We start from the raw sequence: 54761 nt of genomic DNA, 5'->3' as shown, positions 1-54761 counted from the left end.
TGTCTGCCAAACGCCCACGCCGAGGATCAGCAGTCCGAAGACCATCATCATCCACGGGCGACTGAGCGATAGTCGCAATATATTCTGGATCATGGTTGGCTCCTAGTGTTCATGGCTGGCGCCAGACTTCAGGATGTCGGCTTTGATTAAAAAACTATTCTGGGTGACGACCTCAACTTGTTCTTCCAGACCTGACAACACCTCGATAAAGCTGTCGTCACTGGCACCAAATTCCGGCATTCGCACTTCATAAATATCGCCAACCCGGATGAACACAACGGTTTCACCGTTAAATTCCTGCAGGGCTGATTTCTTCACGATTTGGCGTGCTTCCACCGAGGCCACTTCCACATCAGCTTTAACGTGCATGCCCGGACGCCAGTACCCGTTGTCATTGCGCACAACGGCACGGGCCCTGGCGATATGGCCACCGGTCATTTGTGGTGCAATATATTCAATCTGGCTGGACGTTTGCTCTTCGCCATGAACATCACGCACGACCACCGGATTGCCCCGCGCCATTTTGGCGGTATCCCCCGGAAAGGCCGACATTTCGACATACACGGTGGATAAATCACTGATCTCCACTAACGCCTGGTCCGATACCTTTTCTCCGGGATTCACAAACCGGTTAGTAACTTCACCGTCCGACAACGCCTTAATGCTGTAATTTTTTAATGTCGCTGCGTTTTGTACCGTGGCCACAACCTGACCCGCTTTGACCTTGTCGCCAATCCGCACCGCCACACTTTGCACGACGCCCGGATAGACCGCACTGAGCCTGCTTTGCTGCTCTGGGATCACCGATACCACACCAAACAAATGCGCCTGAGTGCGAATACGACCTGAAGTCACAGGCTCGCTGATTAAACCGGACTCTTTTGCCACATCCGCTTCAAGTTCGGTGCGTCCCTCGTAGGACTCAAAGTGCCAGGTATGATTTTGACCTTTGGCACTGAGTGCAACTTCCACTTCAAATGAATGCGGCTCTGCGACCGGCTCCTGACTGACCAGCATGTCACCACGTGGGCGCAAAGTCAGCACATCCCGACGACCTCCCAGACGCTCCAGTGTCAGTCCGGCCTGATAAGTCCCGGGGGCCAGAGGCTCTCCATTATCAGATGCAAATAAACGAAACTCTGGTTTGCCGCCGTTTTCACTGAGCACAACTTCCAGTGTCAGCGAGCCTTTTTCCAGTAAATGCCCGCCATTGGGGCCTTTTCTCTCTTCGGTTTGTGCGTGTTCGTCAGCATGGTCATGCTCTTCGCTGGCTTGTAACGGGCCACAAAACCCTGTGAATGCCGTTAGCAGTAAAGCCGTTGATATAAAACGGATGTAATTCATCATATTGTTATTCCTTCATGCGGGATGGTAATGCAGCAGGTCCGTTGACCACTAAAGGCATTCCCACCAGACGTTCGAGTTCGACTAACTGACGGTGAAACTGGGCCTGAGCGTCAATCATGTTGCGTTTGGCGCTTAGCAAATCTTCATGGGCAGAGAGCAAATCCGTCATATCAAAGATGCCGGTCTCATACCCTTTGAGTGTACTTTGCACGACCGACTCCGCCGCCGGAAGAATGGCCTGTTGCTGATCATGGATTTGCTCTGAAAGCAGGGTTAATTGCTGATATAACCGGCCCGTAGAGAGCTGCAATTGCTGACGACTGAGCTTTAACTGATGCGCTGAACGCTCTGAAGTCACCCTCGCTGCTTCAATCTCACCGGCATTGGGGTTTGAAAGTGCCAGAGGCATGCTGACACTGAGCACAAACGCATTCTCATTCAGCTGCTCGTTACGGCGCACCCCAGCCCCGACTGTAAGGTCGGTTTGGCCATTGGCGATCGCCAGGTTTTGCAGCGTGCCCGCCAAACGCTCCTGTGTCAGATAGAACCCAAGTTGTGGCGAGCTATCAAGCGCTGCCAGCATCTCATTGAGCGATGGCAGCATCGGCAACACCGCCAACTGCCCCTGCACCGTATCGAAATCCGGTTCATTGGACCAATTGGCGGCTAACTGGCGTACTGCAACCTGCAGTTCGGCTTTGAGCGCTTTTAAATCCATCTGGCTTTTGAGCACCCGACTTTTCAGCCGCAATACATCCGCGTCAGTGACTAGTCCTGCCCGTGACCGCTCTGTCGCGACCTGCAGTGCGTTTTGCTCCATCACCAGGCGTTCAGCGGTCCAGCTGCGCACCGTCTGCAATTCCAACACATCCAGATAGTCGGTCATGGTTTTGGCCAGAACATCCACCCGGTCGAGTTCGTATTGGGCCTGTGTCAGTGCTTTCCCTGCACTTGCGCTCTCCAGACGGCGCTGACGCTTGTCGCCAAGTTCAATGACCTGACTCAGTGTCAGCGTAAGCTCTGCGCTTTTAACGCCGCTGAGGCTGCCATTTCCAAGGACGTTCTCCACAGAAACACCAAGCTCAGGGTTTGGTTTAAGACCAGCTTGTAGGGTTTTAGCTTCATCAATCCGAAGCTGATAAGGATAAAGTTGCAGTTGTGGACTGCTCGTTAAAGTTCTTTCTAACGCTGTAGTGATCGCAAGCTCTTGCGCCGTCACCGAAAAAGATGCGACACACAGCAATGCCAAGGCAACAGCGCCTTTGCAATAAGGGCGGGACATAGAAATTCTCCGTCAAATGTAAAATCACGTTGTTAACTAAAAACGATGATCTCAGGCATTTGGCGGGGGCACAGCAGGAGCGTACGTCATGCTGAAGGCTTCAGCACGGGAAAACGGAACGATGGTCTGAACAACGGACTCTGCCGCTGCGCTTGTCATATAAGCGACAAAACACATCACATGCACATGGGGCTCATGTGGGTCGTCAACATCATTGACGGCCTCATTGGCGTGAGATGTTTGATGTTCATTGTGTTGGTGCGCAGCATTATCCCCGAAAGAAATCAGATTATGATGTTCTGTCGGTAAATGTACGACAATGCTGTCACAGGCTACAAAAGCATGATTAAGCATAATCGTAAACATAAACCACAATATCCATCGGGAATATTTAGACACAACAATCCTTTATGTTAAGTGCGTAGCGCTAATATACGTCTTGCACCATCAAGGACAATTATCCCAATGATACCGCCAATCACTAAATCCGGATAGCCCGATCCCGTCCAGGCGACTAGGCCACCGGCAACAATCACCCCGAGGTTCGCCAGAACATCATTGGTCGAGAATATTTTGGTCGCTTTCATATGCGCACCGTCACTGCGTGACTGTGAGATGAGATAAAGACATAAAGTGTTCGCTATAAGTGCCACACTCGCCATTACAATCATCAGCGTCGACATGGGTTCAGTGCCAGCCCAAAACCGTCGTGCTACTTCGAACAACACACCGGCTGCAAGCAACGCCTGCAACCAACCTGAAAGATGGGCAGCCCTGACTTTTTTGGCGGCGCTAAGGCCAACAGCCAGCAAGGCAACACTGTAGACAGCGGCATCGGCCAGCATATCTAACGAGTCGGCAATAAGGCCGGTGGATTGTGCCCAGACTCCGACAATAAGTTCTGTGACGAACATCACGGCATTAATCGCCAACAATCGCTGTAATAACTTACGTTCGTCTGCATCGGCTTTGCTGTTATCAACTGACGCTGTTGGGTCGGCCTGAAACGGCGCTGAGCTTTGCAGTACTGCACCTAAATTTAATGACTCCAGACGTTGGGTGATGGCGTCCGTACCGCCTTGATGCACCACATCAAGCTGCCGGTCTTGCAGGAAAAATTGCAACTGTAGCACCTGTGGCAACGCGCCAAGCGCCATTCGAATAAGATTTTCTTCTGAGGGGCAGTCCATCTTGCGAATGTGGTAGCGGGTTTTGTGGTGCAAATCTGATACAGAACACTCAGGCAACGGAGCATTTTCAGAGGCTTGCACCTGGGCTTTACATTGGCAATCTGACATAGCGGCCTCACTTTGAACAAGATACCGCCATTAAAAACTATAAAGCCACTTTAAGGTCAACAGTTTTTTCACCGATGTTGTACACAATCACTGGCACATGGATGCACCAGATTTTTCAGGATCTCGCAGTCTTTGGCCTGATGGTCATCCTGGCAAAGCGCCCGTAATGCCTGTAAATCCGCTTTTAATTGATGAAGTTGGGTTAATTGCGTGTCTAAATGCCCCAATTGCTCATCGATCAGCGTATTTACCTGCCCACAAGGTTGGCTGGGAGCTTCACGAAACTTCAGGAGTTGCCGGACCAACGACAGACTCATATCAAAGGCCCGGCAATGCCGGATAAATTGTAAATCTTCGAGATGGCGCTGCTGATAGGTTCGATATCCGGAGGCGGTTCTTGCCGGAGCGGCTAACAATCCCTGTTTTTCATAAAATCGGATGGTTTCCGTTTCACATCCGGCCAGCGCCGCCAGTTCACCAATTTTCATTGCCTTTCACCAACTCTAAAGTTACTTTAAGCATTAAATGTATCATAATGCAGCCAGCAGAAACTGCATTTTAATTGACCAGGGATAGTGATGGAACCAAAGGTATTGCTCGCCTATTTTGAATACCTGGCGCTGGCCGACCAAGCGCGCAAATCAAAGGACTATGAGAGAAGTTTTACGTACCTGGAGTACGCCCACATCCTTGGTCAACAAGACGTTTTGTGTCATTTGCAGATGCTCTGGTTGGCCCTTTGTACCGCAGACTGGCGCGAACTGGCAGGCCTAAGCTATCGGTTGTTGTTAACACCTTTTGGTCATCTTTTTAATCGCCTGCCACTTGGCAATACGGGGCGTTCGAACGCCTGTGCCTTTAAGCCGATGGCCATTCCGGAAGAGCTCAGAGAAATATTAGCGCCCGTAGGGAAAAAGCAGGACTCGTAGTCCTCACCCTGTGCGCGTAAATACACTTGAGCTATTCCTGATTCATTTGCGACGATGACTAAAAATTACTGAGTCGTCTTTCTACTGGCACCTAAAGTGAGCCGAGTACGATGACTGGTACTTATTCATTCCACTTTTTGCCCGCTTGATCATAATGGTTGCCATCGATGTTTTTGGAGTAAATATTGCCATTGTAATCCTCCCAATCGCCATAATGGAGAGGGTCAGATCTAGGGTTATCTAACCAATCAATCTGTTTCTTGTCGTCCGAATTTGCTTGTGCAGATGTAAGTAGCCAAAAGAAAACCTTTAGAATCAACGTCAGGAACAATGTTATATATTTCATCATGAATTCCCCCATAAACCTCTGGTAGCCTGGCTACGAGCAGACTGATATCGCCGAAGGCCTACTCGATAACAACTTCCACACCAATCATGTTCGCAATAGGCGTGTATAAATCTACATCGACATCAGGCGCATGAATAGAAATAATCAGAGAGTACCTTACCCGCTGACCATATCTTTCAAGTGCAGGCCTTGTTTTCCACCAACCAAGTGAAGGATAAACAGCTAAAACGCCCCGACTCGCCAACTCTGCCGCGCTGCCCACCCAAATATCTGAATGCAGTGAGCCTTTATGTCTGTTCTTCTTTCCTATTAACCAGTTAGCGTCTGTATCGTTACTAACAATTCGATCTTCATCATCTCTGGCTGCTGCATTTATCCGGGAGCGAAATGCGTCCTCGCTCTCGGTCGGCCGCTTCACATCGAAACGAAGGCCATGTGATTCATATCTGTATCGAGAGGTAACACCTCTAGCAGACGGGTTGGGCTCAATAAAATAAGACAGTGTCACCCTCATTTCGACTTGCGTTTCTCCAAGCGCCTCCAATTCGGCTAATGGCCATGGCAAACGATGCAAATTCATATCGCGCAGCTTGGGTTCTTCTCCCTTTTCCCGCCTAAATGGCTGCAAAAACTCCTGACAAATCATTGTCAACGAGCTATCAGCGCTCCACATGGCCCTGTCGATGCTAGGCTCTCCAAAGCCGCAATGCCTTACCAATTGTGTTGTTTGTGCTTTGGTGGGTTCACCCCGAGGAGGAAGAAACATACGTTTCATCGCATAGGTCCACTTGGCAGAATGCACAATTAAGCCCCGAATACTCTCAGTCCATAGCTCTGGGTACCGGGCCATTAATTGTGCGGCCATGCGTGCGCAAAGAGCAGAAGCCGCGCTTGTTGCATTGCTCGTTGTGAACAGACGTTCTGTTGGGTTTGCATGAGTCGTCAGGAGGCTTAAGCTGCTCATCCAAGAAGCGCCTAAAGCATCTTTTGCCGCGTTACCTCCTTCGAACATCACATCAGGCTTTAACGGCCAATGAGGTTCCCATGTCTGGGAAGTCGTGCTGAAAGGACTTAAACCACCTATTTCTGCAATAGGGGAATAATGCAGCGCATCTGCTTCAGTGATCCTTACGAGGTTGGTCATCGCACCGACAGTTAGTGCATTCCAGGCTTGTGCAGGGTCATGAATACCGTCAGTTGTATTACTATCAGGATATGTTATCCACGCATTTGGGTCTCTGATATTGCCTGCCGACACAACAAACAGTTTTGGAGTCTCACCTTGTGCATCACCATCATAAGCAAGTCGATCAATAGTTGCTGACCAGGCCGAAGGGCGCCCACGATCACGGTTATCTCTGGCTGTAATCGCCATACTGAATACTCGCTTTCGATGTGGTGCAGTGATAGCTGGGCGATCTACCGCTTCGGAAGTCAAGTAACCATGAAGCTGCGCGTCTCCACCGTTGGCGCCGTTTTCATGTAGTAGTTTAACGGACTCCAAACGATATGGGATAGAAACCGGCCCGAGCTCTGATAGCACATCCGTCAAATTTCCGAATAGGGCAAGTCCTGCCATTTCAGTACCATGCCCTTCCGCATCATCCACTCCCCAAGCCGGCTCCACAGTGTGCCTATCGTCGTTGGATAAAGCATGTTGTAGTAGTGGATGTCCATTGTTAACACCGGTATCAAACAAACAGACATGTGGAGCATCGGCGCCATCTGCAGGAAGTGTTAAACGTCCATTGAGTTCAGCCGCCCATTCGGGTTGCTCTTGCGGAGTCAGTTGATCAAAGAACTCTGCGGTTTCCTTAGCACGACGTAACTCAGCGATGCTGTTTAAAGTCATCATTGAGCGCTTCATCTGGCCGACAGAGCCATATACCAACAATACGGAACGCTCTGGAAAGTGAAGCACTCCAGGCGCATTGCGAAAACCTAGTCCGGCCGCCATACCTTTAAATTGATCTACTATCCCTTGCCTGTCACCTCTGGTTGGCAACCAAACTTCCCACCATAGATGCTCATCATCTCTCGTCGGCATAGAATCTGGAGTATCAGTCCATAGGGCCTGTAATGTCGCAGCACGAATTTCAGAAATAGCATTGATCAATTTGCTATGAGCAGGACCGCTCTTTTTATCGTTATTTTCGTCCAAATAATCGGTGATAAGTTTCTCGAAAAACTCCAACTTTCCATCTGGAACAAACACAGTAGCGAAAGTTTTGTTGTTGTCTTGTCTGACATTCCGCAGTTCTATGCCAGAGCGCTCTCTGGCAAGAGATTCAAAGGCCAACTCAACATCAGGAAAGCTTTCAAACTCAATTTGCAGACCGATGCCTTCTCCAACACCCGCCTCTCGCTGTAGAGCAGCCGCTTCGGCCAGTACGGGAGTCAGTTGATGGAGCTTTTCAAGCAAGCCTCCACCGTGCGAGTTTCTGTCTTTGGCTGGGATATCAGAGCCGCCGCCTCCTGTGGGTGGCGATTTGAAACTTTCTACGCGAGCACTATTTTGGAATATAAAATGCGGGTGGTTGTTCTGTTCCCTTTCCGCCATGGAATGTCCTTTTCGTTTTTATTAACCGATTTTATTTAGTCGATTGGATAGTTTCCTGCGCTCTTCAATGGCCTGAGCAACATCTTTTTCTGAAATCGTTTCGACCCGTTCAATCAGAGCAGTTTTAAGCACCTCATCAGCTGCCCGAGTCAACTCTGCATAGCTCAACCCTAAAGCCTTGTCAGCCAAACGTTTCCAAGAGGTATTTTTGATTGCCATGCGACATAAACGGGACTTAAGCACGCTGGCAATACGAGCCTCATCAGGTAGTTCGTAATGCAACAAATCATCGAAACGACGGAACAGCGCACTATCCAAAATGTCCGGATGGTTAGTAGCGCCGATGATCAGACTGTGTGAGTCATCCTGCTCTATCATTTGCAGAAAGCTGTTGAGTATACGCCGTACTTCACCAACGTCATTTGCCAAACCACGTTGAGAACCAATAGCATCAAATTCATCGAAAAAGTAGACACCACGGGCATGATGGGTGGATTCAAAAATCTGCCGCAGCTTTGAAGCTGTCTCGCCCATAAATTTGGTGATTAACCCATCCAAACGAACCTGAAACAAAGGTAAACCAAGCTCACCAGCAAGCACGGATGCAGTCATCGTCTTGCCTGTGCCAGGAGGGCCTACCAACAACAGTTTACGTCTCGGGGACAAACCATGCGATAAGATTTCCGCAGCATGACGCTGCTCACGAATAATCCGCTCCAACTGTTGGGTCAGTTCGCCATTCAGTACCATATCGCCCAACCGTGATTTGGGATAACTCACAGATAACAGATTAGCCAGCTCGCCTTTTGGCCTACTGATAGGTACGGCTTTATTATCCGAGGTTACAGCACGGCGGGATTTTGCCTGATCAACTAACAAACGCAACTCTTCGGCAAGCTTACCGTGGCCGCGCTTTGCTTCATGAGCCGCCACTTGCATGGCAACGGAATAAAAACGATTTTCGTCGCCCTCCAAATGTGACTGGAGCAGCGCTTTTAATTGGTCAGCACTTGCCATAATGTAGTCCTCCTCGCTATGAGGTTATTGTATCTTGTTGAGCAAGCAATCACGATAAAAAACACTAAGCCGTCGTTCGCCATCAACAGACTAGACACTACCCAGCTACTTTTGGTTACTGTTTTCATACTCTACCGGTGATAGCAGACTATTGGAACCACGCTTCCATTTTCGGATCATTCATAATCATCCGCAAATTTTGTAAACGGTGGATCGACCAATAGAAAGCTCGCGTGATATTTCCGTCGCAGATTTGCCTGCAGCCCTCATATCAATAACTTTGGCTTTATCGATTTTTGGCTTCCGACCAAACTTAACGCCCCGGGCTTTTGCTTCCTGCCGTCCTTCATTGGTCCGCTCCAAAATACGATGCCGCTCTGCCTGGGCAACAGCTGACAGAATCGTGACAACCATTCTGCCCATTTCGCCTTCTGTGTTGATCCCGTCATCAATGAAACGAACACCTACCCCCATGTTGTCGAATTCCTTGATGAGATTGATCATGTCTGCGGTGTCACGACCCAACCGGTCGAGTTTTTTGACAAGTACCTGATCGCCTTTCTCCACCTTCATTAACAGCGTTTGCAACCCCTCTCGTTTGAGGTGACTGCCAGATTCTTTATCGCTGAAGATCCTATATGGTTCAACACCATGCTCAGCCAAAGCCTTCAGTTGAATATCGAGGGACTGCTGACTGGTTGAAACGCGAGCATAACCAAAAAGACGCATCAGAATGTCTCCTAAATCGAATAGTAGACAAACTGTCTACTAACTACATGATTGACGATTTAATAGACAGTATAAGAGGTGGATTTTAAAGTGTCTACTAATTTATGATTTAATAGAACACTTTCAGAGTAACCCAGTGACGTTGAGATCAGCAGTAAGCGAATTAAAGTTGTTCAAATAGTACGAATCTCGAAAAAACGAATATCGACTCTGCCTTATCTTCGGACATTCGTTTTTGAGCTTTGCTTATTGATGGTTTATCAAACCACAGACGTAAAACAGTAACGTCAGTGATACTGGAAAATTCTATCGAAGTTCTCCCGATGATGAAAAATTCCGACCTGCCAATATATGAAGCTGCGAGGCTTGTGCCATCAGAACCGCTGCTCCACTTTTAACTGCAGCTCGTAAGAGTTGACATCATTTCCAGCTCCAACAGGCTTGGCCAAATCCAAGTGAATGACGTTGTCATTGGCTGAGCGGGCAGAATAAAAACGCGCCCCTATGCCAACGGCTCCTAACCAGGATTGCTGACTATTTGGGGTTATTAAGTCAAAACGATGTTCTGTGGTTGTATCAATCGGGACAAATGGGTTACTGACTTTGCCTCCTGAAATCCGTCCAGCATCGGCAAAAGCCACAAAGCCAACATCCACCAGTTGATAAAGAGTTATTTGCGGATACCAGCGCAGTTCGGCAGTGGCCAACGCTCTGCGTAAGCCATGCTGGTACTGCACCGGATAGCCACGGATACCGCCATCGGTGCGAACCCCATCTTCACTGCCAAGCGCCAGTGGGTCGTCAAGATAGTTCTGCTTGCGCTGGTCATATCTCAGGTGACTGTAGATTGCCCAGCGTGGGGTCAGGCGATAAACATCCTCTATTTCCAAACGGAGTTCGGTCTGATTACCACTATCTGCACCAGTTTGCAAAGATAGTCGACTATTCAGTAGCGTGAGGTGGTTCTGATCACCAAAACCTTTACTTGCCTGCCACTCAAAGTGATACCCAAGTTGTTTCTCCGGTGCAAGATCGGACGTTTGTACACCTAAACGGACCTGATGGCGCCAACCCAGATGAATATCTTCAGTGTGATTAATCAAAAATACATCCGACAGCGTTTTGTATTGATGCTCCATGTATTCAAATCCAACCCATGGATATTGGTAGAGCCGGTTTTGAGGTAACGCCGCACTCTGATGCAAAGGATCTTCCATAAAACGATGACTATCTTCGGTATACCCTAGCAATAAACGCCAACTGGTCTGATCGCTAAAGGATAGCAGCCGACCGTAAGACAACTCGGTTTGTTTTTGCTCCGTGCGGAACTGATTTTCCAGTGCATTATTATGAAAAATTTGTTCAAGCCGGTCGTAACGCATCCAGCCTAAACGCCACATTAGTTCGGTATCATCCTTATAAAACGGATGTTCAAGCTGGAACGCCTGTCTAGAACCATCATCATTATCGACCCATTCAAGCCAGGCATAGCTGTGCTCCAGGCCATTGATTTCAAACAACGACAACGGAATTTCATTCCTGAACTCATAGCCGGTTCGCAGGTAATTGGACTGATACTTCAAGCTGGTCCTGACACCAAGGCCCAACAGATTTTCTTCTTTAAAACCGAAAGAGTATTTATTGCTACCGCCACTTCGACCAAATCCTAAGGTCGGCAACAAGCTCCAGGTGTCCCAGGTCTCAACCTGCACATTGCGACTGCCATCGGCATTACATTCCGGCAGAACCTTGATCCGGCTATCACGCAGGTAGCTTTTATGTCGCAACAATCGCTCTGCTTCGAGCAGATCAGTCGCACTGACTTGCTCGCCCGTGTTAAAAGGTAATTCACGCTCCAGCACCCATGGTTTTGAATTGATATGGATCCAGTTGGCAAAGCGGTGCAGCCAAAATGTGTCGGGGTCGCTCTCGTCAAAAATCGGGTTCACACGAAAATCAATTTGTCCTACTTGCAGGGTCGAAGGCCAGTCGGGGCGAGTTACGGTGGTTTCATCTGATTGCTTTGAGGGGACTGACATCCCACACAGATCTGCCAGTGTCACTTCCTGTTGGTCTTTGTCTGGTTGGGCACTATTATTAACAAAATCTGTCGCTACTGCAGCCCCCGTGGTTTCAGCGCTTAACGCAGTACCTGGCAGGCCCAAGAGAAGGCACATCAGCATGACGTGCTGTGCTTGGCGCTTGGTATCGCTATTGACCATTGTGAACTGTCCGATTGTCATATCCCACCGCCGTTGGTTGTTTGCTGCCATGCTATCTGTGTACGCTAATCGCTGATTCTGCAACCGCTGAACATATCGAGTGATTGTTGGTAAAGGCTGGTTTTTACAGAAAAAATACCAAGCAGGCTGTGAAACAGATAATCATGGCTGAGCTGTTTATCACGGGATTGCGCTAAACAATCGGCGTTTAATTTGGTGATCGCCTGATAACCACTACTCATCCACCAGATTAACGGAATGTGGGTTTGTTCCTCAGGTGCCATAAAATAAGGCAACCCGTGTAGATACACGCCATTTTCCCCCAGGGACTCGCCGTGATCGGACATATACAGCATGGCGGCATTGTAATCTTCCTGCTGCTGGAGCTGTGCGATGATGGTCGCTAGCAACCGGTCCGTTGCAACGATACTATTGTCGTAAGCGTTGATTATTTCAGCGCGGTCACAAAGCTGTAGCTGTTTGTCCTGGCACTCAGGGGCAAAAACTTTATCTGACCCAGCACTTCGTTTGAAGTATTCAGGGCCGTGGCTCCCCAATTGATGAATAACAATAATGCGGTCACCATCGGACTTACTTGTGAGTGCACGGGCAAGCCCATCTAGTAAAACATCATCAAGGCACTGACCATCTTTACAGCGGGCGTCGGGCTGTTGAAACAAAAACTCCGACGGGATCCGGTCGCAGACACCTTTACAGCCTGAATTGTTATCGAACCAGCTAGCAGTAATACCCGTCGCTTGTAGGATATCCAAAATATTACTACTGGCTTTTGCTGTTGCCTCATCGTAGTTATCGTGGGTCATCACTGAAAACATGCAGGGGACAGAATGTGCGGTAGCGGTCCCGCATGAACTCACCTGACTAAAACTCATCACAGGGAGTTTACTGAGCAAAGGGTTGGTTGCACGTGGATAACCATTGAGCTGGAAATGATCGGCCCGGGCAGTTTCCCCGACCACCAATACCAATAGCTTTGGCCGGCCTGTTGACTGCTGACGCGTCGCATCACTGGCCAGCACATGAAATTCATGCGGCACTTGTGCTTTGACTGATTTCGCCGCCAGAGAGATACCGGCAATGATCGGGCTGACAGGCAAAGCCAGATGTTTTACCGCTCTGAAATTTCGAAAAAAGGACGCAAGCTCGGCGTATTGTGTTGCGCCTACGGCAGTCAGTGTGACAATGAATAGCGTGCAAGCAACCAACAGGTGCTGCCAATACATCCTCCGCGATAAACGTTGCACACGCACCAGGCTGACGAGCAGTAAAGGAAAAAGCATCCACTGCAACAAGTGAAGCACAAGTCCGCCGCTGAGCAGTCCGCGGGCTTCCGCTGGATCGGTTTCAATGGCGTTTTGCAGCATATCTTTGTCAATAAGCACACCAAAAGCCTGATTAAAATACAGGCTCAAGCTGCCAGCTAAAAATAGCAACAACACAACCGGCTTCAGCATACGGCCGTGCGCAATCAACAGCAGTAACATCAGATTGAGCAGAAATACCAAAAAAATCAGTGTCAATTGCAAACCGGCTTGACCAAGAATATGTGCCTGCAGTGCAGTATAAAAGGGACCATTGAGCATCAACGTCATGCTTGCAGCCGCGACCAGCATCAATAGGAACGGATGCCAGCTTTGTGCCGGGCGTTGGATATCCGGCACTACGAGGCTGGGATAATAGCGGCGTAAGTATTTATACATAATGCTGTTCCTGAGAGGTTTCGTACGATGGAGTCATGCGATTTGGATAAGTCAGATACACTAGGCTACTGACAACCCAGCAGAGCCAAAGCGTGGTCAAGTCGTGTGAGAGAAAATGTGCGCCACGCAGTTGCTGCGTAACACCAAGTAATAAACCGATCAGTAAACCGGTAGTGAGGCCAATGCGAGCCTTTCTTGGGCACACCGGCAAAAAGTAAAAGTACAAGGCAACCCAGGCATAGCCCACACTGGCGTGACCGGCTGGGAAACATTGTGTGGGATGCATAGCGGCGGGTCTGTCAGCAAACACGCCAATAAATGGTAAATTGCCGCCAAATTGTTGCAGGTCCCAAGGGCATTCAGCCGGCAGCATACGCTTAAGCAGGGCGACGATAGTAAAACTGAGCAGCAAGCTGAGCACTAGTTTGGTCAAGGCAATGGTGCGTTCAGAGCTGCTCTTGCGGGATAACTGTTGGTATAGCCAAAAACCCAGCAAATTAGCGAGGATGATGTTATTGAGAAGGCGGCTGCCGCTATGTAACACATCGCTGAATAGCCAATGGTTAGTTAATCGCCATTGGCCGCCTTCGAGTTCAAAAATGGCAGAAGCCAGCACAAAGTCGAACCCGGCCCCATAAAAAATGCCAAAACCAACGGCAAAAAATGCGGTCGGCATCACAATATGATTTAACAAGTCCCGGAATTGAATTTGCTGCATGCCCTGACAAGATGTTGTGTTCAGATACATGCAGCCTAAACAGTGATACTTAAGATTGACTTAAGTTGAACATTTTTTTGACAGCCATCTGTCGCAAACGAATTAGTGTCCAGGGCTCAATCATGTGCTCACTGGCATTTGACACTGCTGCTGTATTTCCGCTCCCGGTAGAGGTAGGACGGCAGCTGCACATGGGCTAAAGCCTTTTGCTGCTTCAACTCGTCAGCCGCGCCGGATTTGAGGTTTAGCTGCCGCGTTATCTTATCGTAATGACCAATCAGCGCCGTGTCATTTGGCCGTAAAATGGTCAAATCTTCGTCTGTCATCAAGGCAAACAAATTATCGAACTGGATAAGCGCTCGTCCTGGGCTTGCTGGATCCGCAATAAAGTCCCTGCCATCCATCGGATGACAGGCAGAAACACCTGCAAGGCTCAGCAAAGTGGGCGCCAAATCAATTTGACTTGCCAGAGGCTCTATCACGCCAGCATTGATTTGCCCTCCGAGGATAAGCCCAGGAATATGGAATTTCTCCACAGGGATCAAATTACTGCCGTAGACTCGGTTGTCATGGTCTGCAACGACCAAAAACACTGTATCCTGCCAATATGCACTCGCTTTCGCTTTATCAAAGAATTGACCCATCGCCCAATCCGCGTATTTGACGGCGTTGTTTGCCGTTGACTTGGGTTCCTCGTGCAATTCAATCCGTCCGTCCGGAAACTCAAAAGGTTCATGGTTGGTTGAGGTAAAGATCAGACTGAAAAATGGCTGGCCTTTGGCATGCATCTGTATTAACTGTTGATGTGCAGTATTAAACAAATCCTCATCACTGGCTCCCCAGCTACCAACAAACTGCGGTGCTTTCATCCGTGGCAAATCGACGACATCGCTAAAACCATTACCGGTGAAGAAACTGCGCATATTGTCAAAATGGGCTTCCCCACCATACACAAACTGCGTCTGATAACCTTGTTGCTGTAAGACCGATGCCAGCGTGGCAAAGCCATTCTGACTATTGGATAGTTTCACCACACTCTGCGCCGGCGTGGGCATAAAACCCGCGACCACCGCCTCAATACCTCTGACTGAACGAGTCCCGGTGGCGTATAAATTATTAAACCAAATACCATCGGCTTTCAGTTTTTCAAGATGCGGTGTGACTGGTACACCGCCAAGTGACTCCACAAAAGTCGCCCCTAAACTTTCTTGCAGCACAATAACTATATTCAGTGGCTTTTGCCGGCTGACTTGCGCTTGCTGCCAGTGCAATGTCGGATATTCCGGATTGGTGTACTGGTAGTCTTTCAGCCATGGCCAGTCGCGTGTTTGTGCAACCATCGCATCTTCTGGCAGTTTACCGTAGACCTCAGTGCTTCTGGCTTCATGCTTGAGGCTGTAGATGGCGTACAGGACCGAATAGCCAGAGTTGATCACCAGTGAATTGACCATGGCATCCGCGGTGATGGCAAACATGGCCGGATTGGCAGGACGATGCTGGGTAGTCGAGCGGATCCCGGCAAAAACGATAAAGACTGCCAGAGGCCAGATTAATGTATGCAGGTTGACCGGCCATAGTTGCAGATCCGCATCAGCAACCCGCAGTAAGCGCCGAAATAGCAGGGCAAGACCTACTGTAATCGCAATCCCAAGGACCAAGGGTAATCTGAAACCATGCCATAAGGTCGAAAACACTTCTTTAGGGTATTTCAGGTATTCAACGTAAAGACGATTGGGCCTGATATCGTATTGCAGTAAAAAAGACGGCGTGGAGAGTTCAAGAAAGACAACGGCAATTAAGACCACCAGACTCCAGCCATAGGTAAAACGGAACCAACTGCGTTTGAGCGGCGGCCAGGCCAGAAACAGCGACAGTAGTACCGGGATAGCCGCCAATAAGCACATTAAAATGAAGTCGGCTCGAACCCCTTGCAACATAATCATACCGAATGACTGCGTCGGCTCCACCCGCTCATATTGCCATAGCACCAATGCGAGACGACTGACGCTTAAACTGAATAATCCAATCCAAATCATCCGGACCAGGTGCACATAAGGCCCCCAGATAGAAGCACTCATCAATTTGTTAAAAACACCATGCTGCATTCATTTCGTCCTTTTTTCACCACGATAGGTAGCCTAAACACCCAAACTTAAGATTCCCTTAAGGCTAGTGATTTAACATAGAATAAACGGAGTTAAAAATATGAAAAATCATCATCAGGGCTGGCGCAGACTTATCAGTGCGGCCAATTATTCAAAACAGGGTTTTATCAGCAGTTGGCACTCTGAGGCTGCGATCAGACAAGAACTGATGGCATTGCTGGTGTTGCTGCCATTTGCTTTTTGGGTTGATGTCAGCGCGGTTGAAAGAGCACTGTTAGTGTTAAGCCTAATGCTAGTATTGGTCGTTGAACTCCTGAACACAGGACTAGAAGCCGTTGTTGACCGGATTGGCTCCGAGTATCACGAGCTTAGTGGCAAGGCAAAAGATATAGGCTCAGCAGCAGTATTAACCATGCTTGTCACAGCGCTCTTAGTCTGGAGCATTATCCTGATCTAAATTGGAGTCAGCTTTATGCGTATTTTATTGGTCGAAGATGATCAGTTGCTTGCGCAAGGTCTGATCGTTGCGCTTGAACGATTGCACTATCGCGTAGAGCATTGCATCTCTGGGAAGCAGGCTTTGCAGGCTGCTCAAAACAGTACATTTGATGTCATGATCCTCGATCTTGGCTTGCCTGATGGGGTCGCACTGCCGGTGATTAGAACCCTCAGGTCCGCACAACTATCACTGCCAATATTGGTACTGACCGCGTGGGATCATCTGGAAACCAAAATTGAAGCGCTGGATGCCGGAGCTGACGATTATGTGCTTAAACCCTGTGATGTCAGAGAAATTGAAGCGCGCTTGCGGGTCATTCTTAGACGGCATCAGCAGCGACATCAGGATATTCTGATGAGTCATGAACTTTTGTTAGACATCCAGCGACATAGCTGCACCTTTAAAGATAAGCCCGTCCACCTGACCAGTCGTGAGTTTTTGCTACTCAAAGAGCTGATGTTACATCAGGGAAAAATTGTCTCCAAGCAGCATTTGGAGGAAATCAACACAGGTTGGAATGGTGATAACGAGGGCAACTCGTTGGAAGTCCATATTCACAATATTCGAAAGAAAACCGCCGCTTATGTGATTAAAACAATCCGCGGTTTTGGTTACACACTGAAGAATCACGATGAAAATTAAAAGTTTGCGCCGCATGCTGCTTCTAAGTATTAACGGCGTCATTTTGCTGTTGATGAGCGTGACCGGCGTCAGTACTTTTTATAGCACTCACCACGAATTGGATGAGTTATTTGATGCGCAGCTTGCCCAGTATGCAAGGTTGGTCCGTCACTTGTTACTCGAAAGAACAGTTGCTACCTCCGTTTCAAATACCGTTATTGAAGTGCCACGGATTATTGAAGATGGAATCGAGCGCACTTCTGCACAGGAGCGCCACCCAGAAGGGCACAAATATGAGAGTAAAATTGCTGTCCAGGTATGGAGTCAGGACGGGCAGCTACTGTTGCGCTCTGCGAATGCCGGCACGCATCCATTGCAACCAATGGAAGTCGGTTATCATGTTGTCAATTTTGATGGCTATGAATGGGTTGGCTTTAGCTTATTTGCTGAAGACTTAAAGGTCTGGGTATTTACAGCACAACGTGAGGATGTTCGTGGTGAACTCAGCTTTCATCTAACCATTGATCAGTTATTACCACTTAGTTTTGCTGTAATTCCCATTTTTATACTGGTGTGGCTGACAGTCTATTTGGGAACAAGGCCAATCAACGAATTATCCGAAAGACTTGCCGGCAGTGATCCTGCTGATTTAAAGCCTGTAAAAATGGAATTACCCAGAGAGCTGCAGCCTATTCAGCATGCGGTGAATACTTTGCTGGGTGAACTCAAATCTTACATAGCACAAGAAAAACGGTTTATCGCCGATGCATCCCATGAACTTCGAACGCCCCTTAGCATTCTTCAGCTTCACACTGATAACTTAGCCAAATCGCAATCAATGGATGAGATTATGTTGGCAAATGAAGCTATCCAAAAAAGTACTAAACGCCTGTCACATTTGGTTTTCCAACTGATGGAAATGCAGAAGCTAGAGCATTTAAGTCATCTGGACAAAAGGCAGATACCGTTGTTAGGAATGATTTCCGATGCGATGGCACAAATCGATGGCAAACACCTTGATAATGTCTGCTGGGATATTCACGTTGGCTCAGAAGTCATATTGTTTGTTGAACCCGCCCTATTTCAGTGCGTCTTGCGAAATCTGCTGGACAATGCAGCAAAATATGCCCGTCCAAATAGCGTGGTACAGGTGGTATATTCGGAAATGCTCACGCAAAACAAACTGACCATTACTAATCAGTTCCCCGATAATTCGAAGCCTGAACTGAAGAGATTGGGAGAGCGTTTTTTCCGGCATGCAGCTCATCAGGATATCGCCGGGTCTGGTCTTGGGTTATCCATAGTACGAAAAGTAGTAGAACTCCATCGAATGAATTTGGCATGGCATATTAGTGATGATAATTACTTCAGCGTTGTGTTAGAAATCCCTGAAAATGTAGTTTAGTTGACGATTGGTGGGAGTGTAGTTGTCTACTCATTCAGGCCTTTTTTTCATGTCTGACTTTATAAATACAGGATGCTCGCTGTTTTAACGTTCTGGCAATACGCCGATCTCTCAAGTTTTTCGAACGCTGCTGTTCACTTTCAGAGGCAATCATGTCCGCTTTCTGTGAAAAGCTGCGATTCGACTATCTCTATTACCATCGTCAGCGATTGGCACTTAGCCGCCTATGGTGGGCTGACGATAAGATTGCTTAGCCTACTGGTAAGGACCCGCTTCTTGCTCTGGTTTAAAGCTGTTGCAGGATATAACTGCTATCGCTTTTCGTTCATTTATTGAACTAACCACTAATAGATCCGATAACGCCATGAATCGTAGTCAGCTTATTGATAAACGGATTAACTACAAGAAGAGGCCAATTTCAAGTCAACATAAGTAAGTCCCGCGCAGCACCTGGGACACACAAAAATCAACTTCTGCTGCGGCATAACCGTCAGTCCGTGACCAAGTAATTCAATAAGGTCAATGTTTTCTGACTCTGGCGAAATGTCGGAGTCTGCTGATTTAAGGAGAATGGTTCTAGTCCCGAACTCCTCCAGGTAGCAACACCATCCGTCGGAGAAATCACCGCGCAATGACGTTTTGGCCACTACCACAGGTCGATCGTTTGCCACACCATATGAATATGCCAGTCGGCTGATATCAATCAACACCAGTCCGTTTAACCCCCTACGTTCATGCGCAGGAACCGCTGTGTAGGTATCCATGTGAAGTCCTCACGAATCCAAGCGATGAATTGTGCCACCGGTATTAGCTACCCACCACTCGCAAAACTCACGCACTGGGTGCGTATAGTCGTCCGGCGCATTCACCAAAAACCACGCCAACACATGCCGGCAGATCTCATGGAACCAATAGTTGCCCCAAAAGTATTTAAATTCGCGTTCGAACCCAGGATCACGGTGATGTATTAAAAACGCACTGATCCCAGCAAACAAATATTCCGCGCTTGCGAGTGGGCAGATGACCCTAGGCGTTCCTATGTAATCGAGCGACAGCGAGTACCCGACCAATAGCATGGACGGAATACACCCAAGGTGAGCCAAATGCTGACAGAATGCCTGCTGTTCAACGGTTTCGAGTGGGAAAAAACCGATCTCACCTTGTTTTGTATATGGGTACAGAAACCGGTTGTGGGACCGATCTTGTTTAATCCCCCGAGCGATTTCGTTCAACTGGTCTTCTGACACCAGATTTCCGAGCCAGCATAGCTGCGTGTTTAATTCCATGATTCTATCCACCACATCGTACTTTGTTCGATTTTCCTACTCTGTAGTTTTGTGTATCATCCGTTCATCACAGGAGAACAATATGATCCGTTACTACCTACGTCGCTGCATGGACGATTACGAGTTCAAAAACGACACAACACTCACGATCATCCAACTGGCAGAGGCGACAGGGATCCACAGAGCCACTCTGTCAAAAATGTTGCACGAGCGTGGCAGTAACCTGACGACAGATGTCATCGACCGGCTGTGCACATTTTTCGACGTTCCAGTCCAGCAGCTGATGGAGCATGTTCCATCCGAGCAGGACCATTAATCACACCAAGAACCAATACAGCGCTCCAAGTGATGCCGCAGCTCGTGAGCGATCTGCTCCGTTGAAAACGAATCCAATCGCTGTTCACAACAAATGGATTTCCTCATCCAGGCAATCAGGGCCTCGCGGTTAGTGCGCTCTTCACCTGTGCCGCAGGCCATAATCAGCTGCCGCCCACACGGGTCAATGTTCAGTGCAGCTAACAGTGACTCGACAACGTTCTGAATACGCCGCGAGAGTTTTTGACGTTCTTGCATGTTGATGAACATGCTCATGGTCGTGATTTCTGTCATTTGGCTGCTCCCCTCAGAGCCTTTTACAAATGCAATACCTTGATAAACACGTACGCCGCATCACGTGACAGTATCCCTGGCTCCTGCGAAAACCATACTATTCAAAGTGGTCGCGGATGCCGGCATTTCGTCACAAATGCAGATGGTTGATTTGATGTGGGGGGGCTCTGGGTCTCATGAATGGCGCTCCTAGTGGGGCCATCCATGGCGTTCAATGCTATTGGGTCTGAGGTCTCTTGGCAGGTCACCTCACTAAGATCGTAGACAATGATTGACATATGTCAATTTTAATCGACATTATTTTATCGATTTTATGTTATTCTTCTTCCTTGCTGCATATTTGAGGCTCTCTTGAATGGGTTTCTCAAAAGCATCAGGTTGTAGCCCCTGTTTGGCGATGTTATGCAGGAACGTCGCAAACCTCAGCTCATACAGTCTCAACTTCTTTTCAAGTGCGGCATTCTGCTCTTCTAATTGAGCACACCTTTTTTCCAGCTCGGTAGGTTTCATTTTGCTGACAGGATCGATGGCTACTTGAGCACCCCGAAGCTTTCGTAACGCCTGCTTCGCCTCGTGATACGCTTGGAAAATACGGGGATTCTTACCCAGGGTTTGATAAGGAAGACCGCAGACACGCTCCAAATCCTGCCAGCCGAATCGTTCGCCCAGCACCCCGCTTGCATAGGTGTTGCAAAGATGCACAAGCTTGTCGACCACAGCATCAGTTAATTTCACGGTTGGCATCAATACTCCTTAATACCGGCGCAAAGCGCCGGCAACAGCTTAAGTTGGTTTAAAAGGCTTCACAGCTATCGCGGCCATTGGGGAAAATCGCCACGATTTGCCCTACTTCGTACCGGTCATCCTGTTCAATCGACAATGCTGCATCGCATCCCGCAAGGAGTCGCTGATGGTGTGCTAACCACACATGGGCGTTCGTCAGACCGTCGTCCGTATCAAACTGCGCTGCCGCAACTTGCAACTCTGCTTCAGCCTTCATCTCATGGAGTCGTGCAATTTCTAGCGGATTGCCTTTTTGCCTACGGTAATGTTTGCATTTGTTGAGGCAGGCATAGTGTTTGCCGCAAGGCTCTTGCGTGTAGTCATGCCTGCAGCGGCCAATACGCATTACATGGCTTGAGCCTCTGGATTCGAGCTCCGCCATCAATTCCTCAGGCCCAAGCAACGGAAACCGACTGATCAACCCAACGACCTGACTGGCATCCAGCTCGTTATTTTTCGATTCAAATTTCGGTGCAAATTTCGCCTGGAATTCATGCAGCTTCCTCGCCCCCTGAACAGCGAGATGCTCTGATGATGAGTGGTCATACCATTCGTTATCGCGAACGCCTGCACGCAGAAAAAATTTGGCGATATCTTCCTGATCAAACTGGGCTGATTGCTGTAAGACGGTATTTAGCAGGTGCCTGAATTGATGTGTTCGAATACCGCCTGGTTCGAGGACCAACCCATCAAATTGATAGCGTTCAAATAACGTCTCGATCCGCTTTTCTTCTTTTGACAGCCGGCTGATATAGTTACGCCCCCGGAAAGCGTCCTGGATCTGCGTACCTGACACCGGAATGGGGAACATTTTGATTGAGCCTCTGCTGTGCTCAAACTTGAACTGCAGCGTCAAGAGGTCCCAATAATTAATCATCCTCGCCTGTGGACCAAAGCCATCAGCGACCGATTTCAACTCCTCTCGATACGCACGGGATACTCCCTGATGAATATCCCGAATACAGAAGGTTGTGCGTTTGGGGGCCGAGCTGATGTGTCGGGTAATGCCAAGGCGCCCGAGCTGTGTGATCAAATTAGACGTTTTCTCTAATTTGAAATGTGCGGCGAGATCTGTGGCGAGAACAATCTCATCTTCGTCAAATCCATCCAACGCAGGCCAGTACGACTCATTGAGTAGCATTAATGCATAATACCGGGCTTCAGTACTCAGAGCCTTCAAACGATCAACCGCGAGAAACACGGTGTCGGTAAGACTATTGGGGATAATTTTTGAATCCCATACAAACCGCTTTCGAGCCAATACGCTCATGCGCAACATTTTCCCGACCCGACCGTCAAAGGTAAGTTCAAGAGGTGCCGATTCGTATTCCTCTTTACTCGGGATACATCCCACATGTAAACCGCAGAATTCGTCCATCCGAAGACCGGTGCACAGTGAAACGATCCCCATACAGACATGTATTTTGTCCGATGGTTGCAGTTCGTCGTAATGTTTCCACAGCGCTGCTAAATGAGTCAGGTAGGCGGATTTAGGGAGCTGCTCGGCTTCTTGAAGCGACGTCTTTTGGCGGACATGACGTTGCTCTGTCCCACCAGTTTTATCGGGCCTGGGGATTGGATTGTGCCATTCAAACACCATGCAAAGACCAAACAGGTTCAGTTTGTCGGCAATAGCGCTCAGATGCTCACCGGTCCGATATAGTGTGGACTCGGCTTCATTCCGATCCATAGCCATTTTCATCGCGAGATCAAAGTGAAGCCCATTGATCTGGTGGATCGCCTGAAGCTGATGCTCTGTAAACACGTGATACAGATATCGGAATGCACGGATCCATACCATGTGCGCATCATGTGTTATTGCGCGACCAAGATGGTTTAACACGATGATCCCTTTCACGAGATCTCGAAACGGCTGCGTAAAAGGCTCCTGCGCCTCCGCAGCTATTTTCTTCTGTTTCCCCAAGCCGTTAAAACGGGTGAAAAGAACATTGCTATCGTGTGAGACTCGCCGAGCCGATTGTGTTGACTCGTATTCAGAGATCTCCCACACATTCGTCGACCAGTCGACCGATGGAAAAACGTGGCGAATTTGTTTCTGGCAATAGAACACAAATTTCTCATAGTGTTCCACCTTAGAGTCATCGTGCGCCCAAAGTTGCTTCAACTCTGCGGGAATGACGTCAAGTTTTAACAGTGCATTTGACTTACTCATGGCACGCCTCCAATGTGTTGACTAATTCTTCGCATGCTTTGATGTGTGGGGCATTGAGTAGCTCTGGAGGCGCATCTTCGCCAAAGCAGACTTTGACATCTGCTTTCATACTGTCCAGCACCTCACGATGGCGCGTTGGGTCATTACAGGCTTCGAACTTCGGACACACATAGCAGGCGTTAGGTGGAGTCAAATCACATGGCGCCCCTTTAGCACACATGCCAATACCAACCAAACGACGCAATTTGTCAGGCCCAAAAACAGTATTGGGTACCGTTTGGCTGATCAACGTCGTGAGGTTGATCTGACCTTTGAAGTAAGACAAAATGTCTTTGAATTGCTCCTGAAACACTCGGTCAAGCTTCTGAGCAAAGGACAATCCCAGCTGGTAATACACCATGACATGCTGGAGATCCTCATGGTCCAACAGTTCCGCTAACTCGATAATAGGGACGCCGGTCGCTGCTGCGCGGGTTGCGAATGTTTTACGTAACCGCCGCGGCGTTATTTTGAGATCAAAAGGCATTTTGCCGTCCCGGACTCGAACCGTGTTAATCACACCAAACATCTTCTGCAACATGTTTAAGACAGAATCTGATGGAAGGTTTTGGAGGTAAGGCAGATGCACGCGACGTTCCTCGTACCGCTTTTTTATTTTCCAACGCGAAATTGCAAAAATTGGCTGCTTAGCGAATGGCGGGATGTCTCCACCAATGTCCGCAAACATCGCAGAAAGCTGCGCCATTTCTGATTCCTTGTGATGCATGTATTTTTCCAGCATTTCACCAAGAAACGTGGGCAGTTGCCGGGATTTGAACCGCGACCGAGGTAATTCATGTCGTTTCTTCACTGAAGGAACGTTCAGAACGTAGGTCTTCTCGCCGCTGTGCTGGTCGACATTAATTAAAAAGTCCGAGTTCATGAGCAGCACTAATTGCTTGCTCCGAAGTCCGAGACTGATCAATAGCCATGCGCTCAGAAGCCCTCGGTAACTGTCATGGGAGACATCGATTTGAGCCTCCCTCAAGACCTGGTGCAACGCATCCAACTCTTGTGCAGTCAGCGGACTTCGATGGGGGAAATAGCTGAGGACATCGGCGCCTTTCAGGTTTCCCCGGAATTTGAATACACCCAGCGCTTGGGCTGTCTGGTATTCAAATGTCGAGAGACCCATCCGGTAGCTGCGCCGATACCAGTACCGCAGTGCGTTGAGCGCATATTCATTTGATTGAGAGCGATTGACATAAATGTAATCAATAAGCTGCTCACTCAATACATCGGTGAGAGACGCTTCCCCCACATCTTCCCAATCGCATTGAGAGAGGAAATGAACAATAGCAGAGAACATACTGCCCACCGTAAGCGGGGACTTGCCAGGTAACTGGCGTGCAAGAAAATACTTCAGGTTGTTGAGCAACTCATCCGGTAGTGGAGTTGCCGTTTGAGCACTTACCTCGTGTTCGTCCTCAACATCGACATCAAAAAAGTCACGTTGCAGATTTTTTGGAGGATTAACTTTGGTCGTGAGTCGCTCAAAATTGAGCACTTCAGACGCTGTTTCCCCGATTCTCCAAACGTCGCGAGATGTATCAACCGACCGGAGTCTTGCTTGAACAACAGGGATGTTAAATGGAGTGTAAGGACGGCGTTCAATGAACGGCAGACTGCGGGCTTCACGCTCAGAAGAGCGAGCAAAACGATCAAACTGCATCATAGTCATTTCTCTCGGCAAATAGACTACTCATGACATTCAATAGAACATCATCCAGTCATTGAGCATGTTTGTGACTGCTCTAACGACCAGGTAGCCTAGGAATCGCCAGACGAACCAAAGGCTCATCGGCTATTTTTCGCTTCACCAGACCAAACTCCGGTTTAGCGACCCTCGTGAACCTTTAAGGTTCGCGCGTCTGCCAAGATGTAATTAACTAACGTACCCAATTTAAAATGGTTGATGCCTTACCCTAATCACACTGTTGTACTGATTAGGCGCTTTCAAGGTTACCGCTTTGTCGGTCAGCCCTTTGAGAATTTTTTACCTTCTGTCCGTTACAGTGAGTGTATTGTGAAATACACCGCCCTTTTTGCATTTGCCTGATAGCGACAAATGGTTTCTGGAGGATTTTTTGGTAGCTCCAGTAACACCAGCAAGTGAGGGAACTCACCGGTCGAATTTAACAATAAGCTCATCGTGAAGTTTTAGCAAGGCCAAGTGTGCTGAAAATATGATTTGTTTCGCTGCGTAATGTTCATACTGATCACTGGTTGATGACCAGCCCCCCATATAACGCAGGATCTTCTTGCACTCTTCTTCGTTGTCTTGCTTGACGTCCAAGAGCCGCATTAAATCCTCTATCGTTGTATAACGGAAACGGTGCGCCTGAATATCCGAAAACACCGGCTTGTCCGCATTTCCGACGGATTCAATACGAGACAAAATTTTATAAAACCCACCGATACTCAGCGGTGCAGGTCGATTATCAGAATTGAGAAACAGAAAGGCCGCAGCCCGCTGCGCATTACGCCCCCGATATCGTCGGCCCGTTTTGATATAGTGATCAATCCTCATCGCCAGCTTTTCTGAAATAGGCAACTTTCTTGAGGTCGTCTTGGCATCTGGCGGTATGCTGCGGGGATCTTCATTGAGGTATACGTTTTGATTGACCACCAGAAAGTGCAACATGCCGTAACTCACGTCCATCTCTGTCACAACAGCGTCACAACGGAGGGACAGCAATTCGCCGACTCGGATCCCTGTTTCGAAGAGCAGATTGATGATTAACCAGTTTCGTTCACGAACCCGCAACTGGAACGGATTTTTTTCATTCAATGGGTGGACCAATTCTAGCATGGCTTGTCGTTCAGTATGTGAGAATCCTTCACGTTTGGCAGGAGGAATCACCACGTAATGAGCTGCTAAAAAATCGAACAAATCTTCAATCCAGGAAAGCACTCGTATCAGATAGGGTTCCGCCTCAAGACGGGTGTCACCGTATGTTCGCGCAAGAAAGCGAAAAAAAGTCCGGAGCTCCCGGCATCGGTCCTTATAAGTATCAGCACCGACATACGGATCGTATTCATCAGGTTCCGCCCGTAAGCGGAGTTTGAACACCAGTGAATTCTGCTCAGCATATGTGAAGCCTTCGCCCGACCGGATCCGGTCAAACAAATCAATTTTTAATTCCCGTGCCCAATTCAAAATCAGTATGACGGTCCTGGCCCGACGCTGCTTTGTGCTAAAGGCCTGATTGATTATCTGTGCGAAGTAATGATTGGGTAGGATCGGAGGAAGATCATGCTCATCATCGATGAGGACTTGCCGCTCTCCATTGACCAATACTATCTGACCTAAAGCATACGTCATCTTGATACCTCCTGATGTGCTTGCCAGGACTGTAGCACTGTCTTTTGAAAAGTCAAAAAACTAAATTAAAACATGAACATACTTTTATTATGTTACAAGTATTTATTGGAAAATCCGAAAAGCAGGCCAAACAAGCACGTCATGAGGGGCGACATTGAAGGGGGGGGAAAGTAAATAAAACTTTTATAATAATGCATGACTTTTTGACGAAAAAATCCCCGCCAAAGCAATCAAATTTTTACGTTATAAAATAAAAGGTGTAGAATCGGCAGATGTTAATTATTTGTTTGATTACACTTTTTTAAAGTAAAAAACGCAGGTAAGTGTTTGAATTCACTCATTACCTGCGTTAAATATTATACGTTTACGTTATATTATTATAAAGGTTTAAGTCAGAACGGAATATCGTCATCAAAATCGATGCTTGGTTCCATTGGTGCGCGGTTCTGCTGACCAAAACCACCTTGTTGTGGCTGGTTGTAGGCTTGTTGCGCCGGTGCCTGGTTATAAGCTGGCTGTGCTGGCGCCTGGTTGTAAGCAGGTTGCGCCGGAGCCTGATTGTAAGCTGGCTGAGCTGGTGCCTGGTTATAGGCTTGTGGTGCTGGTGCCTGATTATAAGCTGGCTGAGCTGGTGCCTGGTTGTAAGCAGGTTGTGCTGGTGCCTGGTTATAAGCCGGTTGAGCTGCCTGTTGTGGACGACCCTGCGCCATGCCACCGGACACAAAACCCAGTTTGGCATCCAGAATTTCAATCGACAGGTTTAAACCATTGGCACCCTGGAACTGGCGGATACGCTGTTTGTCGCCGCTGATTTCAATAATGGCACCTTCCACCAGCGCTTGCTGATAAAACTGAATTTGCGCCGGCGCTTTGGCAAACACCACAGCTTCGTAGTTACACCACTGTTCCATCTTGGTTTCACGGTCGTAGTACTTCACTCCCAGACGCAAGCCAAAACCGGTGGATTCACCCGCCTGGAACTGAGTTGCAGCTTTGTTTAACTTGCCTGTAATAGTTGTAGCCATGATAGTGTTACCTTCTGATTAATAGACTGAATAACGGCTGCGGCAACTAAAGTTGTAGCGCAGCACCGGCTTGATATACCGGCCTGACATAACGACCAGAGTGGTTCAGTTTGAGCTTTTATCTGATTTGTTCTGCGCCTTGCTGCCTGAGTGGTAAAGCCGTTACCGGATCAGACATCAACACACAAAAAGTCATTCTTTTTTGGTGGCAACAGCCACCGGGTCAAGCGTCTTCGTTTTTGGCAACACCGGTCTGAACTGCACCAGTTGCCAATAAGTCCTGTGCTTGTGTTAAATCAAAAGCACCTTGCGCGACCTTTAAATAACAACGTTGTTCTGCCAGTACCACTGTGGCTTCCTGCACGCCTGCGACTTTGCTAAGCAGCGTGGCATAATGTTTTGCCGTTTGTTCATCAGGCACCACCACGGCAAATGTCAGCCGTTGTGCTCTTGCTGGTACCACCATAAAGCGGGCAATCGCCAGCCATATTAAACCAATTCCGGCGGCAACAGCAAACACGGCAGAAAGGCCAAAATTCCCTGAAACAGAACCACCAATCACACCACCAAGGAAAGCACCAAAAAACTGTGCGCTGGCATAAATACCCATGGCGGTGCCTTTTTGTCCGGCTGGTGCTATCCGCGACACCAGCGCCGGCATACTGGCTTCTAAATAGTTAAAAGCAACAAAAAACAACAGCAGCGCTGTGATGGTCAGCCACAACTGCACACCACCAAGCATTAACAATAAACTAACAACCAGCAAGCCAACGGCAAATAAAAAGTAGCCTTTTTCCTGTTGTTTACGCATGGCAAACATCATCATCGGCACCATCAGCACAAAAGCGCCCAGCAGCACAGGTAAATACACTTGCCAATGTTGTTCCGACAATAACTGCTGACTTAACAGTTGCTGCGGCACCACCACAAACACTGCCGTCAGCATCAGATGTAAAATCAACACACCTGCTGTCAGTTGTAATAACTGCGGATGTTTAAACAAATCCAGAATAAAACCTGGTTTGGCCAAAGCTTCACTTTCACTGGCCTGCTGCGCCGCTTTAGGCACTAAAAAACTGACAATCAGCACACCACAAAAAGCCAATATTGCGGTAAACCAAAAAATGCCCTGCAAACCGGCAGCAGCTGCTATTAAAGGCCCGGCTATCATGGCCACTGCAAAAGAAAGACCAATAGTGGCGCCTATCACCGCCATCACTTTGGGCCTTTGTTCTTCGCGGGTTAAATCGGCCGCCAGCGCCAGCACAGCACCGGAAATAGCGCCCATGCCTTGCAACACCCGGCCAAAAGTCACCATATAAACAGAATCAGCCAAAGCCGAAACCACTGAACCTATAGCAAACAAAGTCAGGCCCAATAACATCACCTGATGGCGGCCCCAGCGGTCTGACAACCAACCCATCGGAATTTGCAAAATAGCCTGAGTTAAACCATAAGCGCCAATGGCGAGGCCAATCCACAACGGTGAAAAGCCAATCAAATCTTTGCCATAAATAGCAAAAACCGGGATCAGCATAAACAAGCCTAACATCCGAAAAGCAAACACCAGCGCCAGCGAGATGGCGGTGCGCCGTTCCAGTGCGGTTAACTGTTGCATGAATCTTTTATCTCGTGCTGGACACCGGCCAACGGAAGGCGGCCGGTACAAAAGGGCGGCATTGTAGCACAGCACTGCGTTATGCGGGTATGGCAATCACAGAATCAGCCGGCGGCCAACTCTACCCGGCAGCGGCCATTTTGTTTGGCCTGATACATGGCTAAATCGGCATTTTTTAACTGGTGGGATAAATCATAATCCGGGCCAAAGATCGCAATGCCAATACTCAAAGACAAGGACCGGCCGGAAGCGGGCAACTGTGGCACCTTTAAAGCTGCCATTGCCAACATCAGTTGTTGTGCCACTGACTGTGCCTGAGCAGCATTATGTTCAGGTAAAAATAATAAAAACTCTTCACCACCAAAACGTGCCAATAACTGCGTCGGTTTAAGTTGTTGTTGCAGGGTATTGGCCACGGCAATCAGCACTTCATCACCCATGTCATGACCAAACTGGTCATTAATTTGTTTAAAATAATCCAGATCCATCATTAACAACGCCGCTGGCCGTTGTTGTGTTGCCAGCACTGTTAGTTTTGCATTAACAGCTTCGGAAAAACCACGGCGATTTAACAAAGCGGTTAAAGGGTCATGGGTTGCTTCACCTTTAAGTTGCAGCTGACTTTCTTCCAGATAACCGGTCAGGGCAAAAACCGCATAAGCAGCCATCACGCCTGGCCAAATAGCTTGAGTCACCAACTGACCCGACAATAACCAGTCTGGCGCCAGCAGCAATAACAAAGAACGTATCAGTACCACCAGCACCCACACCATCAGCGTCAGCGCAAACCAGAAGTCAGAGCGGGTGCGCTCTGGTTTATGCCATAACATCAGAAGTATCACAGGTACCAGCACCACTAAGGTTGCCACCGTTTGACCATGCCAGACAAAATGTTGTTGTTTCACGACGGCAAAATAGCTGTACCAGAAGGCATGCAGCAAAAAACCGCTTCCCAGCCAGAACAGCGGCAGCTTTAACGCAGAGCGGCGTATGGCAAAAGCAGCAATTAACCATAAATTGACACAAGAAAAGACGTTGGAAAGCACCACTGCAGCCACAGATTCAGGCCACAGATAAAACAACCAGCTGATAGTGTCAGCTAAAAATGCCAGCTGCAAAAAAACCAGGCTGCCGGCAGTTTGGGGTTGACCACGCAAGCGATAACAGGCCAAAAAAAACACCAGCGCCAGCTGCGTCATGCCAAGAATGTAAATTTGTTCAGCTGTCATAGGCAGGCATAAAAAACTACTTTCATCAGCCGAGGTTAGTCTTAGCCGCAACACAATGCAAACCAACCACAACTGCGCTGAAAGAAAATCAGCGCCACACCGTTCTATTGGCTTATGCCGCTGAACATCAGCCACAGGAGCCTGCTTGTGTTTTTAAATAAAATTTATTGTTGTTACCAACAGCTGCAACAGCGGCTGCTGCCTTTACCTCTGGCTGGCGCTCTGGTGCCTTTGTTATTGCGGTTATATCTGGCACCTGTGTTAGCTCAGGCGGGTTGGCAAAAATATCAACATTTTGCCGACACTGTGGCCTGGTTTGGCAACCCCGACTGGGGCCTTGGGCTGCCATGGCCTGAGCTAATGGCAGTTGCTGCAATAGCGGCTGAACTTGGCGGTGCTTTGTTATTGTTGTTTGGTTTGTTCACACGGCTGGTTTGCCTGCCGCTGATTGTTACTATGCTGGTGGCTATAGTAGCGGTGCACGCCCCTTATGGCTGGTTGGCGGTGGCCGATGCCAATAGCTGGCTGGCTGACGGCACCTTGTTGTATAACGAGCGGGTGCTGGCAGCACCGGAAAAACTGGCAGCAGCCAATGCCATTTTGCAACAACATGGCGATTACCAATGGCTGACGTCGAGTGGCAAACTGGTGATCCTCAACAACGGTATTGAGTTTGCCAGTACTTATTTATTGATGTTGTTAAGTCTGTCGCAGCTGGGGGGCGGCCGTTATTTTAGTCTGGATTATTGGTTAAGCCGCTATCTGCAACAGCGGCTGTGAAGGTCAGCCCCTCCCCGGAATAAAGCTTATTACTGCTTGTCCTGCTGCAATGCCGCCAAAATGGCACAATGGGGGGCATCATTGCCGTCACAAGCGTCTGCCAGTTGTTGCAACAACAACTGCATTTGTTGCAGCTGGTCAATTTTGGCTGATATTTCAGCCAGATGCTGATTTGCCAGCTGTTTCACTTCGCGGCTTGGCCGCGCCGGGTTTTGCCACAATAACAACAGCTCTTTAATACGGTGGCTGGAAAAACCTAAATCCCGCGCTTTACGGATAAACGCCAACTGCTGCAGCTGCTGCGAGTTATAAAGCCGGTAACCGGCAGCTGTGCGTGCGCTTGTCACTAAGCCCAACTCTTCGTAATGGCGGATCATTTTGGCTGAAACACCACTCTGGGCCGATGCCTGACCTATGGTCAGCAAGCTTGAAGTACTCATCTTGCCTCCTGTTGCTGTTGTGGCAAAGTTTTGGGTCGCCAGCCTTGTAATAACAGCGCATTGCTAATCACAAATAAACTGCTGCCCGCCATAGCTGCACCTGCTATCACAGGGCTGAGATAACCCATAGCCGCCAGCGGAATACCCAGACTGTTAAAAATAAAAGCCCAAAATAAGTTTTGCTGAATTTTACGATAACTTTGTCGCGAAATTTCAAGGGCAGCACTGACCAGCGCCGGCTCGCCGCGCATTAAGGTCATGGCAGCTGCACTGACCGCCACTTCGGTGCCTGTCGCCATGGCAATACCTAAATCGGCTTGTGCCAGCGCTGGTGCGTCATTAATACCGTCACCCACCATGGCCACCACTTCACCCTGCTGCTGAAATTGCTGCACCACTTTGGCTTTATCACCGGGCAACATCTCAGCCCGAAACTCGCTTAGCCCGAGCTGTGTTGCGGTATAGCGGGCGCTGGCATTGCTGTCACCGGTCAACATAGCCACCTTGATCCCTTGTTGTTGTAAAGCGGCCACTGCTGCTTTTGCACCGACTTTGGCTTGATCAATAAAACAATACAGTGCGATAAGCTGATATCTGCTGCCTTGTTGTTCGGCCAACCAGGACACTGAAGCACCTTCAATGGCAATTAAATCAACTGGTAACGTCAACCCAAGCTCTGTCAGCCAGCCGCCACTGCCCATCAAAAATGTACGGCCGTCCACTTCACCCTTAATACCGCGGCCTGCAACTACCTGCACCTTTGATACCGGCAATAACTGCAGCTGTTGTTGCGCTGCGTCATTCAGCACAGCACGCGCTAACGGATGTTCACTTTGTTGTTGTAAAGATGCGGCCCACAAAGCTGCTTGTTGTTCAGTGCAAGCAAAGGCCTGCAGCTGTTGCACCACAGGTTTGCCTTGGGTCAGGGTGCCGGTTTTATCAAACACCACTAAAGTGACTTTTTTAGCTTGCTCCAGCGCCACCGCATTTTTAATTAAAATGCCGAATTTCGCCGCAGTGCCTGTGCCAGCCATAATAGCGGCTGGCGTTGCCAGACCCAGGGCACAAGGACAAGCAATCACCAGCACGGCAACCGCATTTAAAATACCCTGCACCCAGTCACCGGCCAGCAAGCCAAAACCAAACAAAGTTACGAAGGCAATCAGCACCACAACAGGCACAAACACAGCACTGACTTTATCTACCAAAGCCTGCACCGGTGCTTTGGCGCCCTGCGCCTGCTCCACCAGCCGGATAATACGCGACAAGGTCGATTCAGCACCTACAGCAGTGGCACGGATATGCAGCACCCCATCCAGATTGACCGAACCACCAGTCACTTTGCTGCCGGGATTTTTCGTCAGCGGCACACTTTCACCGCTGATCAAAGCTTCGTCGACATGGCTGCTGCCAAGCTCAACCAGACCATCCACCGGCACTCTTTCACCTGGTTTGACTAAAACTAAATCACCTTTGTTCACCAAGGCTGCCGCCCGCTCAAACCAGCCACCTGCTGTTGTGTTGTTGTGCGCAGGTTCTGCCCGGGTTGTTGGTGCCGCCCTTGTGCTGTCGTCTTGGTTGGCAACCAGTGGAGGCTGGCCTGCAGCAGTGTCGGCTTGCCATACCCAGGCCATTGCAGGTTGTAAATTTTCCAACGCACGCAGTGCATCTGTGGTGTGTTGTTTGGCTTTATGTTCCAGATACTTACCCAACAACACCAGACTAAGCACAGCGGCACTGCTTTCAAAATACAGATGAGGCATGGCCATACCATGAGCCTGATGGCCACTTTGAGTAAAATCCCACCATAAATACACACTTAAAAAATAAGCGGCACTGGTGCCAATAGACACCAATAAATCCATATTGCCGGTTTTGGCTTTGAGCGCCCCCCAGGCCGCACGGTAAAAACGGGCACCAAAATAAAACTGCACAGGTGTTGCCAGCAAAAATTGCCAGACCGGCGGCAACATCCAGCTATCGGCCGACCCAAGATCAAACCAAAACGCAAAAAACATCAAAAACATCGGCAACACTAAAGGCAAGCTCAGCAATGCACTGCCAAATACCGGCCAGCTATCTTTTTGCCAGAAATGCTGGTTTTGACTGTTCTTTTGCGTTTTGTGGTGATTGGCTTCAGTGCCAGGCTGTGGCAACGCCAGCTGATATCCGGCGTTTTTAAGTGTTGCCGCAAGTTCCGCATCGTCCACTGCAGTAAGCAGTGACAACTGCGCTCGTTCTGTCGCCAGATTTACGTTTACGCTAACCACCTGTGGCAATGCAGCAAGTGCTTTTTCCACCCGGCCAACACAAGAAGCACAACTCATACCGGCTATAGCCACTTGTTGCTCAATCAGCTGCAACTGATAACCGGCTTGTTGTACGGCCTCTAGCAAAGCAGCAGCGCTGAGCTGCTCACCTTCAACAGTGGCTGTTTCAGTGGCCAGATTGACCGAAACTGCAGTGACACCCGCAACTTTGGCCAGGGCTTTTTCCACCCGGCCCACACAAGACATACAACTCATGCCTTTAATTTGTAACCGCATCATTGATTTGTCTCCTTGTTGCCAACAGCTGAAATTAACACGCAACAACAGGCTAAAGCTTGCCATCATGGCAAGGTCAAGCAGGAATTTCAAAAAGCATCATCAGCTGAAAAAACCCTGAGTTGCCTATAGCACCAACAAAAAGCATCAAACACTGATATTTTACCAGGAGGTTTAAAACAGCCTTGACCTTCACATGATGGCAAGCCGCAGACTGTGCGCTGGCTCAGCTGAAATACAGCAACAAGCCAGACCAGACCACAAGCTAAACTTGCCGTGCGCGGCAACCCTAAAAGGACATTCTGATGTTTATGTTAAAAATTGAAACTATGACCTGTAACCACTGTGTAAGCCTGATCACCAAAGCATTAAATCAGCTGGAGGCTAATTTGGCGTTTGAGATTGACCTGCCAGCCCAGACCTTGCAGGTGCATAGTGAAATAGACCCTGCCGATGTGATTGCCGCTTTGGAAGAAGCAGGTTACCAGGCGCAGCTTAACTAAGAGTGCAGCTTAATTAAGAGCGCCACTGCAATAACTAAAAACACCATAGCAATAACCCATACAGGCTGCGGCAATAACCCAGCCTGCATTTATTTTCTACCTTGCCAAAAAATCTGTATTTATATACAGTGCCTTGCAGTGCAGTTTAGCCGTCACAGTGAAATCATTTGGGCTGAAATTGATCCAGCAACAGCCCGCTGACATAAACTCATTGGCAACTGCTTTTTTCAGCGCAACAAACATCGATAACCCCAGGCCAACTTTGGCCTTATTGCATAACCTGGCTTGCCGCTTAACCGGAACTGTGATGGACAAAATTGATATCCGGGGTGCCCGCACCCACAACTTAAAAAACATTTCGCTGCAAATTCCCCGTGACAAACTGATAGTGATCACAGGTTTATCCGGCTCCGGCAAATCCTCTTTGGCTTTTGATACTTTGTACGCCGAAGGCCAGCGTCGTTATGTCGAGTCTTTGTCAGCTTATGCGCGGCAGTTTTTAAGTCTGATGGAAAAACCTGATGTTGATCATATCGAAGGTTTATCACCGGCTATTTCCATTGAGCAAAAATCAACGTCGCATAACCCACGTTCCACTGTCGGTACCATCACCGAAATTTACGATTATCTGCGGTTATTATTTGCCCGGGTTGGCGAGCCGCGTTGCCCAACCCACGATTTACCTTTAGCAGCCCAAACCATCAGCGAAATGGTGGATAAAGTGGTGGCTTTCCCTGAAGGCACAAAGCTGATGGTGCTGGCTCCTGTGGTGCAGGAGCGTAAAGGTGAACACGTAAAAACGCTGGAAACCTTAGCGGCGCAGGGTTATATCCGCGCACGCATTAATGGCGAAATTTGTGATTTGTCTGATCCGCCAAAACTCGAACTGCATAAAAAACACACCATCGAAGTGGTGATCGACCGTATTAAAGTGCGCGACGACATTAAACAGCGCCTGGCCGAAAGTTTTGAAACTGCGCTGGAACTCAGTGGTGGTATTGCCAAAGTAGCACCAATGGATGTGGAACCAGGCCAAAGTAGTGAAGAGCTGATTTTCAGCGCCAACTTTGCCTGTCCAACCTGTGGTTATTCGATGGCCGAACTTGAGCCGCGCTTGTTTTCTTTTAACAATCCGGCTGGCGCCTGTCAGGCTTGTGATGGCCTTGGCGTCAAACAATATTTTGATGCCAATAAGGTTATTGTAAGCAGTGAGTTAAGTTTGTCTGGCGGCGCTATCCGTGGCTGGGACAAACGTAATTTTTATTATTTCCAGATGTTAAAATCGCTGGCCGAACATTATGGTTTTGACGTTGATGCGCCTTTTAGCAGCCTGACAAAAGAACAACAAAACGCCATTTTAAACGGCAGTGGCCGCAAAGACATTGAGTTTAAATACCTGAACGACCGCGGTGACATCGTACTTCGCAAACATCCGTTTGAAGGCATTTTGCCCAATATGGACCGGCGTTATCACGAAACAGAATCCAACGCTGTACGGGAAGAATTATCCAAATATCTGGCCAGTCAATGTTGCCCGGTATGTGACGGCTCACGTTTACGCGAAGAAGCCCGCCATGTATTTATTGGCAAAACCACCTTGCCACAAATCGTTGAATTATCCATTGGCGATTGTCATCAGTATTTCAGCAAGCTCAGCCTGACCGGTCAGCGGGCGCAAATTGCCGAAAAAATCCTCAAAGAAATTCAGGATCGGCTGATGTTTTTGGTCAACGTTGGTTTGAATTATCTCAACCTCTCCAGAAGCGCCGAGACTTTATCCGGTGGTGAAGCACAACGTATCCGCCTGGCCAGCCAGATTGGTGCCGGTTTAGTGGGGGTGATGTATGTGCTGGACGAACCATCCATTGGTTTACATCAGCGCGACAACGACAGGTTACTTGGCACCTTAACCCATCTGCGCGACCTGGGTAACACAGTCATAGTCGTGGAGCACGACGAAGACGCTGTGCGTTTGGCCGACCATATTATCGACATTGGCCCTGGCGCCGGTGTGCATGGTGGTTATGTGGTGGCGCAAGGTACTTTGGCCGATATTGAAGCGGCTAAAGATTCTTTGACCGGCCAGTATTTATCCGGCAGCCGTAAAATAGCAGTGCCGGATAAACGCCATCTGGGTAAAAAAGGCAAAGAATTAAAGGTGTTAGGCGCCAGCGGCAACAACCTGAAAAACGTCGATTTAACCATACCTTTTGGCGTGATGACCTGTATTACCGGCGTGTCAGGTTCGGGTAAATCCACCTTAATTAACGACACTTTGTTTAGAGTGGCGCATAAGGTGCTGAATAAAGGCGAGGGTGACGACCCGGCGCCACACCGTATTATTGAAGGCCTGGAGCACTTTGATAAATGTGTGGATATTGACCAGAGCCCGATTGGCCGTACGCCCCGTTCAAATCCGGCCACTTACACCGGTATTTTTACCGCAGTGCGGGATTTATTCGCTGGCACCCAGGAAGCCCGTTCGCGCGGTTATCAGGTCGGGCGTTTTAGCTTTAACGTCAAAGGCGGTCGTTGTGAAGCCTGCCAGGGCGACGGTGTGATTAAAGTAGAAATGCACTTTTTACCCGACGTGTATGTGCCTTGTGATGTGTGTAAAGGCAAACGTTACAACCGTGAAACGCTGGAAGTGAAATACAAAGGCAAAAACATACACGAAGTGCTGGAAATGACGGTAGAAGATGCACATCAATATTTTGAAGCGATACCGGCCATAGCTCGCAAACTAAAAACCCTGATGGATGTGGGTTTAACCTATATCCGGCTTGGTCAGTCAGCCACCACACTTTCCGGTGGTGAAGCCCAAAGGGTCAAACTGGCGCGGGAACTTTCAAAACGTGATACCGGCAAAACGCTGTATATCCTCGATGAACCCACCACAGGCCTGCATTTTTACGATATTCAGCAGCTGTTAAACGTGCTGCATAAACTGCGTGACGCCGGCAATACCATAGTGGTGATAGAACATAACCTGGACGTGGTGAAAACTGCCGACTGGGTGGTAGATTTAGGGCCAGAAGGGGGCAACGGCGGCGGTGAAATTTTAATTGCCGGCACGCCGGAACAAGTGGCGGCCTGTGAAAAATCTTATACCGGCCAATATTTAAAACCGCTATTGGCAAAATAACCAGGCTGAACAAAACCGGCGCAATGACAGCTCGATGCCAGGCACTCAAAGCAGCTTTTATGCTGAGTGCCGGCAAATGCCTTGCCGCCCTAAATTTCTTGCCGCACAACACTTTGGCTTTTATCATCAGCCCATCTTTATAGTGTGGTTGAAGCCACAGTCCGGATTTCCACATGAAAAAACTCTCAGCAGTGCAACTGAAACAACAAAAAGCTGTATTAAGCGCCGTCGAAGCGCTGGAACAACAAGCCACCCTTGAGCTGCCCGGTTTTATCCAGGGCTGGTTTAGTCTGGAATACGAAGCTTTTCCGGCCTCATTATTAGTGCGGTTGCAGTTGGTGTCAGACGAAGCATTGGTGCTGGCACAACCCCAGTTGTTGTTATGGCAAAAACGGCTCAGCACTTTAATGCTAAAACGGGGTGTGATTTTAAAAGATATGCGTAAACATCTGGTACTGACCTGCCAGGGACCTGAAGATTAAACAACAAGGGCCTTTGTTGCTGCGTTTTAAGCCACAATACCAAGGTGAAGCCGGCAAAACTTTTAATGAGGTTGTGCTGTGTCAATAACACTGAGCTGTGTTGCTGATGCTGATGCTGATGCTGCATAACACTCCATACTCGCTGTGACAGCAACCTTGGTATAACAGATCAATACATCACGCCTGCCTCCCCGACTTAATGCAATCACAGAGTTGCCAGATCCGAAATCACAACATCACACCAACAGAGGAAAAGAGGTACTCCCAGGCACAACACAACATACCCCGCAGGGTATTAACTTCAGCTTTGGCGGCAGCTGGCGGGCTGTTTCCCATCGTTTTTCCTGCAGCAATACCCACAGCAACAGCAACTCTCAGCCAAATAAATCTTGAGTTAATGCGAACTATTTGTGTTAGTATCAGCGCGTTTCTTATCAGGAGAGTATTTTAGATGTCTGCCAACACCCTGCGTTATTCCCGACTGGCAAAAGCCGTAGCTCTGTTTTGTGTTGCATCACCCCTCTATGCCGCTGATGCTGCTAACGTCGCCCTTGATGAAGTGTCAGTGATTGAGAAAAAAGCTGAGAAGAAAAAAGCCACACCTACTTTGGAAGTGATCAAAATTACCGCCAGCAGCGCTGATGCCCATTATCTGGAAACCGGTACCGTTAATCTGGTCAGCCTGGAACAGATCAAACAAATCCAGCCACTGTCGACCGAAGACGTGTTGCGCCGTATTCCTGGTGTGAATATCAAAACCGAAGACGAAACCGCTGTAGTTGCCAACTTTGGTATCCGTGGCCTGTCGGCCAGCGAGTCTAAATCTCTGATGCTGGAAGATGGTGTACCTGTAGCGCCAGGTTTATTTATCGGCAACGAACGTTATTTTAATCCGCGTATTCAGCGGGTTGCCACTGTTGAAGTCTTAAAAGGTTCTGCCTCTTTACGTTATGGTCCTTCCACTATCGGTGGTGTAGTGAACTACCAGACCAAAACACCGGATGATGGTGTTGAACTCTCTGGCCGGCTGGGTTCTTTTAATACCCGCGAGCTGAGCATCGAAGCCGGTAACCGCAATGCTTCAGGCGACGCTTATGCCGGTATTATTGCCAGCCACGCCAAAAGTGACGGCTTTATGGACAAAGGTTATGACATGACCGACCTGCTGGCCAAAGCCGGTGTTGAGTTTGCCAATAACCAAAAAGTCGGCATTAAAGTTTCTCATCACAAAAACGACGCCAATATCTCTTACCGTGGTCTGTTGTTGGGTGAATATCAGGCTGGTGTAACCACCAACCCGGCACCGGACGACTTTTTATTAATTGACCGTACCTCCTTTGACCTGAACCACGAATGGCAAATTACGAACGACATCACGTTAAACACTGTGGCTTACTGGAGCGACATGGCGCGTGATTATTGGCGTTATGCGGTAAACAGCGCAGCTTCAAACGCAGCTGGTCATTGGGTTTACACCAACAATCTGACCGGTAATAACCGCGCTTTTGAACGTTCAGGTATCGAATCTCGGCTGAGTGTGGAACATCAGCTGGCCGGTTTAGCCAGCAGTTCTGAATTTGGCCTGCGCCTGATGAGCGAAGAGTCGGATGATCAGCGTATTACCGCCACCCGCACAGCTGATCGCAGTGGCACTCTGGCCGGTCATCTGCAGGACTCTGCTGACAGTGTGGCCGCTTATGCGCAAAGCCGTATTCAGCTGAGCGAACAGCTGGCGGTGACACCAGGTGTCCGTATTGAGTCTTACGAACAAAAACGGCTGAACCTGTTGCAAAACAACAACGAAGCTAAAACCAACAACACTGAAGTGTTACCTGGTGTAGGTTTTACCTACAGCCTGGACAACAACCAGTTGTATGGTGGTGTGTACCGTGCCTTTTCACCAGCGGCCAATAACGTGGCGCTGGATGGCCTGAAAGATCAACAACTGGACGGCGAACGTTCAGTCAACTACGAAATGGGCGTCCGGGGTACTGCAGAAGCTTTGCGTTATGACGTAGCCGCTTTTGTGATGGATTTCAGCAATCAGGTGGTGACAGGCAACAGCGATCCAAACCTGTCACGCTCTAACGCCGGTGAAACCCGTCATTATGGGATGGAATTCAGCCTGGGTTATAGCCTGGCGACCAACCTGATGCTGGACTCTAACCTGACCTGGGTACCGGAATCTGAATTCAGAACCGGCAGCACAGCGGGTAACCGTATTCCTTATGCACCAAAAGTAGTGGCAAACCTTGGCCTGAACTACGACCTGGCACAGTGGAATTTTGCACTGAACCTACATCACCGTGGTGAGCAGTTTGGTGACCCGAGCAACAGAATTGATATTCCAGCCAATGCCGCCAGCGGTATCTGGGGTGGTTTATTACCGGCCTACACTGTACTGGATCTGTTAGCGCAATATGACGTCAGCAGCCAGTTTAACCTGTTTGCTTCAGTGAAAAACCTGACCGACAAAAGCTATATCACCGGCCTGCGTGAAGGCATTTATGTTGGCCCTGAACGTTCATTTGAACTGGGCGCCCGCTACCGCTTTTAATGCTTTAAGGCTGTAACAACCAAAAGCCCGTCTACCACGGGCTTTTTTTTCGGCAACAGGGCCGGAACACAACAAAGCGTCTGTGGCAGCTTTTTTAACCGCTAAACCCAGCCATCCGGCCAAATTTCAAGGCCTCAACTTGCCGCATCGCAAAAAGCGTGAAATATTAAGTCTTTAGTCTGGTTTGTGCTGGCACCTTCCGGGAACCCCCTGTTAATAAGGAAAATTACATGGCTCATCAGTGGCGCTTTTTTCGTTCCGGCGGTTTTGATCAGGTTCGTCTTGATAAAATTGCCGACTGGCAGCAGTTAAATACCCTGGACCCAAAACTCTGGGCGGCGCTCAGTTGTCCGGTAAAAGGACTGGAGTTTGACAGCCGCACTATGGCTTATCTGGATACTGACCACGATGGCCGGGTGCGTATTGATGAAGTTAAAGCGGCCGTCAGCTGGGCTTTGTCGGTATTGCAACAACCTGAAGTGCTGTTATCAGGTGAAGAGCTGCCACTCGCGGCCATCAACAGCCATAACGAAGCAGGGCAAAAGTTATTGGCTTCAGCCAAACGTATGCTGCAAAACCTGGGCAAAAGTGACGCCACCAGCCTGACAGTGGACGACACCGCTGATATGGCGCTGGTGTTTCCGGCGCATCAGCTCAACGGCGACGGTATTATTACCGCAGAGCTTTCGCAAGACCCGAACGTACAGCAGCTGATCAACACTTTGCTGGGACTGGAAATTTCCAGTATGGATCGCAGTGGTGTACCTGGCATTGATAAAACCCAGCTGGAACAATTTGTTGCTGATGGCCGTTTATATACCGAATGGCAGCAACAAGGCAGCAGCATCAGTACAGTGTTTGCCGGCGATACCGAACTGGTTTATCAGCTTGTGCAAAAACTGGACGCCAAAGTCACAGATTATTTTACCCGTTGCCAGCTGGCCGCTTATGACGAACGCGCCGCTGAGCCACTGAATGGCGCGCCGGAAGATTATGCAGCACTGTCCCGGCAGTTATTATCTGAAGCCAGCTCTGACACCAATTATTTGCCTTTGGCCCATATCAACGCCAAAGGCCAATTGCCGCTGCAAAAAGGCGTACACCCGCACTGGGCGGCTGATCTGGCTGAACTTGCCACTCTGGCACTGCCGGTTTGGGGTCAGACTGAACACATTAATAACGCTCAGTGGCAACAACTAAAAGCCGCTATTGCCGCTTACAACGACTGGAAAACTTTACAGCCCAACAGCAATGCCGCCACGCTGGAAGCTGAACTGCTGGCAGCCTGCCTGAACGAACAAACACTCAATGCAGCTTATGCGCTGATGGACGCTGATTTAGCCCAGCAGGCCGAAGCTGAGTCTGTACTTGATGTTGATAAACTGGTGCGTTATCAGCGTTATTTACGTGATTTATTGCGTAACTTTGTCAATTTAGAAAACTTTTACAGCCTGGAAAAACCCGCCATTTTCCAGAATGGCCGTTTGTATCTGGATGGTCGCAGCTGCGACTTATGCCTGAACGTCAATGACGCTGCCAAACACGCCAAACTGGCCGGTTTAAGTGGTACTTATTTGTTGTATATCGATTGTGTTCGCAGCGCCACTGGTGAAAAACGCTCTGTGGTGGCCGCTATGACAGCAGGCGATGCCGGTAATTTAATGGTCGGCCGTAACGGCGTGTTTTACGATATGGCAGGCCAGGATTGGGATGCCACTGTGACCCAGATTGTCAGCAACCCTATCAGTATCCGTGAAGCCTTTTTTACCCCTTACCAGCGTATCGGCCGCATGATTTCGGATCAAATTCAGAAATTTGCTGCCGCGAAAGACAAAGAAATTGAAACTAAAAGTGCCGCTGGTGTCGGTGATGCCGCCAAAGTGGCAGAAGCGCCGGCCCCTGCCAAACCGGCAGCACCTTTTGATGTGGCCAAGTTTGCCGGTATTTTTGCTGCTATTGGTTTAGCGATAGGCGCTATAGGCACAGCATTAGCGGCAGTGGTGACAGGTTTTCTTGGGCTGGTGTGGTGGCAAATGCCGCTGGCGCTCTGTGGCATAGTGTTGTTTATCTCAGGCCCTTCTATGCTGTTGGCCTGGTTTAAATTACGCGCCCGTAATTTAGCGCCGCTGCTCGACGCCAATGGCTGGGCTGTGAATACCAACGCCAAACTCAGTATTAAATTTGGTACCCGCTTAACAGCTTTGGCCACTATTCCGGCCGGTTCCAGCCGCTCGTTAATAGACCCTTACGAGAAAAAAAGCAGTTCGGGTTTATGGCTGATTTTAGTGGTGATAGTGGTGGCCAGCTGGGTGCTCTGGCGCCAGGGTTTATTACAGAAGATTTTTGCTTAAACTTTTACACTGACAAAAAAGGGCATCTGTTCAGCTGATCTCAGCCAACACTGAACTATGCCCTTGTTGCTCCCACCGCTGTTGTTTGTTGTTACCCAAGGGGCCTTTTGCTGATTCAGTTTGCAACCGGCAATAACAACTGTCTGGCCTGCTCTTTATAAGCATCGCCAATTTTCACCATCATCTGATTGCTTAACCGCAGCTGCTGACTGTCGCGGCTGACAACATGCGCTTTAGCCACTAAAAACGATTTATGCACCTGCACAAAAACTGTTGGAGGTAACTGACGGCAAAGCTGTTTTAAGGTGCTGCTCACCAGCGTCATACGCTCGCCTTGCCAGACTTTGACATAGTTGCCATAAGCTTCAAAACAACAGACCGAAGCCAGCTCAAAACGCTGCAAGGCTCTGTCTACTTTTAACACTATAAAATCAGTGGCTTGCGGCGTCTGAATGCTGCTTTTTCCGGCTGTTGCCGCTGCCAGCAACAGGTTTTTGCGCCGCACTTTATCCAATGCCACAGCTAAACGTTCGGCGCTGATGGGTTTAAGTAAATAGTCGGTGACATCCAGTGCAAAACCGTCCAGCGCATAGTCGGCATAAGCGCTGGTAATAATCACCTGCGGCGGATGCGCCAGCAGCTTCAGCATTTCAAGGCCGGTTAAAACCGGTAGCTGAATATCCAGCAACATCAGGTCAATCTGTTGATTTGCCAGCACCGCCAGCGCTTGTGCTGCGTTGTAACTTTGCGCCACCACCTGCATATCGGTGTACTGCGCCAGATGATGTAACAACACCTGATGGGCTAAAGGTTCATCATCAACCAGCAGCAACTTCAGCATCTGCGGCTCCTGTGATTAATGCCAGCGGCAATTCTAATTCCGCCAACCAGCTGTTTTGCGCTTCGCTATTTTTTTGCGCTTCGCTTGGGCCCTGCGCTGTGCTTTGCTTTTGTGCAGCGCTATGCAGATAAAAAGCGTCGCCAAAATACAGGTGCAGCCGCCTGCGTAAATTCTCCAGCCCAAGGCCAGTTGTTGTGGCTGTGGTGTTGCCCGTTACGCTGAAACTACCACTTTTGTCTTCAACGGGAGGGCAACTATTACGGCAACTAAAATACAGCCGGTTCTGCTGAATGCTGGCCTTAATTTCCACCAGACCAGCTTCAGTTGAGGTTTCCACACCATGTTTATAAGCGTTTTCCACCAGCATAATAAGCAGCAAAGGCGGTAACTGGTATTGGCTGGTGTTATCCGGCAATTGCAGCTTTAAGGTGGTTTTATTGCTGACCCTGAGTTGTTGTAACGCCAGGTAATGCTGCAGATACTCCAGCTCTTGCTGTAAAGTCACTTGTTTCTGTTGGCCCTGATACACCACATATCTTAATAAATCAGCCAGTTGTAATATCAGTTTTGGCGCGTCATCCGACTTGATTAAACAAAGGGCATAGAGGTTATTTAAGGTATTAAATAAAAAATGCGGATTAATTTGTTGTTGCAGCAACTGCAATTCGGTTTGAATTTGTTGATGCTGAATTTGCGCCAGGCTGGTTTCCTGTTGCTGCCGGTCAAAAGCCAGGATCAGCGGCGTGGTGAATAACCACTGCAAGAACATAAAGTTAAAGTTGTACCAGTCAAAGGGGTTTTGACTGCCAGCCGGCACTGCCGGCACTGCAACATCATTCATTGGCAGTTGCAATAACAAAGCCGCCAGCGGCACATAACTGAATAATATCAGGCCAATGCTCAGCATCACAAAAGGCAACAAACCATGCCGGGCCAGAATACGCCGCACCAGCCAATAACGGTTGAACCAATAACAACCATACATCAGCGCTGCCAACAGGCTGAACTGCCATAAATAATGCAGCGTGAGCAGCGGGTTTTGCAGGATGCGCGGCCAATCAAGCTTTACTGGTATTGGCTGCTGTGCCAAACCGGGTTGATGCGACACCAATAACAAGGTCCAGCCGACTGTCCAGCAGAGCAATAACAGCGCCAAGACCCCATCCAGCGACCAGAACCATTGCCAGCGCCGGGCCTGTTGCAGCTTGTGCAGATAATAAAAATGCAGCCAATACAACAGACTTAAACCTGGCGCCAATAACCAGTTGCCAAAACCAGATGTTGCCATCACAGCCGGATACAACATCACAACAAGCCAAAACAGCACCAGCAACGTCATCTTTAATGCTGATGTTGTTTTCGGCGCTGCTGCCAGCCCATGGCTAAAACGCGGTGCAAATGCAAAATCCCGGGCAAAAAATTGCGCCACTGCCTGAGCCAATAACATAGGGAAATACTGCAACAACAACCAACCGGCTTGTGGCCACAACAACAACCAATCGGCCTTTTCCTGCACCATGGCAGGTTGCAGCACTGCCCACAACCAGGCCAGCAACACCGGCAATAGCGCAAATAAATCATCGGGCTTGAGGGGGGCAAGTCGCTGCATCGTTGGAATTTTCAGGCAAAACAATGCCCTTATGCTGCCTGCGTTCGAAGGCCTTGTCATCTGTCAGCGGACAAAAACGGCTTTTGGCCTGATAAAACCGCAGTTGCTGCGCCTACAGCTGCAATCTGGCTGTTGGTCATTTGAACTGCGCTCTTGGTCATTACCTGCTTGAGCCCTTCACAGAGGGCGCCTTAGCCTGTAGCCCACAGCACAGCACCAGAAGGCACTTTTTATGCTGCATATCCAACAACTAAATAAAACTTATCCGGACGGCACCATGGCACTGCGGGGCTTAAACCTCAACGCCAGCCATGGCATTTTTGGTTTATTGGGCCCAAATGGCGCCGGTAAATCCAGTTTGTTACGCACTATTGCCACTTTACAGCAGCCTGACAGTGGCCAAATCCATTTTAATGGTCTGGATATATTAAAAGAACCACAACAGTTACGCTGCCAATTGGGTTATTTGCCGCAGGAGTTTGGCGTTTATCCGCATCTGTCCTGCTTTGCTTTGCTGGAGCATATTGCAGTGTTGAAAGGACTGACAGATAAAACCAGCAGGCAACAGCAAATCACAGAGTTGCTCACCCTCACCAACTTAACCAAAGTGGCCCATAAAGCGGCGGCGCATTTTTCCGGCGGCATGCGCCAGCGTTTTGGTATAGCGCAGGCACTGCTTGGCGACCCAAAGTTATTGATCCTCGATGAACCCAGCGCAGGTCTTGATCCGCTGGAGCGACAACAACTGCATAATTTATTGGCACAAATCAGCCGCGACCGGCTGGTGCTGCTGTCGAGCCATATTGTCGACGATATAGAACAGCTGTGTGCTCAGGTCGCCATTATGCAGCAGGGGCAAATGGTGTTGCAGGGTGATACCGAAGCTTTAATAACACCGCTACAAGGTAAAATCTGGTTATATCAGGGTGAACTTCCCGCCTTGCCTGCCGATGCCTTGCCACTAAAAGCTCAGCTGTTGCAACAAAGTTATTTACGGGGTGTGCCACAACAACGACTGTATGCCGAAGTTTGCCCCGGCGACGGTTTTAGCACGGCAACGGCGTCCTTGCAGGATTGTTATTTTTTAACCCTGGCAGCTGCTGAAGCGCAACTTACTGATCCTAAAGCCAAACAGGAGCAGCTTTGATGTTAAACCCTTTGGCTTCTGCTGATTGTTTGCACCCAAAAACCTCACAGAACAACAGCTTGTATCAACCGCAGTTACCGGCGCTGCTGGCCAATGAATGGCGGTTTTATCGGGTACAACCATTGTTTTGGCTGGTGTTGTTATTGGCTTTGGCTTTTGCGGTTTTGGCGACCATAGGCAACCCGCCACAAAGCGCTCAACCTCATAAAGAGTTGCTGATTAGCCACACTAAATTGCTGATGATGCTGCAACCCCTATTTGTCGGTGTGCTGGCACCTTTGGCATTTTTACGGGATAGGCAATATGGCATGGCCGAACTGACTGGCGTCACGCCACTGAGCCAAAAGCAATGGTGTTTGAGCCGGGCTGGTGGTTTATTGCTGTTGACGCTGGGTTTCCAGTTGTTGCTGTTAATATTGGCAGCAGCTGCTGTCTGGGGCGGCATGCAGCCAGCACAAAGCAACTTTAGCCTGGGTGCTTTGTGTGGCATTTCTATCTTGCTGTTTTTGCTACAACAAGTGCCGGCTTTATTGCTGTTGGTGGCGTTGCAGCTGTGGTGTAGCCGCCACACCACACAAATTGCACTGTTATATCTGCTGACGGCCTGCTGTTTTATCGGTTATATGCTGCTTGCCGCCGCCAACGGCTCGCCTGTGATGGCCAAAAGTGGCGATATATCACCGCTGTTGTCACAGTTGATGTTTTATCTGGACCCTTATGCGCTGACGCCCTGGCTGGCACAATTGCAAAACTCTGCATCCATCAGCCCTGGTGCAGCCGTATTGCTAAACCGTCTGCTGATTGTGAGCCTTAGTATCTTGTTGGTTTGGCGCGCTTTGGCTGTTGTTTCATCCGGTAAATTTCAATCCGCAACACAACACAACAAGCCCAGAACAAGCGTTCTGAAAACAGAACCATCAGCAAATTTGCAGGCGCAGTCAGGCCGCAGTGCCGGCACTTTCACCCCAATTCCCCCTGTGATATGCAATCTGCACAGTTTGATCAGCCTGATCAGGCTGCAATGGACACAGTTGTTACGCCAGCGCAGTACTGTATTGGCGCTGCTGGTGCTGAGTGGCCTGGTTTTTAGTGAAGTATTTACCGGTTTAAGTTATGCCGAACCACAAAGCCAACTGCAGCCGGACAGCCGCGATGCCCTCAACAGAATCAACTGGGATCTGCTGCCAAGATTTGGCCTTTTACTGCTGGCGCTTTGGGCCAGTCAGCTCAGCTGGCTCAACCGGCAGTTGCGTTGTGACAGCCTGATTGCCACCTCACCAGTGTCCGGTTGGGTGCAACTGGGTAGTCAGCTGGTGGTATTGTGGCTACTGACTTTATTGTTGGTGCTGCTGAGTTTTAGTGGGGTGGCTTTCGCACAAATGCTACTGCAGATCCCAATTGAGGCTGCGGAATACCAACAACAAGGTCTGTTTGTGCTGTTGCCACTGTTGATGTGGGGCATGTTATTACTGGCATGTCATGCTTTGTTAAAATCGCCGGTGCGGGCAAATGTGCTGGTGTTTGTACTGTTGTTATTGGCGTTGTCACCACTGCCACAACTGCTGGAATTATCACATCCGCTCTGGCAGATAGGCCAAACGCAACTGCAAATGCCGGATGCACTTTGGGCTTATCAGGCTTCTGTTGGTGCTGGTGGCTTTGGCGGCGAGATAAAGCAGGGCGGTTTTTGGCCTTATTGGTTGTTTTGGACCTTATTGGCACTTAGTTTCTGGTTTTTGGCATTGCAGTTTTACCATAGAGGCACGGGCTTTAGTGCACCAAAACTACAGCTGAATACAGCTCCACTGTTATTGGCTGCAATATTGGCATTGTTGTGGCTGACTCAGGGCTTAGATATCCATCAACAATTAACACAAGCAGGTGCACTGGAAACCACAGCGCAACGTCAGGCGGAGCGCGCCGCTTATGAACAACAATATCAACACTGGCAACAACAACCTCAACCTGTGGTCAGCAAAGTACAACTGCAGATCAGGTTAAGTCCGCTGGAGCAACAAGCCGATATTCAGGCGAAACTAACACTGCACAACCCACACCCAACAGCCATTACCGACTTGTTATTGACTTTGCCAGGTCATCTGGCCGACAGGCAGGCGCTGCAGCAAATCCGGTTTGAGAGTGCCCAACTGGTGCAACAGCCTGCGGGCTACAACCAGCCTGTTTACCGGTTTAAACAAGCACTGGCACCTGGCAAGAGCACAGAACTTCAGCTGCAATTGAAGCTAAGCCAACAGGCAATAGCACCAGCGCCTATACATCAGGTACTTAGGCCGGAATTTAGTTATCTGCGTTTATTACATGTATTGCCACAACCGGGTTTTATGCCAGAGCTGCGGCTGAAAGACGATAAAAGCCGCGCCAAATTTGGCTTAACACCTTTGCCGGCCACAGAAACTCAACCATCAGTGCTGGCGGCAACAGCCACACCGGCCAACGCCCGTTACGACTGGGCGCAGCTGGAAACTGTGGTTTCAGTGCCGGATGGTTATCAAGCTGTGGCAGCAGGTAAGTTAATACGGCAATGGCGGGAGCATAACCTGCAGTATTTCCAATACCAAACCACGGATGCCATTCGGAATTTACCCGCTGTTGTTGCTGTGCCCTGGCAAGCGAAACAGCAGCAACAACAAGGTGTCAGCCTGGAAATTTACAGTCCTTATTTTAACAAAAACACAGATTTAACCATGCAGGCACTCAGCCAAACCTTGTATTGGTTTCATACCAAGATTGGTCCTTACCCGGGTGATGCATTACGACTGGTGATGATGCCGGATATAGGCCCAACGGGTTACGCCTTGCCACAGTTAGTGCTGATTAATCATAGGGTTGGCCTGCGTGCTTTTGCCGCGCCTGATGCCGGTTTTAGTCAGGTATACCGGCGCGCCGTGCATGAAATGGCACATCAATGGTTTGGTCATGGTATTGGCAATGGTGTGCCTGGTGATGGTGCTTTTTTGGTAGAGTCTTTGGCCAAATATGCCGAACTGGTGTTGATAGAACAACATTTTGGCCAGCAAGCCATGTTGGCGCTGGTCGATTTTGAGCAACAACGTTACCAAAGGGCTATGGCGGGCAGCAGGGCCGAACAAAAAAGCCTGATTGATGCTGATGAAAGTTATGACCAATATTCACGCGCCACTTTGATGTTTGCGTTATTGCGCGCTGAACTTGGAGATGCGCTGATCACTCAGGCGTTACAGCAGTTATGGCAACAACACCGTTATCCGGCCAAACCTGCCAGCGCTATGGATTTTGTCCGTATTTTATTGGCGTTAAGCCCGGCCGATAAACATGGTGTGATTCAACAACTACTGCTGGAAGCTGACAACGGGCTGTTATTAAAACCGGAATAGGCCCAACATTGGGTATAGGGCGGCTGCTGCACCTTCGGGTCTGGCAGCTGTTGTCTTTTTTGCTGGTTTTTGTGTTTGCCTGTGGTTTAAAACGACGTTGGTTTAGGTTTTAAGCAAATGTTTTGCCTTGTTTTAATAACAACAACAGCGCAGCTGTATAACCGATTTTTTCGTTATTCAGCTGGCGATAATCAAAAAAGGGCGTGACCAGCAGTTTGCGGTTGGGGTCTATGGCAAATTCTTCATTCAGCCACTGCAGCTCTGCTTGCAGGCCTTCGGCCAATAACTGTTTGGCATAAGTACGGCCAGCAATAATGTGAATGGTATTGTGCTGTTGCAAGGCCAAATCAAACAACGGCGGGCTAAATAACAAAGCGGTATTGCTGTGTTTTTGCAGCAGTAGGTTGTCGCGGAACTCTTGCCAGCTGCTGGCATGTTGTGCATAAGAAAACTGGTGTTTATCCAGCGCAAACAACAGCTTGGCATAAACATTAAAAATTTTGCGCCAACCATTGCCACAATGGCGGTAAATCCGGTCGATATCACCTGGCGCTAACGCCATTACAGAGTCCAGTTGCTGATACTCAGGCATAGCTGGTTTGTTTGCCAGATACACACAAAATTGCGCTTTGTTATCGCCAAAACCTGTTTGCTGCAATGCAAAACCCCCTATTTTTCAGCTACTTGAACCCCTAAAAAAACGCCAGGAGCGTTTTACACTCGCCACATCCATGTAGCTCGCCTTCGGCAGCTCTGCCGTGCAAAACGGCTATCCTGCCGTTTTGTGGACAGCTTCATCTGGTCCCGCAGGGGTGAATTCGGGATCTCAAGACGCAAACAATTTTGCGTCTTGCCGAATGAACGCATGAGCCTCTGGCGATTGCCGGATTGTGAAAAACAAAGGCCGGTTTCCCGGCCTGTTCAGCTATGGCAGATCAATATAATCTGCTGAGATCAGCTGTTATTTTGTTTCAGCTTTAATCATGTTGATGTTGCTGACCACATCTTTGTCAAAAGTCAGATCAATAGCTTTTGGCGCTTGTGGGTACTGAGCTAACAAAGCTGGTAAGGCCGGGTAAGTTTGTTGCAGTTTCGACAGGTCGTAACTCCAGACATCTTTTTCGTTTACTTTGCTTTTTGTCACTGGTTCACCCAGTTTTTCCAGCACATAAGCACTGTTGGTTTTGCCCTGAGTTAAACCTAAAGCAGACTGCACTGCGCTGTCATAAGCGGCATCTTTGGCACCATCGGCACTTTGTTTGACCGAGTCAGTTACACTGCTTTTGACCGAGTCTGTGGCTGCTTTTAACCAGTCAGCCTGAACCGCAGCAGAAGCCAATACCAGAGTTGTTACTAAAGCGAATTTAAATTTCATGATGTGTTCTTTCCTTTGCTCATCAACAAAAACGCTGGCAGAGTGCATCCCTTGCCAGACGGCGCGCATGATAAAACAAAAGCAGGGTGAACAAAACCCAAAACTGCAACAACATATTCACTTTCAGCCGTTGCGGCCGTTATAAATAGTACCGCCTGAACTGGCATAAAAATCCAGCACTGCTTTGGCCTGGTTTTGCATAAAACCCCGCACCACTTCAATACCGGCATTTTGTAAATATTGATAAGACTGGTTAAACACCGGCCCTTCATCAAAACCTATAGCGCGGGCGTCTGCGGCAGTACCTGCACACACCAACCGGTTTACACCACTCCAGAGCACGGCGCCCAGACACATGGCACATGGTTCACAAGAGGTAAACAACTCGCGGCCAGTGTCTGACGCCAGCGTAAAAGCAGCAAGCCGTTGTTCTGCCAGCATAATGGCAACAGTTTCACCATGTAAGGTGGAATTATGTAGTGGTAACACGCGGTTCACGCCAACAGCCAGCAGCTGGTTGCTGGCGCGGTCAAAAATGGCGCTGCCAAAAGGGCCGCCGGTTTTTTTTAACACATTTTGCCGCGACAGCTCTATGGCCAGTGTCATTTTGGCTGTGTCGTCGGGGTAGGGTTGTTGCCAGTTCACCAGGCTTTGCACCCAGTCGGGAACAGTAACCAGCGCCTGTTGCGCCGGGGCTGACCAGTTATTCATCGTGCTTTTGTCCTGCTGTTGTTGTGCCTTTATTTAATCTAGCGGCAAAGCGCCTGTTTGAATAGCCAACATAAAACCGCTTGCAAAAACCGGCTACAGCAGCAAAAAACACAAAATATCAGCACAAGATCAATACAACAGGTTACAGCAGCCTGCAAACGGCATCAAAAAAGGGGTCTGCTGACCCCTTTTGTTAATTTTGATTAAGCATGGTTAGCTTTTATAAGGCATAGCGCCCAGATAGTCTTTTTTACCCACATCCACACCGTTGTGACGCAAAATGGCGTAAGCGGTGCTGATATGGAAATAAATATTTGGCATGGCGTGTTGTACGGCAAATTCAAAACCTGTCAGATATTTACCTTCCCAACGTGGCTGGCTGATGTGACGCTCAGCCGCTTCGGCAAAATCGGCCGGCGTAAAAGTTTTTAAATAAGCCAGAGTTTCAGCAATACGGGTTTTTAGCTCAGGCAAAGTGCTTTCAGTATCGGCATGTTTAGGCGCGCTGTCGGCAACGCCGGCTAAACGGGCAACACCCAGCTTGGCGGTGTCACAGGCAATTTGTACCTGACGGATAAAATTAAACTGGTCCGGCGCTAAACGGGCGTTTAATAACACAGCCACATCATACTTCTTCGCACTGGCCGCCTGTTCTGCTTTATCCAGAATGGCATCGAGGTTGTTCAGCATTTTGCTAAATTGCACTACGGTCAAATCATAAAGCATGGTGATTTCCTAATCGGCTTAAGGGCAAGGGTGGAGATGGGGGGCTTGGGGGTATAATTCAACAGCGGGTTGGTTTTATCCGGTCGGGATATGGGCGCTTTGTTGTTGCGGTGCTTGATTTCCAGCTTGCAGCTGCTGGCGTTATGCCGGGTTTCGCTCCATGCCGCAGGCATATCATGAGTACTTTGCTCCAGAAAAAAACAAAAAGCCCGGTTCGTATCACTCACCGGGCTTTGGTTACAGCGTTAAAACGCGGCTTAGAAGCTGTATTGCATACCAACAGCCAGGCGACTGACATGGTAGTCAGCTTTGATGTCATCAATGCCCTGGAAAATCGAAATATCTTCAGCGGCTTTGCTGCTAAAGGGCGCCAAATCCAAATCAAAAGTTAATGCCAGTTGTTCGGTAAAATGGTATTGCGTAAAAACACCAGCCAATAAACCTACACCGCTGTCGCTGCCTGTTTCGCTAAAACTCTGACCAACCAGATGGTTTACCTGCGGGTTTGATACAGCGGTAATAGTGTCGTTTAAGGTAAATTCTTGTTTCCAGAAAGATGCGCCTAAACGCACACCAAAAGACCAGTGGCCCACCAGCTGTTCACTTTGGTATTGCGCTGTTAAACCCAGCCAATTGGCTGAACTGTTTAAATCACGATCAAAATTAAACCAGACACCTGATTCGTAACCTCTGTTCTTACCGCTTAATACGGTAAATTCACCCAGATCTGTGTATTGCAGGCGGGCCGACCAGTTCTGGTCGAGCTGATAAGTTAAAGCAAGGGCAGGCGCAACATCGCTGCCAGATTCGTTGTCACTTTCGCTGCCGACTTTATGGCGGGCATAACCTAAATCGGCCTGAACAGAAAAAGCAGATAATGCAGCAGTGTCCTGTGCTACAGCGGCAGCAGAAGCCAGCAGCGCCAGCGATAAAACAGTAAATTTTAACATGGGATACGTCCCTGAAAGAGGTGGATGCGTCAGTGCGGGCGCTACTCTAGCAAAAAAATGTCAAAGTGAAACATAAATGTGAATTTATGTAACTCATTTGATTATTTATTGTACTAAACATCTGCAGAGCAAAGCTCTGAGCCACAGGCAATACAGGCGTGAATTTGGCGGTGAAACAGTTTTAAAACAAATGGTTACGTTAACCGCCCCCCTTACCTTGTCATCTTTTTGACAAAAACCACCACAAACAGCGCTATGGTAAAACTGCCGGTAAAAGCTTCCACCGCAGCCACCAGCCGCGACACACCTATAGGTGTAATGTCGCCATAACCCAG

45 protein-coding genes are annotated in these 54761 nt (G+C 48.8%); 13 read left to right on the top strand and 32 right to left on the bottom strand.

All coding sequences use genetic code 11. The annotated features are described in order from the left end of the window. Positions 1-102 precede the first annotated feature (102 nt). The 5 genes from RCH83_RS02300 to cadR form a co-directional block, all read right to left on the bottom strand. Positions 103-1347 (bottom strand): efflux RND transporter periplasmic adaptor subunit, encoded by a 1245-nt coding sequence (locus RCH83_RS02300; protein ID WP_306518630.1) that lies wholly within the window; start codon positions 1345-1347, stop codon positions 103-105. A gap of 4 nt (positions 1348-1351) precedes the next feature. Continuing rightward, a complete protein-coding gene (locus tag RCH83_RS02295) occupies positions 1352-2629 on the bottom strand; it encodes a TolC family protein (protein WP_306518628.1) in 1278 nt (425 codons plus the stop codon). A gap of 51 nt (positions 2630-2680) precedes the next feature. After that, complete coding sequence (locus RCH83_RS02290) at positions 2681-2995, bottom strand: hypothetical protein (RefSeq protein ID WP_233080762.1); 315 nt, start codon at positions 2993-2995, stop codon at positions 2681-2683. A 47-nt stretch (positions 2996-3042) separates the two neighbouring features. Continuing rightward, positions 3043-3927 (bottom strand): cation transporter, encoded by an 885-nt coding sequence (locus RCH83_RS02285; RefSeq protein ID WP_306518626.1) that lies wholly within the window; start codon positions 3925-3927, stop codon positions 3043-3045. A gap of 68 nt (positions 3928-3995) precedes the next feature. Then, a complete protein-coding gene (cadR, locus tag RCH83_RS02280) occupies positions 3996-4415 on the bottom strand; it encodes a Cd(II)/Pb(II)-responsive transcriptional regulator (RefSeq protein WP_306518624.1) in 420 nt (139 codons plus the stop codon). 90 nt (positions 4416-4505) lie between these two features. On the opposite strand from cadR, the gene RCH83_RS02275 reads away from it, so the two are divergent. Next, positions 4506-4856, top strand: coding sequence for a DUF3703 domain-containing protein (locus tag RCH83_RS02275; protein ID WP_306518622.1), 351 nt, complete (start codon positions 4506-4508; stop codon positions 4854-4856). Positions 4857-4977: 121 nt separating this feature from the next. Here the strand turns inward: RCH83_RS02275 and RCH83_RS02270 are convergent, their stop codons facing one another. The 8 genes from RCH83_RS02270 to RCH83_RS02235 form a co-directional block, all read right to left on the bottom strand. Continuing rightward, positions 4978-5205 (bottom strand): hypothetical protein, encoded by a 228-nt coding sequence (locus RCH83_RS02270; protein ID WP_306518620.1) that lies wholly within the window; start codon positions 5203-5205, stop codon positions 4978-4980. 58 nt (positions 5206-5263) lie between these two features. Further along, positions 5264-7765, bottom strand: a complete 2502-nt coding sequence (locus tag RCH83_RS02265) for a S8 family peptidase (protein ID WP_306518618.1) — start codon at positions 7763-7765, stop codon at positions 5264-5266. Between the two features lie 21 nt (positions 7766-7786). Beyond that, positions 7787-8782 (bottom strand): AAA family ATPase, encoded by a 996-nt coding sequence (locus RCH83_RS02260; RefSeq protein ID WP_306518616.1) that lies wholly within the window; start codon positions 8780-8782, stop codon positions 7787-7789. Positions 8783-8968: 186 nt separating this feature from the next. Further along, positions 8969-9511: a recombinase family protein gene (locus RCH83_RS02255; protein WP_208932622.1), complete on the bottom strand. Its 543-nt coding sequence runs from the start codon at positions 9509-9511 to the stop codon at positions 8969-8971. Between the two features lie 374 nt (positions 9512-9885). Further along, on the bottom strand, positions 9886-11754 hold the full coding sequence (locus tag RCH83_RS02250; RefSeq protein WP_306518614.1) for a hypothetical protein: 1869 nt from the start codon (positions 11752-11754) through the stop codon (positions 9886-9888). A gap of 44 nt (positions 11755-11798) precedes the next feature. Further along, the gene (locus RCH83_RS02245) at positions 11799-13454 is read right to left on the bottom strand and encodes a phosphoethanolamine transferase (protein ID WP_208932616.1); all 1656 of its coding nucleotides are present in this window, start codon (positions 13452-13454) and stop codon (positions 11799-11801) included. Next, positions 13447-14172: a phosphatase PAP2 family protein gene (locus tag RCH83_RS02240; protein ID WP_306518612.1), complete on the bottom strand. Its 726-nt coding sequence runs from the start codon at positions 14170-14172 to the stop codon at positions 13447-13449. Before RCH83_RS02240 ends, RCH83_RS02245 begins: the two co-directional genes overlap by 8 nt. Before the next feature lie 128 nt (positions 14173-14300). Next, positions 14301-16277, bottom strand: coding sequence for an LTA synthase family protein (locus tag RCH83_RS02235; RefSeq protein WP_244151393.1), 1977 nt, complete (start codon positions 16275-16277; stop codon positions 14301-14303). Between the two features lie 100 nt (positions 16278-16377). On the opposite strand from RCH83_RS02235, the gene RCH83_RS02230 reads away from it, so the two are divergent. The 3 genes from RCH83_RS02230 to RCH83_RS02220 are packed head-to-tail and all read left to right on the top strand — an operon-like array spanning position 16378 to position 18802. Then, complete coding sequence (locus tag RCH83_RS02230) at positions 16378-16734, top strand: diacylglycerol kinase (RefSeq protein ID WP_208932614.1); 357 nt, start codon at positions 16378-16380, stop codon at positions 16732-16734. A 15-nt stretch (positions 16735-16749) separates the two neighbouring features. After that, positions 16750-17418 carry a response regulator transcription factor gene (locus tag RCH83_RS02225; protein WP_208932613.1) on the top strand — a complete coding sequence of 223 codons (669 nt, stop codon included), beginning with the start codon at positions 16750-16752 and terminating at the stop codon, positions 17416-17418. Continuing rightward, entirely contained in the window at positions 17408-18802 is a 1395-nt protein-coding gene (locus RCH83_RS02220; protein ID WP_306518610.1) for an ATP-binding protein, read from the top strand. Before RCH83_RS02225 ends, RCH83_RS02220 begins: the two co-directional genes overlap by 11 nt. 773 nt (positions 18803-19575) lie before the next feature. Here RCH83_RS02220 and RCH83_RS02215 read toward each other — a convergent pair. Continuing rightward, positions 19576-20088, bottom strand: coding sequence for a hypothetical protein (locus RCH83_RS02215; RefSeq protein ID WP_306518608.1), 513 nt, complete (start codon positions 20086-20088; stop codon positions 19576-19578). 82 nt (positions 20089-20170) lie between these two features. Here RCH83_RS02215 and RCH83_RS02210 point away from each other — a divergent pair, with 82 nt between their 5' ends. Further along, entirely contained in the window at positions 20171-20404 is a 234-nt protein-coding gene (locus RCH83_RS02210) for a helix-turn-helix transcriptional regulator (protein WP_306518607.1), read from the top strand. Here the strand turns inward: RCH83_RS02210 and RCH83_RS02205 are convergent. The 8 genes from RCH83_RS02205 to RCH83_RS02170 form a co-directional block, all read right to left on the bottom strand. Continuing rightward, positions 20401-20697, bottom strand: a complete 297-nt coding sequence (locus tag RCH83_RS02205; protein WP_208932608.1) for a hypothetical protein — start codon at positions 20695-20697, stop codon at positions 20401-20403. The two genes, RCH83_RS02210 and RCH83_RS02205, sit on opposite strands and share 4 nt — an antisense overlap. A gap of 297 nt (positions 20698-20994) precedes the next feature. Then, positions 20995-21441: a hypothetical protein gene (locus RCH83_RS02200; RefSeq protein ID WP_306518604.1), complete on the bottom strand. Its 447-nt coding sequence runs from the start codon at positions 21439-21441 to the stop codon at positions 20995-20997. Positions 21442-21490: 49 nt separating this feature from the next. Next, complete coding sequence (locus tag RCH83_RS02195) at positions 21491-23653, bottom strand: hypothetical protein (RefSeq protein ID WP_306518602.1); 2163 nt, start codon at positions 23651-23653, stop codon at positions 21491-21493. Beyond that, positions 23646-25367 (bottom strand): tyrosine-type recombinase/integrase, encoded by a 1722-nt coding sequence (locus RCH83_RS02190; RefSeq protein ID WP_306518600.1) that lies wholly within the window; start codon positions 25365-25367, stop codon positions 23646-23648. Before RCH83_RS02190 ends, RCH83_RS02195 begins: the two co-directional genes overlap by 8 nt. A gap of 447 nt (positions 25368-25814) precedes the next feature. After that, on the bottom strand, positions 25815-27017 hold the full coding sequence (locus RCH83_RS02185) for a site-specific integrase (protein WP_306518598.1): 1203 nt from the start codon (positions 27015-27017) through the stop codon (positions 25815-25817). A gap of 392 nt (positions 27018-27409) precedes the next feature. Further along, on the bottom strand, positions 27410-28042 hold the full coding sequence (locus RCH83_RS02180; RefSeq protein ID WP_306518596.1) for a hypothetical protein: 633 nt from the start codon (positions 28040-28042) through the stop codon (positions 27410-27412). A 223-nt stretch (positions 28043-28265) separates the two neighbouring features. Next, the gene (locus RCH83_RS02175; protein WP_306518594.1) at positions 28266-29660 is read right to left on the bottom strand and encodes an MFS transporter; all 1395 of its coding nucleotides are present in this window, start codon (positions 29658-29660) and stop codon (positions 28266-28268) included. Positions 29661-29764: 104 nt separating this feature from the next. Next, entirely contained in the window at positions 29765-30889 is a 1125-nt protein-coding gene (locus tag RCH83_RS02170) for a diguanylate cyclase (RefSeq protein WP_306518592.1), read from the bottom strand. A 147-nt stretch (positions 30890-31036) separates the two neighbouring features. On the opposite strand from RCH83_RS02170, the gene RCH83_RS02165 reads away from it, so the two are divergent. Then, positions 31037-31669, top strand: coding sequence for a DoxX family protein (locus tag RCH83_RS02165; RefSeq protein ID WP_306518590.1), 633 nt, complete (start codon positions 31037-31039; stop codon positions 31667-31669). Positions 31670-31698: 29 nt separating this feature from the next. Here RCH83_RS02165 and RCH83_RS02160 read toward each other — a convergent pair whose 3' ends face one another. After that, complete coding sequence (locus RCH83_RS02160; RefSeq protein WP_306518589.1) at positions 31699-32109, bottom strand: MerR family DNA-binding protein; 411 nt, start codon at positions 32107-32109, stop codon at positions 31699-31701. Continuing rightward, positions 32106-34658, bottom strand: a complete 2553-nt coding sequence (locus tag RCH83_RS02155; RefSeq protein WP_306518587.1) for a heavy metal translocating P-type ATPase — start codon at positions 34656-34658, stop codon at positions 32106-32108. Before RCH83_RS02155 ends, RCH83_RS02160 begins: the two co-directional genes overlap by 4 nt. A gap of 302 nt (positions 34659-34960) precedes the next feature. Between RCH83_RS02155 and RCH83_RS02150 the strand changes: the two genes are divergently transcribed. The 5 genes from RCH83_RS02150 to RCH83_RS02130 all read left to right on the top strand — a co-directional run bounded on the left by RCH83_RS02150 (position 34961) and on the right by RCH83_RS02130 (position 43693). Next, positions 34961-35158: a heavy-metal-associated domain-containing protein gene (locus RCH83_RS02150; RefSeq protein WP_306518585.1), complete on the top strand. Its 198-nt coding sequence runs from the start codon at positions 34961-34963 to the stop codon at positions 35156-35158. Positions 35159-35465: 307 nt separating this feature from the next. Next, positions 35466-38303 (top strand): excinuclease ABC subunit UvrA, encoded by a 2838-nt coding sequence (gene uvrA / locus RCH83_RS02145; protein WP_306518583.1) that lies wholly within the window; start codon positions 35466-35468, stop codon positions 38301-38303. Between the two features lie 173 nt (positions 38304-38476). Next, complete coding sequence (locus RCH83_RS02140) at positions 38477-38785, top strand: hypothetical protein (RefSeq protein ID WP_306518581.1); 309 nt, start codon at positions 38477-38479, stop codon at positions 38783-38785. 451 nt (positions 38786-39236) lie between these two features. Next, positions 39237-41342: a TonB-dependent receptor domain-containing protein gene (locus tag RCH83_RS02135; protein WP_306518579.1), complete on the top strand. Its 2106-nt coding sequence runs from the start codon at positions 39237-39239 to the stop codon at positions 41340-41342. Positions 41343-41572: 230 nt separating this feature from the next. Next, positions 41573-43693 (top strand): hypothetical protein, encoded by a 2121-nt coding sequence (locus RCH83_RS02130; RefSeq protein WP_306518577.1) that lies wholly within the window; start codon positions 41573-41575, stop codon positions 43691-43693. Between the two features lie 115 nt (positions 43694-43808). On the opposite strand, the gene RCH83_RS02125 is transcribed toward RCH83_RS02130, so the two are convergent. Continuing rightward, positions 43809-44534: a LytTR family DNA-binding domain-containing protein gene (locus tag RCH83_RS02125; RefSeq protein ID WP_306518575.1), complete on the bottom strand. Its 726-nt coding sequence runs from the start codon at positions 44532-44534 to the stop codon at positions 43809-43811. Next, positions 44512-46143 carry a sensor histidine kinase gene (locus tag RCH83_RS02120; RefSeq protein ID WP_306518573.1) on the bottom strand — a complete coding sequence of 544 codons (1632 nt, stop codon included), beginning with the start codon at positions 46141-46143 and terminating at the stop codon, positions 44512-44514. Before RCH83_RS02120 ends, RCH83_RS02125 begins: the two co-directional genes overlap by 23 nt. A 232-nt stretch (positions 46144-46375) precedes the next feature. Between RCH83_RS02120 and RCH83_RS02115 the strand changes: the two genes are divergently transcribed. Together RCH83_RS02115 and RCH83_RS02110 are read left to right on the top strand one after the other, a co-directional pair. Next, positions 46376-47290, top strand: coding sequence for an ATP-binding cassette domain-containing protein (locus RCH83_RS02115; protein ID WP_306518571.1), 915 nt, complete (start codon positions 46376-46378; stop codon positions 47288-47290). Beyond that, positions 47290-50664 (top strand): M1 family aminopeptidase, encoded by a 3375-nt coding sequence (locus RCH83_RS02110; protein WP_306518569.1) that lies wholly within the window; start codon positions 47290-47292, stop codon positions 50662-50664. Before RCH83_RS02115 ends, RCH83_RS02110 begins: the two co-directional genes overlap by 1 nt. 109 nt (positions 50665-50773) lie before the next feature. Here the strand turns inward: RCH83_RS02110 and RCH83_RS02105 are convergent, their stop codons facing one another. The 6 genes from RCH83_RS02105 to RCH83_RS02080 all read right to left on the bottom strand — a co-directional run bounded on the left by RCH83_RS02105 (position 50774) and on the right by RCH83_RS02080 (position 54761). Beyond that, positions 50774-51322, bottom strand: coding sequence for a hypothetical protein (locus tag RCH83_RS02105; RefSeq protein WP_306518567.1), 549 nt, complete (start codon positions 51320-51322; stop codon positions 50774-50776). Positions 51323-51625: 303 nt separating this feature from the next. Continuing rightward, positions 51626-52039: a hypothetical protein gene (locus tag RCH83_RS02100; protein WP_306518565.1), complete on the bottom strand. Its 414-nt coding sequence runs from the start codon at positions 52037-52039 to the stop codon at positions 51626-51628. A gap of 123 nt (positions 52040-52162) precedes the next feature. Further along, entirely contained in the window at positions 52163-52750 is a 588-nt protein-coding gene (locus RCH83_RS02095) for a nucleoside deaminase (RefSeq protein WP_306518563.1), read from the bottom strand. A gap of 213 nt (positions 52751-52963) precedes the next feature. Further along, positions 52964-53476 (bottom strand): DUF1993 family protein, encoded by a 513-nt coding sequence (locus tag RCH83_RS02090; RefSeq protein ID WP_306518561.1) that lies wholly within the window; start codon positions 53474-53476, stop codon positions 52964-52966. 257 nt (positions 53477-53733) lie between these two features. Continuing rightward, positions 53734-54426: an outer membrane beta-barrel protein gene (locus tag RCH83_RS02085; RefSeq protein WP_306518559.1), complete on the bottom strand. Its 693-nt coding sequence runs from the start codon at positions 54424-54426 to the stop codon at positions 53734-53736. A gap of 212 nt (positions 54427-54638) precedes the next feature. Beyond that, the gene (locus RCH83_RS02080; RefSeq protein ID WP_373689732.1) at positions 54639-54761 is read right to left on the bottom strand and encodes an ion channel; all 123 of its coding nucleotides are present in this window, start codon (positions 54759-54761) and stop codon (positions 54639-54641) included.

The organism is Rheinheimera sp., from assembly GCF_030824435.1.
Lineage (GTDB): Bacteria > Pseudomonadota > Gammaproteobacteria > Enterobacterales > Alteromonadaceae > Pararheinheimera.
Note: the sequence above shows the minus strand (reverse complement) of the source record. Positions and strands in the feature narration are given on the sequence as shown.

Excerpts from the sequence above, each read along its gene's own strand:
- RCH83_RS02290 (WP_233080762.1), bottom strand. The coding sequence starts at position 2,995 with ATGTTTACGATTATGCTTAATCATGCTTTTGTAGCCTGTGACAGCATT.
- RCH83_RS02200 (WP_306518604.1), bottom strand. The coding sequence starts at position 21,441 with ATGCCAACCGTGAAATTAACTGATGCTGTGGTCGACAAGCTTGTGCAT.
- RCH83_RS02220 (WP_306518610.1), top strand. The coding sequence starts at position 17,408 with ATGAAAATTAAAAGTTTGCGCCGCATGCTGCTTCTAAGTATTAACGGC.
- RCH83_RS02285 (WP_306518626.1), bottom strand. The coding sequence starts at position 3,927 with ATGTCAGATTGCCAATGTAAAGCCCAGGTGCAAGCCTCTGAAAATGCT.
- RCH83_RS02150 (WP_306518585.1), top strand. The coding sequence starts at position 34,961 with ATGTTTATGTTAAAAATTGAAACTATGACCTGTAACCACTGTGTAAGC.
- RCH83_RS02115 (WP_306518571.1), top strand. The coding sequence starts at position 46,376 with ATGCTGCATATCCAACAACTAAATAAAACTTATCCGGACGGCACCATG.
- RCH83_RS02190 (WP_306518600.1), bottom strand. The coding sequence starts at position 25,367 with ATGATGCAGTTTGATCGTTTTGCTCGCTCTTCTGAGCGTGAAGCCCGC.
- RCH83_RS02235 (WP_244151393.1), bottom strand. The coding sequence starts at position 16,277 with ATGCAGCATGGTGTTTTTAACAAATTGATGAGTGCTTCTATCTGGGGG.
- RCH83_RS02155 (WP_306518587.1), bottom strand. The coding sequence starts at position 34,658 with ATGATGCGGTTACAAATTAAAGGCATGAGTTGTATGTCTTGTGTGGGC.
- RCH83_RS02225 (WP_208932613.1), top strand. The coding sequence starts at position 16,750 with ATGCGTATTTTATTGGTCGAAGATGATCAGTTGCTTGCGCAAGGTCTG.
- RCH83_RS02205 (WP_208932608.1), bottom strand. The coding sequence starts at position 20,697 with ATGACAGAAATCACGACCATGAGCATGTTCATCAACATGCAAGAACGT.
- RCH83_RS02125 (WP_306518575.1), bottom strand. The coding sequence starts at position 44,534 with ATGCTGAAGTTGCTGCTGGTTGATGATGAACCTTTAGCCCATCAGGTG.
- RCH83_RS02210 (WP_306518607.1), top strand. The coding sequence starts at position 20,171 with ATGATCCGTTACTACCTACGTCGCTGCATGGACGATTACGAGTTCAAA.
- RCH83_RS02175 (WP_306518594.1), bottom strand. The coding sequence starts at position 29,660 with ATGCAACAGTTAACCGCACTGGAACGGCGCACCGCCATCTCGCTGGCG.
- RCH83_RS02300 (WP_306518630.1), bottom strand. The coding sequence starts at position 1,347 with ATGATGAATTACATCCGTTTTATATCAACGGCTTTACTGCTAACGGCA.
- RCH83_RS02215 (WP_306518608.1), bottom strand. The coding sequence starts at position 20,088 with ATGGAATTAAACACGCAGCTATGCTGGCTCGGAAATCTGGTGTCAGAA.
- RCH83_RS02295 (WP_306518628.1), bottom strand. The coding sequence starts at position 2,629 with ATGTCCCGCCCTTATTGCAAAGGCGCTGTTGCCTTGGCATTGCTGTGT.
- RCH83_RS02120 (WP_306518573.1), bottom strand. The coding sequence starts at position 46,143 with ATGCAGCGACTTGCCCCCCTCAAGCCCGATGATTTATTTGCGCTATTG.
- RCH83_RS02270 (WP_306518620.1), bottom strand. The coding sequence starts at position 5,205 with ATGATGAAATATATAACATTGTTCCTGACGTTGATTCTAAAGGTTTTC.
- RCH83_RS02170 (WP_306518592.1), bottom strand. The coding sequence starts at position 30,889 with ATGACAGCTGAACAAATTTACATTCTTGGCATGACGCAGCTGGCGCTG.
- RCH83_RS02095 (WP_306518563.1), bottom strand. The coding sequence starts at position 52,750 with ATGAATAACTGGTCAGCCCCGGCGCAACAGGCGCTGGTTACTGTTCCC.
- RCH83_RS02180 (WP_306518596.1), bottom strand. The coding sequence starts at position 28,042 with ATGGCTACAACTATTACAGGCAAGTTAAACAAAGCTGCAACTCAGTTC.
- RCH83_RS02255 (WP_208932622.1), bottom strand. The coding sequence starts at position 9,511 with ATGCGTCTTTTTGGTTATGCTCGCGTTTCAACCAGTCAGCAGTCCCTC.
- RCH83_RS02275 (WP_306518622.1), top strand. The coding sequence starts at position 4,506 with ATGGAACCAAAGGTATTGCTCGCCTATTTTGAATACCTGGCGCTGGCC.
- RCH83_RS02135 (WP_306518579.1), top strand. The coding sequence starts at position 39,237 with ATGTCTGCCAACACCCTGCGTTATTCCCGACTGGCAAAAGCCGTAGCT.
- RCH83_RS02240 (WP_306518612.1), bottom strand. The coding sequence starts at position 14,172 with ATGCAGCAAATTCAATTCCGGGACTTGTTAAATCATATTGTGATGCCG.
- cadR (WP_306518624.1), bottom strand. The coding sequence starts at position 4,415 with ATGAAAATTGGTGAACTGGCGGCGCTGGCCGGATGTGAAACGGAAACC.
- RCH83_RS02160 (WP_306518589.1), bottom strand. The coding sequence starts at position 32,109 with ATGAGTACTTCAAGCTTGCTGACCATAGGTCAGGCATCGGCCCAGAGT.
- RCH83_RS02195 (WP_306518602.1), bottom strand. The coding sequence starts at position 23,653 with ATGAGTAAGTCAAATGCACTGTTAAAACTTGACGTCATTCCCGCAGAG.
- RCH83_RS02140 (WP_306518581.1), top strand. The coding sequence starts at position 38,477 with ATGAAAAAACTCTCAGCAGTGCAACTGAAACAACAAAAAGCTGTATTA.
- uvrA (WP_306518583.1), top strand. The coding sequence starts at position 35,466 with ATGGACAAAATTGATATCCGGGGTGCCCGCACCCACAACTTAAAAAAC.
- RCH83_RS02265 (WP_306518618.1), bottom strand. The coding sequence starts at position 7,765 with ATGGCGGAAAGGGAACAGAACAACCACCCGCATTTTATATTCCAAAAT.
- RCH83_RS02085 (WP_306518559.1), bottom strand. The coding sequence starts at position 54,426 with ATGTTAAAATTTACTGTTTTATCGCTGGCGCTGCTGGCTTCTGCTGCC.
- RCH83_RS02250 (WP_306518614.1), bottom strand. The coding sequence starts at position 11,754 with ATGACAATCGGACAGTTCACAATGGTCAATAGCGATACCAAGCGCCAA.
- RCH83_RS02185 (WP_306518598.1), bottom strand. The coding sequence starts at position 27,017 with ATGACGTATGCTTTAGGTCAGATAGTATTGGTCAATGGAGAGCGGCAA.
- RCH83_RS02260 (WP_306518616.1), bottom strand. The coding sequence starts at position 8,782 with ATGGCAAGTGCTGACCAATTAAAAGCGCTGCTCCAGTCACATTTGGAG.
- RCH83_RS02090 (WP_306518561.1), bottom strand. The coding sequence starts at position 53,476 with ATGCTTTATGATTTGACCGTAGTGCAATTTAGCAAAATGCTGAACAAC.
- RCH83_RS02245 (WP_208932616.1), bottom strand. The coding sequence starts at position 13,454 with ATGTATAAATACTTACGCCGCTATTATCCCAGCCTCGTAGTGCCGGAT.
- RCH83_RS02100 (WP_306518565.1), bottom strand. The coding sequence starts at position 52,039 with ATGAAATTTAAATTCGCTTTAGTAACAACTCTGGTATTGGCTTCTGCT.
- RCH83_RS02230 (WP_208932614.1), top strand. The coding sequence starts at position 16,378 with ATGAAAAATCATCATCAGGGCTGGCGCAGACTTATCAGTGCGGCCAAT.
- RCH83_RS02110 (WP_306518569.1), top strand. The coding sequence starts at position 47,290 with ATGTTAAACCCTTTGGCTTCTGCTGATTGTTTGCACCCAAAAACCTCA.
- RCH83_RS02130 (WP_306518577.1), top strand. The coding sequence starts at position 41,573 with ATGGCTCATCAGTGGCGCTTTTTTCGTTCCGGCGGTTTTGATCAGGTT.